The 54,993-nt window shown below is 46.7% G+C and carries 45 protein-coding genes (1 of these 45 only partly in view); 16 read left to right on the top strand and 29 right to left on the bottom strand.

The features are described from left to right. Positions 1-252 precede the first annotated feature (252 nt). Positions 253-1,470, top strand: a complete 1,218-nt coding sequence (locus GPK83_RS10965) for an argininosuccinate synthase (RefSeq protein WP_117470196.1) — start codon at positions 253-255, stop codon at positions 1,468-1,470. 284 nt (positions 1,471-1,754) lie between these two features. After that, positions 1,755-2,222, top strand: coding sequence for a hypothetical protein (locus GPK83_RS10960; RefSeq protein ID WP_015553774.1), 468 nt, complete (start codon positions 1,755-1,757; stop codon positions 2,220-2,222). 92 nt (positions 2,223-2,314) lie between these two features. On the opposite strand, the gene GPK83_RS10955 is transcribed toward GPK83_RS10960, so the two are convergent. Together GPK83_RS10955 and GPK83_RS10950 are read right to left on the bottom strand one after the other, a co-directional pair. After that, entirely contained in the window at positions 2,315-2,578 is a 264-nt protein-coding gene (locus GPK83_RS10955) for a hypothetical protein (protein WP_021905464.1), read from the bottom strand. A 98-nt stretch (positions 2,579-2,676) separates the two neighbouring features. Next, positions 2,677-3,987, bottom strand: a complete 1,311-nt coding sequence (locus GPK83_RS10950) for a Na+/H+ antiporter NhaC family protein (RefSeq protein ID WP_215704769.1) — start codon at positions 3,985-3,987, stop codon at positions 2,677-2,679. A gap of 459 nt (positions 3,988-4,446) precedes the next feature. Here GPK83_RS10950 and GPK83_RS10945 point away from each other — a divergent pair, with 459 nt between their 5' ends. Continuing rightward, positions 4,447-5,511 (top strand): LysR family transcriptional regulator, encoded by a 1,065-nt coding sequence (locus tag GPK83_RS10945; protein ID WP_215704768.1) that lies wholly within the window; start codon positions 4,447-4,449, stop codon positions 5,509-5,511. 97 nt (positions 5,512-5,608) lie between these two features. On the opposite strand, the gene GPK83_RS10940 is transcribed toward GPK83_RS10945, so the two are convergent. Beyond that, positions 5,609-6,526, bottom strand: coding sequence for an AEC family transporter (locus tag GPK83_RS10940; RefSeq protein ID WP_117513105.1), 918 nt, complete (start codon positions 6,524-6,526; stop codon positions 5,609-5,611). 374 nt (positions 6,527-6,900) lie between these two features. Here GPK83_RS10940 and GPK83_RS10935 point away from each other — a divergent pair, with 374 nt between their 5' ends. Further along, positions 6,901-7,899 (top strand): LysR family transcriptional regulator, encoded by a 999-nt coding sequence (locus tag GPK83_RS10935; RefSeq protein ID WP_215704767.1) that lies wholly within the window; start codon positions 6,901-6,903, stop codon positions 7,897-7,899. Positions 7,900-8,040: 141 nt separating this feature from the next. On the opposite strand, the gene GPK83_RS10930 is transcribed toward GPK83_RS10935, so the two are convergent. The 10 genes from GPK83_RS10930 to GPK83_RS10885 all read right to left on the bottom strand — a co-directional run bounded on the left by GPK83_RS10930 (position 8,041) and on the right by GPK83_RS10885 (position 19,189). After that, positions 8,041-8,253, bottom strand: a complete 213-nt coding sequence (locus GPK83_RS10930; RefSeq protein WP_117513109.1) for a hypothetical protein — start codon at positions 8,251-8,253, stop codon at positions 8,041-8,043. Positions 8,254-8,293: 40 nt separating this feature from the next. Further along, on the bottom strand, positions 8,294-9,514 hold the full coding sequence (locus GPK83_RS10925) for an MFS transporter (RefSeq protein ID WP_117513111.1): 1,221 nt from the start codon (positions 9,512-9,514) through the stop codon (positions 8,294-8,296). Between the two features lie 31 nt (positions 9,515-9,545). Then, on the bottom strand, positions 9,546-10,838 hold the full coding sequence (locus tag GPK83_RS10920) for an SLC13 family permease (RefSeq protein ID WP_215704766.1): 1,293 nt from the start codon (positions 10,836-10,838) through the stop codon (positions 9,546-9,548). A 93-nt stretch (positions 10,839-10,931) separates the two neighbouring features. After that, a complete protein-coding gene (locus GPK83_RS10915; RefSeq protein ID WP_215704765.1) occupies positions 10,932-12,311 on the bottom strand; it encodes an amidohydrolase in 1,380 nt (459 codons plus the stop codon). Positions 12,312-12,753: 442 nt separating this feature from the next. Then, positions 12,754-13,803, bottom strand: coding sequence for an electron transfer flavoprotein subunit alpha/FixB family protein (locus tag GPK83_RS10910; RefSeq protein ID WP_215704764.1), 1,050 nt, complete (start codon positions 13,801-13,803; stop codon positions 12,754-12,756). Positions 13,804-13,833: 30 nt separating this feature from the next. After that, on the bottom strand, positions 13,834-14,619 hold the full coding sequence (locus tag GPK83_RS10905; RefSeq protein WP_117470189.1) for an electron transfer flavoprotein subunit beta/FixA family protein: 786 nt from the start codon (positions 14,617-14,619) through the stop codon (positions 13,834-13,836). 191 nt (positions 14,620-14,810) lie between these two features. Beyond that, positions 14,811-15,962, bottom strand: coding sequence for an acyl-CoA dehydrogenase (locus tag GPK83_RS10900; protein ID WP_015553780.1), 1,152 nt, complete (start codon positions 15,960-15,962; stop codon positions 14,811-14,813). Positions 15,963-16,307: 345 nt separating this feature from the next. Then, on the bottom strand, positions 16,308-17,147 hold the full coding sequence (locus GPK83_RS10895) for a 3-hydroxyacyl-CoA dehydrogenase NAD-binding domain-containing protein (RefSeq protein WP_015553782.1): 840 nt from the start codon (positions 17,145-17,147) through the stop codon (positions 16,308-16,310). 39 nt (positions 17,148-17,186) lie between these two features. Continuing rightward, entirely contained in the window at positions 17,187-17,963 is a 777-nt protein-coding gene (locus GPK83_RS10890; RefSeq protein WP_015553783.1) for an enoyl-CoA hydratase-related protein, read from the bottom strand. 41 nt (positions 17,964-18,004) lie between these two features. Continuing rightward, positions 18,005-19,189, bottom strand: a complete 1,185-nt coding sequence (locus GPK83_RS10885) for an acetyl-CoA C-acetyltransferase (RefSeq protein ID WP_215704763.1) — start codon at positions 19,187-19,189, stop codon at positions 18,005-18,007. Between the two features lie 405 nt (positions 19,190-19,594). Here GPK83_RS10885 and GPK83_RS10880 point away from each other — a divergent pair, with 405 nt between their 5' ends. Further along, a complete protein-coding gene (locus tag GPK83_RS10880) occupies positions 19,595-20,938 on the top strand; it encodes a butyryl-CoA:acetate CoA-transferase (protein WP_215704762.1) in 1,344 nt (447 codons plus the stop codon). A 61-nt stretch (positions 20,939-20,999) separates the two neighbouring features. On the opposite strand, the gene GPK83_RS10875 is transcribed toward GPK83_RS10880, so the two are convergent. The 5 genes from GPK83_RS10875 to GPK83_RS10855 all read right to left on the bottom strand — a co-directional run bounded on the left by GPK83_RS10875 (position 21,000) and on the right by GPK83_RS10855 (position 28,725). Further along, on the bottom strand, positions 21,000-21,905 hold the full coding sequence (locus GPK83_RS10875; RefSeq protein WP_215704761.1) for a LysR family transcriptional regulator: 906 nt from the start codon (positions 21,903-21,905) through the stop codon (positions 21,000-21,002). Between the two features lie 580 nt (positions 21,906-22,485). Next, positions 22,486-23,859: an argininosuccinate lyase gene (gene argH, locus GPK83_RS10870; protein ID WP_215704760.1), complete on the bottom strand. Its 1,374-nt coding sequence runs from the start codon at positions 23,857-23,859 to the stop codon at positions 22,486-22,488. Positions 23,860-23,890: 31 nt separating this feature from the next. Next, positions 23,891-26,671 (bottom strand): YfhO family protein, encoded by a 2,781-nt coding sequence (locus tag GPK83_RS10865; RefSeq protein WP_252196322.1) that lies wholly within the window; start codon positions 26,669-26,671, stop codon positions 23,891-23,893. 57 nt (positions 26,672-26,728) lie between these two features. After that, positions 26,729-27,229 carry a GtrA family protein gene (locus GPK83_RS10860; protein ID WP_117513148.1) on the bottom strand — a complete coding sequence of 167 codons (501 nt, stop codon included), beginning with the start codon at positions 27,227-27,229 and terminating at the stop codon, positions 26,729-26,731. A gap of 215 nt (positions 27,230-27,444) precedes the next feature. After that, positions 27,445-28,725 (bottom strand): aminotransferase class I/II-fold pyridoxal phosphate-dependent enzyme, encoded by a 1,281-nt coding sequence (locus GPK83_RS10855; protein ID WP_117513122.1) that lies wholly within the window; start codon positions 28,723-28,725, stop codon positions 27,445-27,447. A gap of 251 nt (positions 28,726-28,976) precedes the next feature. Here GPK83_RS10855 and GPK83_RS10850 point away from each other — a divergent pair, with 251 nt between their 5' ends. The 6 genes from GPK83_RS10850 (at position 28,977) to GPK83_RS10825 (ending at position 36,786) form a co-directional block, all read left to right on the top strand. Continuing rightward, complete coding sequence (locus GPK83_RS10850) at positions 28,977-30,275, top strand: ATP-binding protein (protein ID WP_215704759.1); 1,299 nt, start codon at positions 28,977-28,979, stop codon at positions 30,273-30,275. Further along, the gene (locus tag GPK83_RS10845) at positions 30,272-31,114 is read left to right on the top strand and encodes a response regulator (protein WP_215704758.1); all 843 of its coding nucleotides are present in this window, start codon (positions 30,272-30,274) and stop codon (positions 31,112-31,114) included. The genes GPK83_RS10850 and GPK83_RS10845 overlap by 4 nt, the downstream gene beginning before the upstream one ends. Before the next feature lie 219 nt (positions 31,115-31,333). After that, a complete protein-coding gene (gene gltS / locus GPK83_RS10840; protein WP_015553794.1) occupies positions 31,334-32,524 on the top strand; it encodes a sodium/glutamate symporter in 1,191 nt (396 codons plus the stop codon). Between the two features lie 221 nt (positions 32,525-32,745). Further along, entirely contained in the window at positions 32,746-34,272 is a 1,527-nt protein-coding gene (locus GPK83_RS10835) for a BCCT family transporter (protein ID WP_215704757.1), read from the top strand. 237 nt (positions 34,273-34,509) lie between these two features. Further along, positions 34,510-35,919, top strand: coding sequence for a cell wall-binding protein (locus GPK83_RS10830; RefSeq protein ID WP_215704756.1), 1,410 nt, complete (start codon positions 34,510-34,512; stop codon positions 35,917-35,919). 249 nt (positions 35,920-36,168) lie between these two features. Then, on the top strand, positions 36,169-36,786 hold the full coding sequence (locus GPK83_RS10825; RefSeq protein WP_215704755.1) for a hypothetical protein: 618 nt from the start codon (positions 36,169-36,171) through the stop codon (positions 36,784-36,786). 221 nt (positions 36,787-37,007) lie between these two features. Here GPK83_RS10825 and prfB read toward each other — a convergent pair whose 3' ends face one another. The 3 genes from prfB to GPK83_RS10810 form a co-directional block, all read right to left on the bottom strand. After that, positions 37,008-38,147: a peptide chain release factor 2 gene (gene prfB, locus GPK83_RS10820; RefSeq protein ID WP_117513149.1), complete on the bottom strand. Its 1,140-nt coding sequence runs from the start codon at positions 38,145-38,147 to the stop codon at positions 37,008-37,010. Positions 38,148-38,295: 148 nt separating this feature from the next. After that, positions 38,296-40,872, bottom strand: coding sequence for a preprotein translocase subunit SecA (gene secA / locus GPK83_RS10815; protein ID WP_015553798.1), 2,577 nt, complete (start codon positions 40,870-40,872; stop codon positions 38,296-38,298). A 316-nt stretch (positions 40,873-41,188) separates the two neighbouring features. Beyond that, entirely contained in the window at positions 41,189-41,467 is a 279-nt protein-coding gene (locus GPK83_RS10810) for a hypothetical protein (RefSeq protein WP_117470173.1), read from the bottom strand. A gap of 348 nt (positions 41,468-41,815) precedes the next feature. Here GPK83_RS10810 and raiA point away from each other — a divergent pair, with 348 nt between their 5' ends. Then, the gene (gene raiA / locus GPK83_RS10805) at positions 41,816-42,343 is read left to right on the top strand and encodes a ribosome-associated translation inhibitor RaiA (protein ID WP_015553800.1); all 528 of its coding nucleotides are present in this window, start codon (positions 41,816-41,818) and stop codon (positions 42,341-42,343) included. Between the two features lie 173 nt (positions 42,344-42,516). Here the strand turns inward: raiA and sdaAA are convergent, their stop codons facing one another. From sdaAA to trxB, 7 genes are all read right to left on the bottom strand, one after another. Beyond that, positions 42,517-43,401 carry an L-serine ammonia-lyase, iron-sulfur-dependent, subunit alpha gene (gene sdaAA / locus GPK83_RS10800; RefSeq protein WP_117470172.1) on the bottom strand — a complete coding sequence of 295 codons (885 nt, stop codon included), beginning with the start codon at positions 43,399-43,401 and terminating at the stop codon, positions 42,517-42,519. Between the two features lie 14 nt (positions 43,402-43,415). Continuing rightward, positions 43,416-44,093 (bottom strand): L-serine ammonia-lyase, iron-sulfur-dependent subunit beta, encoded by a 678-nt coding sequence (gene sdaAB, locus GPK83_RS10795; RefSeq protein ID WP_015553802.1) that lies wholly within the window; start codon positions 44,091-44,093, stop codon positions 43,416-43,418. 374 nt (positions 44,094-44,467) lie between these two features. Next, positions 44,468-45,637 carry a tyrosine-type recombinase/integrase gene (locus GPK83_RS10790; RefSeq protein WP_215704754.1) on the bottom strand — a complete coding sequence of 390 codons (1,170 nt, stop codon included), beginning with the start codon at positions 45,635-45,637 and terminating at the stop codon, positions 44,468-44,470. A gap of 102 nt (positions 45,638-45,739) precedes the next feature. Beyond that, positions 45,740-46,105, bottom strand: a complete 366-nt coding sequence (locus GPK83_RS10785; protein WP_242990578.1) for a methionine--tRNA ligase subunit beta — start codon at positions 46,103-46,105, stop codon at positions 45,740-45,742. Positions 46,106-46,237: 132 nt separating this feature from the next. Further along, positions 46,238-47,722 (bottom strand): RNA-binding domain-containing protein, encoded by a 1,485-nt coding sequence (locus tag GPK83_RS10780; protein ID WP_215704753.1) that lies wholly within the window; start codon positions 47,720-47,722, stop codon positions 46,238-46,240. Between the two features lie 459 nt (positions 47,723-48,181). Next, a complete protein-coding gene (locus GPK83_RS10775) occupies positions 48,182-49,504 on the bottom strand; it encodes a C40 family peptidase (RefSeq protein WP_215704752.1) in 1,323 nt (440 codons plus the stop codon). A 69-nt stretch (positions 49,505-49,573) separates the two neighbouring features. After that, positions 49,574-50,554 carry a thioredoxin-disulfide reductase gene (gene trxB / locus GPK83_RS10770; protein WP_215704751.1) on the bottom strand — a complete coding sequence of 327 codons (981 nt, stop codon included), beginning with the start codon at positions 50,552-50,554 and terminating at the stop codon, positions 49,574-49,576. A gap of 436 nt (positions 50,555-50,990) precedes the next feature. Between trxB and GPK83_RS10765 the strand changes: the two genes are divergently transcribed. Together GPK83_RS10765 and GPK83_RS10760 are read left to right on the top strand one after the other, a co-directional pair. Next, the gene (locus GPK83_RS10765) at positions 50,991-51,314 is read left to right on the top strand and encodes a hypothetical protein (RefSeq protein WP_147324201.1); all 324 of its coding nucleotides are present in this window, start codon (positions 50,991-50,993) and stop codon (positions 51,312-51,314) included. 403 nt (positions 51,315-51,717) lie between these two features. Then, on the top strand, positions 51,718-52,449 hold the full coding sequence (locus GPK83_RS10760) for an SDR family oxidoreductase (RefSeq protein WP_215704792.1): 732 nt from the start codon (positions 51,718-51,720) through the stop codon (positions 52,447-52,449). Between the two features lie 23 nt (positions 52,450-52,472). Here GPK83_RS10760 and GPK83_RS10755 read toward each other — a convergent pair whose 3' ends face one another. Beyond that, positions 52,473-53,273, bottom strand: coding sequence for an IclR family transcriptional regulator (locus GPK83_RS10755; protein WP_215704750.1), 801 nt, complete (start codon positions 53,271-53,273; stop codon positions 52,473-52,475). Between the two features lie 173 nt (positions 53,274-53,446). Here GPK83_RS10755 and GPK83_RS10750 point away from each other — a divergent pair, with 173 nt between their 5' ends. Then, a complete protein-coding gene (locus GPK83_RS10750; RefSeq protein ID WP_215704749.1) occupies positions 53,447-54,688 on the top strand; it encodes an Nramp family divalent metal transporter in 1,242 nt (413 codons plus the stop codon). A 39-nt stretch (positions 54,689-54,727) separates the two neighbouring features. Beyond that, on the top strand, positions 54,728-54,993 hold the beginning of the coding sequence (gene glsA, locus GPK83_RS10745) for a glutaminase A (RefSeq protein ID WP_215704791.1). It continues 667 nt past the right edge of the window; 266 of the gene's 933 nt are visible here — the first part of the coding sequence; the start codon lies at positions 54,728-54,730; the stop codon falls past the right edge of the window.

Genomic DNA, 54,993 nt, shown 5'->3' with positions numbered 1-54,993 from the left:
CGCTGATGGGATTTTTGCCTTCCAGCCTATGTTTTCTTACGGTCAGCGCAGCAAGTGCGCAGACCTACTGAACAGTTACCCCGCCGGCACATATCTTTCTCCTCCCGCCTCTCCCAATTCATGCATTGTTTATGTATAATATGCACTTTATTTCATAAAAATGCATTTTACGCTTGACATTATGCATATTCGGATGTATATTTATGAAGCATAAAGAAAACAACGTCTGAAACAGATCGGAGGATAACAATTATGAAAGAGAAAGTTATTTTAGCATATTCCGGCGGACTCGACACAACCGTTCTGATTCCGTGGTTAAAAGAAAATTATGATTACGATGTAGTCTGCGTCTGCATCGACGTAGGACAGGGAAATGAGTTAGATGGTCTGGAAGAGAGAGCAAAATACTGCGGAGCTTCCAAATTATATATCGAGCATGTTGTCGATGAATTCTGCGACGAGTACATCGCTCCGTGCGTAAAAGCAAACGCTACCTACGAGAACAAGTATCTCCTCGGTACCGCAATGGCCCGCCCGCTGATCGCGAAGATTCTTGTTGATATCGCGAAGAAGGAAGGCGCTGTTGCCATCTGCCACGGTGCTACCGGTAAAGGAAACGATCAGGTTCGTTTCGAGCTTGGCATCAAGGCCCTTGCCCCGGATATGAAGATCATCGCTCCGTGGAGAACCTGGAATATCCAGTCCCGTGAGGAAGAATTAGAGTACTGCGCAAAACATAACATCGATCTTCCATTCAAGAAGAACGACAGCTACAGCCGTGACCGCAATATCTGGCACATCAGCCATGAAGGTCTTGAGCTGGAAGATCCGGCACAGGCTCCGAACTACGATCATATGCTCGTACTCGGCGTAACACCGGAGAAGGCACCGGATGAAGAGACTGAGATCTCCATCTCCTTCGAGAAAGGATTCCCGGTTGCATTAAATGGCGAGAAGATGAAATTCTCCAAGATCCTCACAAAATTAAATGAGCTCGGCGGAAAGAACGGAATCGGCATCACCGATATCGTTGAGAACCGTATGGTCGGCATGAAGTCCCGTGGTGTTTATGAAACTCCTGGCGGAACGATCCTTCTCGAAGCTCACAAGCAGTTAGAGGAACTGATCTTAGACAAAGAGACATTAAAATATAAGAAGAACATCGACAACGAGTACGCTGATGTCGTTTACTCCGCAAAGTGGTTCAGCCCGTTACGGGAGGCATTACAGGCATTCGTTGAGTCCACTCAGGAATATGTGACCGGTGAGTGCAAGATGAAGCTCTACAAGGGCAACATCATCAAGCAGGGCACAACTTCCCCATATTCCTTATACAACGAGAGCATCGCTTCCTTCACAACCGGTGATCTCTATGACCACCATGACGCTACCGGCTTCATCAATCTCTATGGACTCTCCACAAAGGTTCGCGCAATGAAGAAGGCAGAGGTCGAGAAGAACCAGAAATAATAACTCTCTTTCATAAAAAACTTAGGCTTGATCCCGGCAGGACATGTTCCCGCCGGGATCTTTTCTTCCGCTGTTCAGATTCTTTACATTTCTGTCATTTTTCTTTCATTCTCTTCACAAAACCTCTTATATCTGACCGTATTCCTTCATTTTTTTTTGACAATTTGGTCACACTTTTTTGATTTAATATGGATCATAAAGAAAGAGAGAGATCCTTTGAAGCACCTGGATCTTTCGTTTTTTCTCTTATAGTTTCGATATTAGAAAGGAAGACTTAAATTATTATGAAAAAGAAATTACTTCTTACCACTTGCATCGCAGGTATCATCGCACTGGCAACCGCATGCTCTTCCCAGAGCACAACTGCTGCAACGACCGCTGCTTCTACAACGGCTGAGACAACAGCGGCTGCTGTGAAGGAGAATACAACTGCTGCTGAAAAGGAGACAACTGCCGCTGAAAAAGCAGAAGGCAAGAAAGAGGCTGATTCCAAAGCTTCCGAAAACAGCAGTGAAAAAAGCGACGAATCAAAAGAGTCTACAATGACTGGTACCATCAGTGACATAAAAGATTTCATGTTCACGGTAAGTGCTGATGGAAAGGATTACGCGTTCACCTTCGAAGCCGATAAAAAACCGGAAGGTCTCTCCGAAGTCAAGGACGGCGATAAAGTTACTGTAACTTACACCGGAACGGTCAATGAAGTAGATGCTTTTGATGGAACCATTCTTTCCGTGACAAAGGCTAAATAATATACACACGTGTGTGAAATGCGGCACCGCCAGGTCCCAAAAAAGGACCGGCGGTGCCGCAGCTAAAAGGCTGAAGGTAGTCAGCAGTTAGACTATTGACACACAACGATCTGGATCTTATCAAGCAATCGCTTAAGATTCTCATTTTCTTTCTGAAGTCTGGTGCAGCGCTCCCGGTACAGGTCCCGCTGCCTTTCAATGATACGGAAGTTATCGCAGATCTCTTTCATATCCTCGCTCTCTTCCCACGGCAGGTCAGAAAATTCTTTCCCTGCCGCTGGTTTCAGATTCTGCAGTATCTCCCCTGAACATATTTTCTTATTTGCTTCATCTGTTAATTTTTCTGCTGTTTTCATAATCTATCTCCCCGGACGATCATCCACATTTTCTATCCTGTTTATTTCTGTTGTCCAGCCCTGCCCTTTTCATCCAAAACTGGAAAAGTTAAAATTTATCAAACAGCCTTTCTGGCTCTCACAATAAGATGCCAGATTGGAAGCAGATACAGGAACACCGCCGCCCCTATCGACACAAGCGGCGCCGACACAGACGCCAGCGGAACCGCACCCGCGATGGACCACGGAATGAGCGGAGCCGTAACGATTACCGAGTTTTCCATATCTATCGCAAATCTCTGCTGATCCGGCTCCAGATCCTTGCAGACCTGGTCCACCAGCATCGTTGCCAGTGTCTGGTTGCAGGCCACCATCCCCGCCACCATGGACGTCATAAGGATCGTACCAAAAACGGTGATTTTTCTGCTCAGCGATCCCATCTTCGATTTTAAACCATTTAAAAGTCCGGTTCCCTCAAAGATACCCGAATAGGAGGACGAAATCGTGATGATCAGTGCCACCCGCACCATGGACATGATTCCGCCGCCGTCGATCATGGAAGAGATTGATGGATCCGGAGATTGATAACCGTTGACCAGAATTCCAACGATCAGGAACAGGTCCGTGTGCTGCCAGAAAAGGCACACGCCGAGTGCCGTCATGATACTTGCCAGCATCGCCATCCGCACCTGTACCCGGAAAAGTGACAATACCATGATCACCACCGCCGGAAGAATTGGGATCAGTCCCAGATGGAATACGCCAGAAAAGCTCTCCGTCAGCGACAAATTTCCGGCTTCCGCCGCCGGAAATGCGATTCCGCAGACACCGTAAAAGGCACAGGTCAAAATTAGCGGCACGATGGCCGTCCTCACCATCAGACGGATATTGTCAAAAATATTTGTGTGGGTCAGCTCCGAGACCAGCAGCGCGCTGGTGGATACCGGCGAACACCGGTCCCCAAAGAACACGCCGGAGAGGATCGCGCCTCCCGTCAGGATCTCATTGCACCCCATCGCCTTCGCCATGGTCATGCAGATCACGCCCATGGTTGCCGCCGTTCCGAATGCTGTTCCTGTAAGGACGGACACCAGACAGTTTAAAAGGAATGCCATCAAAATCATTACCGACGGATTCATAAGCCCTGCACAGTAGGAGACGATCGCCGGGATCGTTCCCGCCGCCCGCCAGAGCGCCGTCAGCATCCCGATGAGTAAAAACGTAATTAAAATATTTTTCGCCGTCTTGATTCCCTTCCAGGACATCCCGAAAATATCTCTGACCGTATAACCACGGTTCAAAGTGTACGCGAAAAAGATCAGATATCCAAGTGCTAACGCTGCCAGGATCGGGATTCCCGCAAGGATGCACCCGATCAGCGTCACCGCGAACACGACCAAAACAGCCGTCTCACTGGTGTGTACCTTCATAATGTTTACCTCTTCCCTGTTTTCTTTCGTGAACCATTCCCTCAGCCAGCTGTTCCCTGTTCAGATATCCTGATCCACCTTTATGATTCTAGTATACGCCTGGATTTCCCGCTTGTCTAACTGTATTTTCCGATATATAATACAGCTAAAAAACTGTATATAAGTTACAGATTTCATTCTTTTACACGATTTTCCCAGTTCATTCTGGCTGTCCTGTATCTTTTATGGTCAGCACAGCTGATCCGAGACTCTGCACGACACTTACAAGTCAAGCGGATATTCGCAATCCGCTTCGCTACTTGCTCATAATCCAATAACTGCTCCGCAGTTTATCAGAAGGAGCTTGCACTCCTCCTGATACAAGCAAGTCCCCACCCACTGCTTATTGCTTTTCGCAATTGAAGCAGGGGACTTACTTGATTCGGTTATACTTTCTTTTTTATATTCAGGAGGTTTTATATGAACTTTCTTTCCATGGACTACTTTCTCATGACCGCCGAGAAGCGCAGCTTCACAAAAGCCGCCGATGCTCTCCATATCACCCAGCAGACCCTGAGCACCCACATCGCCAATCTGGAACAGGAGCTGGACTGCAAGCTCTTCGTCCGCCATGTTCCCCTGGAACTCACCTACGCCGGAGAGATCTTTTGCCAGTACGCCGCAGACTTCCAGAAAAAATACCGGGCAATGCAGCACGAATTTGCTGACCTGACTAAAAATGAGCAGGGCATCCTGCGGATCGGCATCTCCTTTACCCGCTGCCACGCGATCATGCCTGCGATCATCACGGAATACCAGCGCCGCTACCCGCATATGGAGATCCAGGTCATCGAAAATGCGAACACTGGACTACAAAAAGACCTGATGGAACATAAGATTGATCTCGCCATCGCGAAGTTCCCGGATTTTCTGCCAGGGATCACTCTGAGCGATTTCTATGAGGAGGAGGTCGTTCTTCTGCTTGCTGATTCTCTGTTTCATGAGGTCATTTCCGATGCTGCCCCAGCAGATGCCCTATTTTTACATCTTCCAAAGACTATCTGCTGCTCCGGCTCTGATTTCACTCATGACACCGCTGGCACTGTCTCCTTTTCTGTCCAGGATCTCCCTGCACTGACAGATTCACAGCCGGAACCGTTAATGTTAAGAAGCCCGGAAGACTTCTCGATCTTCGAACACTGCCCATTCCTTCTAAACTACGCCACAGACATCGCCGGTCAGCTCGGAAGACACTTCATCACCATGGGCAATTTCAAACCGATCGTAAAGACCCAGTCCGACAATATGGGAATGCTTCTGGAGCTCTGCGCCGCCGGAAAAGGCGCCTGCATCTCCCCGCTGAACCTTGCCATGAGCTCTCTCTCCCCTGAGCAGCGCCAAAAAATGCGGATCATCCATCTCGGACGATCCGCAAAATATAAGATCCGCTTCGGTTCTCTGGAACAGCCTTACCAGTGGAAGGCGATCCGGAACTTTATGGATGCCGCGAACGCTGCACTCACAAGAACCGGCACAACCCCCTAGCTTTACGTTCTCTATCGCATGCGGTGTGCCGTTTTTCAAATGAACAAAAATTTCTAGCGCTTCTCCTGGCTGAAAACAATCGACCTGCCGGGGCCTCTCACCCTGCCAGATAACACCAGACTGGCAGGGTCAGCATGGACATTAGCGTCGTCATAACCACGCATCTCGTTGCAAACAAGGCGTCACTGTCATATCTTGCCGCAAAAATCGCCGCCGTAGCTCCGGCAGGCATGCCGGTCATCAGAACGCTGATTCCCAGTGATGTGGCATCAAGTCCAAGTCCAAGTCCAACGACCAGTGCTGCTGCCGGGAGAATGATCAGACGGAATACAGAAAACATGGCTGTATCTTTATTAAAGATCGTTGTAATTTTTACATCCGCCAAAATCGTTCCCACGATCAGCATCGTGAGGGCGCTGTTACAATTCCCAAGATACTTCACTGTCGCCGTGATGACGGCTGGAAGCTTCACCTGAGTCACCATGCAGATCAAGCCCAGATAAATTGCGACCAGACATGGATGTGTCAGCACGTTCTTCGCGACTTTCTTCTTATCCACCTTCTCATCCGCCACAAAATAAGTTGTCCCCACCGACCACATGATGATCCGCATAGGGATCAGGAAAATTGAAGTATACAAAACTCCGATCTCATTATAGATCGCCTCTGCGATCGGATTTCCGAGAAATCCACTCATTGGAACGATCGTGCAGTACTGGAGGACTTTCCTTCTCCGCGGCACATACCGGTTAAAGATAAACTTATTTAAAGTCAGACAGACCGCCTGCATGATCACCGCCGCCAGTAAAAGCAGCGCACAGGACCGAAATATTTCCATGTTGAATTCAATCAGGCACGACTTAAAGATATTACATGGGATCACCACGTTGATGCATAAATCCGTCAGACATTTCTTTCCATTGGCATCGATGATCTCCTTTTTCTTTAAGATTGCTCCGACAATCATCAATGCAAACAAGGTTCCCTGAAGACTGAATAGATCGAGTAAATTCATAAACCTACCTCCCGCTGTCTCTTCTTAGATGTACATGATTTTCTGCAGTAACTATGTCGAAAGCTCCCTATCATCCATTCCTCATCGCTTTCTTTCATTTTATCATAGCACAGTCCTCATCCTTTGTATAACTGTTTTATCCAGTTTTAGATACAGTGATCTATCTGTAATATTTTCTCATAATCAGTCATAAAACCCACAGTTGTTTTTATCGTTCTAAAATGATAAAATAAAAGAGTATATGTCTGTAAATTGCATCAAAGAATACTAATTTTTTTTATGATGTTTTATCAACCGCACAAAAAAAAACTTGTATGTGTTTTTTCTACAACAAAAAACTTGTGCGACCCTCTTTTATGATTCGAGGTACCATTATGACAACGAACCAATTGATGTTTATGTATGCAGTCGAAGAGATGAGCTTTTCTAAAGCGGCACAGAAAGCATTTGTAACCCAACAATGTCTCAGTAACCATATCCACCGTCTTGAAGTTTCTTGTGGAGTAAAGCTTTTTGAACGCACTCCTCATCTTCAACTTACTGAAGCCGGAAAAACGCTCTACCAGTCCTTTATTCAAATCCGGGATATCGAAGAAGGAACCTTGCAAAAGCTAAAGACAGATACTTCCTCGATCCACGGCACAATACGCTTCGGAACCCACTTAAACCGGGCACGGATTTTTCTGATCGATCCGTTTCTGGAGTTTCATGAAAAATATCCGGATGTAGAACTCGACGTCTATTTTATTCACAGTGCCTACACAGAAAAAGTGCTGGATGAAGGAACCGCCGATGTAATTCTCGGCGCCAATTGCACAGCCCTTGCCAACACCCGTGCTGATCGGATCGGTGAGGAAGATATCGTCTTTCTCGCATCCCCAGATCTTTTAAAAGAGCGGATCCCCGACTGGGATGAATCCAGAAAGACGCTGACACGCAAAGAGCTTTCTATGATTCCCCTGACAGCAAGTTCCAATATCAGTATCATGGCACAAAACCTGCATCGAACCATGTTGAAAGCTGGATTCGAGTCCAAGTATATTTTTAAGATCGAGGATAACAATGCCCAGATGGCAATTTGTAAATCTGGAAAGGCAGCCATGTTCTGCCCGGAAAACCAGTTAATCAAAGCCGATCTCTCCTGTCATAGTGAAATATCCTCTTCCGCCAAGCTTCAGGTGTTAAAACTCGAAAATTACAGTGATTTCATGTCCATTGATCTCATCACCTCTGCCCAGCGTAATTTTCCCACCTATGTCACCGATTTTTGTTCCATGATCCGTACCTATTATCAGGATCAGATTCAAAAGGTACGTGCTGAGTATCTACCCTGGTCCAATAATCAATACTACTCTGAGATCACTCTGCACTGACAATCCAGTCTGTATGACATGCCACGGGCACCTTCTTCCTAGCGTATGACAGTAATAAAGGCTCTAAAATCAATAACAGGATGGAATTCTAAAAAATCCCACCCTGACTATTGATCTTAGAGCCTTTATTCTATCCGGAAATCACTTTTCTGCACGGCAGCTCATCTTCGATTTTTTCAAGATCTCCTGTCTTTTTTTCTCTTTTTCCAGCTTTTCCCGGTATTCGTTCTCTTCTCCCTGCTCTCTCGTGATGTAAAAGCCCTTTCTCAGCCATCCTTTTGCGAGACAGATAAAAAATGCTGCCAGCATCATGACGATCCATAATTTTTCACAAATCATTGTTAACATTTCCATAAGAACCTCCTTGCTGTTTCAGCATCATCTGTCATCTCACTTATTTTTTCGGCTTCAGCTTTCCTACAAACAGAAGACAAACGGTGGAAACGATCGATAAAACCATGCATAATCCCCAAGCGGCCATATAGTTTCCGCTCTTCTCATAGATTGCGGAAATAACCGGCGTGCTCACCGCACTGATCGCCAGTGTAACGGTGCTGAGTTTTGCATAGATCTCACTGTAGTTTTTAACTCCAAATACTCCAGAAACCATGGACGGAGCCGTAATGCTCTGGCATGTATTTCCGATTCCATAGAAGAACGCGATGAGCAAAAGCATCGGAACACTGGAATGAAGTACGGAGATCGTCATCAAGAGATAGGAACCGATGATTCCGATCGCCCCAAAGATCACTCCGCCCTTTAGTCCTTTCCGATCGAACAGGCGTCCCATGATCATCTTTGAAAAGATACATACGAAATTGTACAGTGAAATGACGGTTGCACCAAACTGTGCGTCATATCCGAGTGACTGTACATAAGAGGAAATATGGTACAGGGAACATCCGATAAAGGAAATACATCCCATTCCCACTGCGATCAATAAGAACCGTGGATCCTTAAACAGTGTGACAAAATCAGCCTTTTCTCCGGGGCCTTCCGGCTCCTCTGCTCGAATCTGTTCCTCATATCCATCCGGATAATCCCGGACAAAGATAAGAGCCAGTGGAGATACAAGAAGCATCGCCACAAATCCGTAACAGCGGTACGTCACTCTCCAGCCAAACATCTCGATGGCCGCTGTCAGCGGATTCGATAATAAAACTCCACCAAGACTGATTCCCACAAAGATGATACTTGTCGCAAAGGACCGGCTCTCTTTCGGGAACCAGCGCGCCGCCAGCGTTGCGAACGGCATCATCAGCGCAAACGGGTTAAACACTGTTCTCACAAGGATCACTGCATAATACGCATAAACAGATGTAACGTAGCTCTGTGCCACCATTGTGGCACCAGTTCCAAGTACCCCCATAAATAACAGCTTTTTCAAGCTTTTGTCGTTCATGAGCTTTCCTGCTATCGGAGTAACAACAAAGCTCACGATGGTGCTGTACGTAGACGCAAGGGTCAGCGTTGTTGTGCTGACCCCCAGATCTTTCGTAATCGGTAACAAGAAGATTGCCTGACTTCCGATCGTACCATAGTGAAGCACCAGCATACAGAGAACACCATATGCAACGATCACCCAGCCAAAATTTATCTTTTTATCACCCGTCATAAACAATTTTCTCCTTTATAAACCTCATTCTTTAGTATGGCGGGAAGAATAATCCGCACCATACGATGTTCGCAACTGAAATAACAAGCGCCGGAACAAGTCCCATTCTAAGGAGGTCTTTCTGCTTATATCCACCAACTGACATACAAAGCGGAATTGCAACTGTGGATAACGGTGTCAGGTAAGAGGTGAATGTAGCTTTCCATAACATATTGAAAAGTCCTGTCGGGTTCCATGCATATGTTGCGCATAAGAGCAGTACAACCGGCTGTAATGCGGAATACAGAGCCATGTTGGACATAAACTGTGTTACGATGAAGCCTGCGAACCAGAAAAGGATAATTACGAGCCACTTGGACAGATTTTCACCGAGGATCGCCTGAAGTCCCTGCGCAATAAAATCGCCTGCGCCGGATGCAACAAGTGCGTTACCAACTGCCAGAGAACCGATATAGAGGAAGATCGGCGGCATTGTTAAGGATTCCATCGCTTCCTTCTCAGAAAGAACACCTGTAAGGATCGTTAAAACAGCACCGATAAAGCAGATCATCCATGTCGGGATCGTTGCCGGAAGCTTATTGGAGAATAAGATTGCGATAACAACTGCAACGAAGATTCCATAACCACAGAACTCCTGGAACGGCGGTAATGGTTTCTGCTCTTTCATCTGTCTTAACTGAACTTCTGTATAGAGAGGACCGTAATCCGGTGCAACCTTCGGGCAATAGAACATCGCAAACAGTACCGAAAGAACAAGTGTCGGCATATATACAAGCATCGGATCAAACATTCCTTCTCTTGCTGTCACACCGTAGGTCTCCCACATGGTATTTGCTGTAATGTAGGAAGTAGCGCCGGAACCGATCGGAAGGGATGTTACGGTACAGATACAGATCAGTACGATGGAGAACATCGCCTTGGATGGACTCTGATTATTCTTACGGCAGAAATCCGAAACCAGTGGATAACAAATAGAGAAAATTAAGATCGCTGATGGTGCTACCTGAGCGATTGCAAGGGTAACCAGGCAGTACAGGATCATACCTTTCTGGAAACTTCCACCAGAAACCTTATAAGCAAGGTTCGTTACCCTATGGACCATCTGGGTACGGCTGAGTCCACCTGCTACAATAAACATGGATCCCATGATAATAACAGATGAATTTGAAAAGCAGCTTAACGCAGCTTTCGGCTCAAGACATCCTGTGATAACATAGATGCCCATCGCAGCCATTGACACCAACGGAAGAGGAAATTTGTTGGACATGTAGAGCGCCAGAGTTGCTACGAATACGACCAGACATATGATAGTTTGTGTAGGCATATAAAGTCCCCCTTTTCTCTTGCCGGAAGATGGATCCTTTTTGGACCATCTCCCGGTTCTAGTACAGTTACTTATCTTCCAGTTGCAAAAATCTTATTTTTTCATGGAAAGTGCTCTCGGAACGACTCCTTTAGGGATCGGGCATTCATACTTACTGCCCTTTAATCTTCTATTTAATTCTTCCTTGGCTTGTTCCAGTAATTCCGGTTTTTCAATCAGGTCCACTGCGACTCCGGCCATTGCCTCGCCAACCATCAGTGTTGCCTTGTGTGCCGGTGTACTCTTTCCAACAGCAACAGCCTGCCAGGAATGTGCTGCTGTACCAACCGGCCATGTCGGGGCACTAAGAGAAACCGTCGGTACAATCCAGCTTACGTCTCCGACATCGGAGGATGCCGGGAATACGATCTCAACTGGTTTGAAATCCGGAATCGTATCTGCGATCGGATGTCCTGGATTTCCATTCTTGTTTGTTGCTGAAATCTTGCTGTAAAATTCCACATCTTCTTTTGAAAATTCCGGAAGTTTCAGCAATTTCAAATTTTCAACTGCATCACGCCCTAAAACATGGTTCGGAACAGTGTTCGAAGTTGCTTTTACAAAATCAATCTCCAATTCCGTTCCTGTCATTAACGCTGCACCTCGCGCAATATCTTCCACTCTGGACCGCACATCCGCAACTGTTGCGTTATCTTCTGCTCTTAACAATACGAGCACCTCTGCTGTCGGCTGAACAACATTCGGAGAAAATCCACCTGTATCAGTTACTGCATAATGCATCCTGACAGAAGGAAGAACATGCTCTCTGAGGAACTGAATTCCCACATTAAACAATGTCACCGCATCCAACGCACTTCGTCCAAGATGTGGGGAAATTCCAGCATGAGAACTGATTCCTTTATAGCGGAAATAGATCTGACAGTTCGCAAGTGTACTTCCGGCGGAACTTCCATATGCATCTCCCGGATGCCATGCGATCGCAGCATCAAGATGATCAAAACATCTCTCCCTTGCCATGAATGTCTTTCCACCTCCGCCTTCTTCAGCCGGACATCCATAGAAAATAATGGTTCCTTCTTTTCCGTTCTCTTCCAGGTACTTCTTTAATCCGATTGCTGCTGCAAGACAGCCTGTTCCTAAAAGGTTATGGCCGCATCCGTGACCGTTTCCTCCAGGATGGACCGCAATCTTCTCGGTTGCTCCGGCTACCTGGCTGAGACCTGACAATGCATCAAATTCACCAAGGAATCCAATGACTGGTTTTCCGTGTCCAAATGTTCCTGTAAATGCAGTTGGAATATCTGCAACGTCTCTTTCAACCTGAAATCCCTGCTCTTCAAGAGCCTTACATATAATTTCCGAAGAAATTTTCTCCGAATAACAGGTCTCCGGATTGTCCCAGACAGAATCGCTTACTTTATTTAAAAACTCTTCCTGCCCGGCTATGTAATCGAACAGTTCCTGTTTCGTCATGTACCTTCCTCCTTTTTTCGTATATTTCGACCATCTCAAGTTAGTCTGTTACATTTGCACGTCTGCAACTGCTTGTTTAGCCACATCTTAGCATTACAATCATAATTTCTCAAACAATTATTTTCTTGTTTTTGTCGAATGCAATCGAATATTGAATTTATTTTCCAATTACATACAATATTTATCTTGTGATGGTTTTCCAATGCAAAAAGAACACCTGTAAAACAGACGCCGGCACTTTCTTCCGACTATATAGACGCAAAAATCCCCGCCCGGAAACCCGGACGGGGATCATCACCTGTTATAACACTACCGGCAAAATCACTCTGCCTACTTTAATATATTCATGTTTTTGGCGGGTGCTAAGGTCAAAACTCCTCCTGCAAGCAAGCTTGCATCGGACTTTAGACCTTTTCACCCTGGTATATACAATTCACGTAAATTATTTAGCTGCTGCAGCCTTTGCTTCTTTGATCTTCTCTGTCAGCATCGGAACGATCTTGTTTAAGTCGCCTACGATACCGTAGTCAGCTACATCGAAGATCGGAGCGGACTCATCTTTGTTGATCGCAATGATGATGTCAGACTCTTCCATACCAGCTACGTGCTGGATAGCACCGGAAATACCGATTGCGAAGTATACGTGCGGACGAACAGTCTTACCAGTCTGTCCTACCTGAAGATCTTTCGGCTTCCAGCCGGAATCTACAACTGCACGAGAGCAGCTTACTGTACCGCCAATAGCCTCAGCGAGGTCATCAAGCAGTTTGAAGTTCTCTGCGCTGCCAACTCCACGGCCACCGGAAACAAGGATCTTTGCATCCATGATATCAGCTACGTCGGATACTGCCTTAACGATCTCAAGAATCTCAACGTACTTGTTGTCCGGAGTGAAGCCCGGGTTGAATTCGATAATTTCAGCTTTTCTGCCAGCCTCACGGTCAAGCTTCTGCATAACGCCTGGACGTACTGTAGCCATCTGCGGACGGAATTCCGGGCAAGCGATTGTAGCGATCGTGTTGCCGCCGAATGCCGGACGGGTCATAAGGAGCTGATTATGTTTCTGCTCTTTACCCGGCATAGCTACGAGCGGGAAATCTCCGATATCGAGCTGTGTGCAGTCTGCTGTAAGACCTGTATGGATACGTGCGCAAACACGCGGGCCAAGGTCACGACCGATTGCTGTAGCACCGATTAAGAAGATGTCCGGCTTGAACTCGTTGATAACAGATGTGATCGCATGAGTATACGGCTCAGTTCTGTAATCCTTTAATTCCGGATCGTCAACAACGATAACTTTGTCTGCACCGTACTCACCGAGTTCGTCTGCAAGACCTTTTACGTTGGAACCAACTAAAACTGCTGTTACAGTTGTTCCTAAATCTTTTGCCAGGTCTTTACCTTTACCGATCAGCTCCAGAGCGATGCTGCTGATCTGATTGTCTACCTGCTGTGCAAAGACATATACACCCTTATATTCTGCTAAATTCATCACTTTTCACCACACTTTTCTTTTATTAAATTAAAGTACATGTTTCTCAGTAAGTTTCTCAACAATGTAATTTGCAGCTGCGGACGGATCAAGGTTTGTCTCCTTAACGCCTGCACCCTTTCTTACTTTGTCGGAAGCCTTAGCGATCTGAGTCGGGGATCCCTTAAGACCAAGGTTGGAATCAAGGACATCTTTCAGATCTTTTCTGCCCCAAACGGTGATCTCTTTCTTGTATGCATCGAAGATTCCGCCCGGAGTCATGTAACGCGGCTCATTTAACTCAGAAAGTGCTGTAATTAAGCACGGCATTTTAGCCTTTAACATCATGTATCTATCATCGAACTGACGCTTAACGATTACGGAATCGCCATCGATCTCGATACCCTCAGCATAGCTGATTACCGGAAGACCAAGATGCTCAGAAATCTGCGGTCCTACCTGAGCAGTATCACCATCGATAGCCTGACGGCCTGTGATGATGAGGTCATAGTCAAGGTTTCTTAAAGCACCAGCGATTGTCTGGGAAGTAGCCCATGTATCAGCACCGCCAAGAACACGGTCTGTAACAAGGATACCGTTGTCAGCGCCCATAGCCATAGCCTCACGAAGAACTTCCTCAGCCTTCGGAAGACCCATTGTAACTACTGTAACTTCTGCACCATACTGATCTTTCAAGCGAAGAGCTGCCTCCAGACCAGCTTTATCATCCGGGTTCATGATTGTGAGCATAGCTGCTCTGTCAAGTGTTCCATCCGGTTTGAACTTTACGCCGCCCTTAGTATCCGGCACCTGTTTTACACAAACAACGATTTTCACTGTATTTCACTCCTTATTTTCGTTTTTAGTTATGATTTTCCAGCTGTTAAATGTCTTGTAACTGCTCTGTAGGTCTGCGCACTTGCTGCGCTGACCGTAATAAAACCTAAGCAGGATGGCAAAAATCCCATCGGCAAAGCCGATCTGGAATGGATTTTTGCTCGTAACTGTGAAGGTACTGAACAGTTAAATTACTTTAACAGTGCGCCGGAGATAACCATTCTCTGAACTTCACTTGTTCCTTCGTAGATCTCGGTGATCTTAGCATCACGCATCATACGCTCTACGTCGTACTCTCTGATGTAACCATAACCACCATGGAGCTGAACAGCCTTTGTTGTTACTTCCATAGCAACCTCTGCTGCATACAGTTTAGCCATAGCTGCTTCTACAGAGTATGTCTTCTGAGTAGCCTTAGCCATTGCTGCACGGTAAACCATCATCTGAGCAGCTTTTACCTTTGTTGCCATATCAGCAAGCTGGAACTGTGTGTTCTGGAACTGACCGATTGTGCGGCCAAACTGCTTTCTCTCTTTTACGTAAGCGATTGTTCTGTCAAGAGCGCCCTCTGCAAGACCAAGAGCCTGAGCAGCGATACCGATACGTCCACCGTCAAGTGTATGCATAGCGATCTTGAAGCCCTCACCCTTCTTACCTAAAAGGTTGTCCTTCGGGATGCGGCAGTCTGTGAAAATAAGTTCATATGTTGCAGATCCGCGGATACCCATCTTCTTCTCTTTTGTACCAAAAGTGAAGCCCGGTGTTCCTTTCTCTACGATAAACGCGGAGATCTCTTTCTGCATTTTGCCACGTTTCTCAACTGTGCCTGTAACAGCGATAACGATGTATGTATCAGCATACTTACCGTTCGTGATAAAGCACTTGGAACCGTTTAATACCCACTCGTCGCCGTCTAAAACAGCTTTTGTCTGCTGACCCTGAGCGTCTGTACCAGCGCCCGGCTCAGTTAAACCGAATGCACCTAACTTCTCGCCCTTAGCAAGCGGAACAAGGAATTTCTGCTTCTGCTCTTCTGTACCGAATGTCTGGATCGGATCCATGCAAAGGGATGTATGTGCGGAAACGATAACGCCTGTAGTACCGCAAACTTTGGAAAGCTCCTCAACGCACATAGCGTAAGTAAGCGGATCACAGCCCTGTCCACCATACTCCTTCGGTACCGGAATACCAAGGAAACCGTTTTTAGCCATCTTCTCTACGGTTTCTACCGGGAATCTCTCTTCCTCGTCAACCTCCTGAGCAAGGGGTTTGACTTCCTTCTCGGCGAAATCATGGAACAGTGTTCTCGCCATCTCATGCTCTTTACCTAATGTAAAATCCATGTTTTTAGTTCCTCCTTGTGAATTGTATCATGTATAACATGGAGAAATGTGGATGCTTCATTTCTCCGATGTACCTATCCATTGGACAAACGGGGGACAGCCCGCATTTATCCGATCCCGCATTTTGCAGGTTCAAAACTCCCGGCATATAACCCAACATATGTGCCCGGAATTCTGATTGTGAAAAAAAACACAATCTTGGTTAAAAAATAAATTTAGCGTTTTCTTTACCTCATAAATCTGCTTTCGCTGATATTTAGTGGAAAAAGCAAACGCTATCGGGTTATCTGCCTGACGGGATCAGATCCCCGTCAGGCATTTCCCATACCGGTAACTATCTCCGGATTATTTCGTGTAATCGTAGAAGCCCTTGCCGGTCTTTCTTCCAAGAAGGCCGCCGCGAACCATCTTCTTAAGAAGCGGATGCGGACGATACTTCGGATCGCCTGTCTCTGTCTCAAGAACGTTCATGATTGCAAGAACAACATCAAGACCGATCAGATCACCGAGAGCTAACGGTCCCATCGGATGGTTAGCGCCAAGCTTCATGGCAGTATCGATACCCTCTACGGAAGCAACGCCATCAGCGTAAATGCCGACTGCTTCGTTGACCATCGGAATAAGAATTCTGTTTACAACGAAACCAGCAGCCTCTTCTACCTGTACCGGAGTCTTGCCGATCTCTTCAGAGATCTTCTTAACAGCTTCAACGTCTTCCGGCTTTGTGTTTAAGCCAGCGATAACCTCAACCAGCTTCATAACCGGTGCCGGGTTGAAGAAATGCATACCGATTACATGTCTCTCAACAGCGCTGCCGATCTCTGTAATGGAAAGAGAGGAAGTGTTTGTTGCAAAGATACAGCTCGGTTTACAGATCGCATCGAGCTCTTTAAATGTCTGCTTTTTGATCTCCATGTTCTCGATCGCAGCCTCTACAACGAGGTCACAGTCACCGCAGATATCTTTCACACCAGTTGTGATCTTGTTAAGGATCTTGTCAGCCTCTTCCTGAGTCATTTTGCCTTTTGCGATTCTCTTTTCGAATCCAGCGGCAATTTTCTTCTTTCCGTTCGCTGCAAATGTTTCATTGATGTCGCAGAGCATTACCTCATAGCCTTCAGTCTGTGCGAATGCCTGTGCAATACCGGAACCCATGGTTCCTGCGCCGATAATACCAACTTTCATGATTTTATCTCCTTATATATGCAACAATGTTATGTAATCTTATCGATTTTTGAAGCCGTCCACTTTTCTCTTCTCGAGGAACGCCTTCATTCCTTCCTTCTGATCCTCAGTCTCAAAGCACTCGGAGAAATATTTCTCTTCGATGGAGATTGCGTGATCAAGGTCGGAAAGGTAACCGTCTGTCAGGGACTCCTTGGAATTTCTGACAGCAATCGGTGCGTTGGAGGCGATCTTCTTTGCCAGCTTCATAACTGTCGGCATAAGCTCTTCCTTCGCACATACACCGTTTACAAGACCGATCCGGTATGCCTCGTCCGCTTTGATATTGACAGCAGCATATACCATTTCCTTTGCTTTTCCGGTTCCGATCAGTCTTGCGAGACGCTGGGTTCCGCCGAATCCCGGAGTGATGCCAAGACCAACCTCCGGCTGTCCGAACATAGCGTTTTCGGAGCAGTAACGGATATCGCAGCTCATTGCAAGCTCATTTCCACCGCCAAGCGCAAAACCGTTGACAGCAGCAATCGACGGGATCGGAAGTGTCTCCAGCTTACGGAAAACATCGTTTCCTGCTTTACTGAATTCACGTGCTTCCTGTACAGTCATTGTACTCATTGCAGCAATGTCCGCACCGGCAACAAAGGATTTCTCACCTGCGCCGGTCACAACCAGCACTCTTGTTGTACCAAGATCGATGCTGTCAAGAACAGCGTCAAGATCCTGGATAACCTCTGTATTTAAAGCATTTAATGCTTCCGGACGGTTGATGGTGATAACACCAATAAAACCGTCCTGCTCATATTTTACAAAACCCATATCGTCGTTCTCCTCAGATTTTGTCTATGTCCCAGATCAGATTAGTCTCTCTCTACGATTGTAGCACAGCCCATTCCGCCGCCGATGCAAAGAGTTGCAAGACCCTTCTTAGCATCTGCCTTCTCCATCTCATGAAGAAGTGTAACGAGAATACGGCATCCGGAAGCTCCTACCGGGTGTCCGAGAGCGATCGCGCCGCCGTTCGGGTTTAACTTGTTAAGGTCAAAGCCAAGCTCTTTACCTACTGCTACAGACTGTGCAGCGAATGCCTCGTTAGCCTCGATGATATCGAAGTCTTTGATCTCCATGCCTGTTCTCTTAAGAACTTTTCTTGTAGCTGCAACCGGTCCGATACCCATGATCTTCGGATCTACGCCGCCGAGAGCACCGGCAACCCATGTAGCCATCGGCTTAACACCGAGCTCTTTAGCTTTCTCTTCGCTCATAACAACAACTGCTGCTGCACCGTCGTTGATTCCTGAAGAATTACCAGCTGTAACTAAGCCGCCGTCTTTCTTGAATGCCGGTTTTAACTTACCGAGAGTCTCAACCGTTGTTCCGTGACGCGGGCCTTCATCTGTATCTACGATAACTATCTCTTTTTTCTTCTTGACTTCTACCGGAACGATCTCGTCCTTGAATGCGCCGGACTTCTGAGCTGCCTCTGCCTTCTGCTGGCTTACTGCAGCGAACTTGTCCAGTTCTTCTCTTGTAAGACCCCACTGATCGCAGATGTTCTCAGCTGTGATACCCATGTGGTAGTTGTTGAATGCATCCCAGAGAGCATCGTTAACCATTGTATCAACTAAGGTAGCATTGCCCATACGGTATCCGTAACGACCTTTCATCATAGCATACGGAGCCATGGACATGTTCTCCATGCCGCCTGCAACAACGATATCAGCGTCACCGGAAAGGATCATCTCAGCTGCCATGTTAACAGCCTCAAGACCGGAACCGCATACTACGTTGATCGTTACAGCCGGAACCTCGATCGGGAGACCAGCTTTTAATGTAGCCTGACGAGCTACGTTCTGTCCCTGGCCAGCCTGGATTACACAGCCCATGTAAACTTGATCAACAGCTTCCGGAGCTACACCTGCTCTCTTTAAAGCCTCTTTAATTACGATTGCGCCAAGTTCCGGAGCCGGAACTGTGCTTAATTCGCCACCCATTGTTCCGATTGCGGTACGGCATGCACCTGCCAGTACAATTTTCTTTGCCATTTTCTTTTCCTCCTCATTATACCGCTGCCATGCTCTACACCATATTTTTTCCACAAGCAAGGCAGTATATTATGTATAACTAATAATATCACCAAACCGTTTTTGTGTCAAATAATTATGACAAGCTTTTTATATATTTTTTCTAAACAAATTAGAAAGTTTCCTTATCCTTTCGTACAAAAGTTACTTTTTTGCTTTGATGCGGTGTTTTGGCGATTCGTCATGTTTGGCGAACATTTACGAAGCTTTTTCCCGGAATTATTGACCTTACACCCGGAAAATGTTAAAATAATCTCATAGTTTGTACGTGCGGCCTATGTTTCCTGTTTTCGTGTCAATGGAAACAAAAAACCCGCACAATATATTGCTACTATATTTTTATGGTTACAAAGAGAGGGTATTGAAATGGATTTCAAACAGATGTATCAGGAAAAGCTGGTTTCCGCAGAGAAGGCAGCTTCCGTAATCAAGTCCGGTGACTGGGTCGATTACGGCTGGACAACAGCGACACCGGTTGCTGTCGACAAAGCAATCGCAAAAAGACTTCCGGAATTAACAGACGTAAACTTCCGCGGCGGTATCTTAATGTGGGTGCCGGAGATCTTCAAGATCGAGAATCCGGCAGAACATATGACCTGGAACTCCTGGCATATGGGCGGTATCGAGAGAAAAGCAATCGCGCAGGGCTTCAGCTACTATGCTCCGATCCGTTACTCTGAGCTTCCGAGATATTACAGAGAATCCCAGAATAAGCCGGACGTAGCTGTATTTCAGGTTTCCCCGATGGACGAGCACGGTTTCTTCAACTTCGGACCGAACGCTTCCCATATGGCGGCTGTATGTGAGACTTCCAAGGTCGTTATCGTGGAAGTGAATGAGAATATGCCGGTATGCTTCGGCGGCACCGAAGAGGGTGTTCATATCTCCCACGTTGACATGATCGTTGAAGGTGACAACCCGGCGATCGCTGAAATGGGCGGCGGAGCTGCTGCAACAGATGTTGACCAGGCTGTCGCAAAGCTGATCCTTGAAGAGATCCCGGACGGCGCATGCTTACAGCTTGGTATCGGCGGAATGCCGAACGCAGTCGGTGCCCTGATCGCACAGTCCGACCTAAAAGACCTCGGGGTTCACACAGAGATGTACGTCGACGCTTTCGTTGATATCGCAAAGGCCGGGAAGATCACTGGCGCAAAAAAGAATATTGACAAAGGCCGTCAGGTATACGCTTTCGGCGCAGGTACAAAGAAATTATACGACTACTTAAATAAGAACCCGGAGTGCATGTCCGCACCGGTAAACTACACAAACGATGTCCGCACGATCGCTGCTCTTGACAACTTCATGTCCATCAACAACGCGGTTGACCTCGACCTCTTTGGCCAGGTAAACGCTGAGTCCGCAGGAATCAAGCACATCAGTGGAGCCGGCGGACAGCTTGACTTCGTTCTGGGAGCTTACCTTTCCAGAGGTGGAAAGAGCTTCATCTGCTGCTCTTCCACTTTCAAGAAGAAGGACGGTACCTTAGAGTCCAGAATCGTTCCGACACTGGCTCCAGGCTCCATCGTAACCGATACCCGTGCGAACATTCACTGGCTCGTTACCGAGTACGGTAAAGTAAACTTAAAAGGTCTCTCCACATGGCAGAAGACCGAAGCTATCATCTCCGTAGCTCACCCGCAGTTCCGCGACCAGCTGATCGCAGAGGCTGAGAAGATGCATATCTGGAGAGCAAGCAACAAACGCTGATCATAAATGAGAATGTAAAACAGGGGCTGTCAATGACAGCCCCTGTTGTTGTATAATATGATCATGCATTCAGGATCGGATCCATCAATGTGATCCCCTTTTCATTTGCAAGCTTCCGTCTGCATATTTCCAGAAGAGGCTTCTGATATGGCGACTTATCCTCCGTCCGGTACAGATAGTAGAGCGTTCTGCTTGGCGGCTCCACATCGAGTTCATGGATCGATACCGGCGTCGTCTTTAAGATGCTTTTTGCGACAGAGATCGGAAGAAACGCCCAGTTATCACCGTTCTGGGTGAAATACTGTAAAAATCCCATCTCATCCAGATAAACCTGTGGAACTGCCGCGCTGTTGAAATAATAGTTATGCCAGGTGTCAAAATTCTGATCCCACTGCGTCCGGATCTCCCGGCGCGGATCCAGCTCTGAGACTTTGATGTTGTGGGGAAGATTCAGATCTTTTCCCACTATCAGGCACAGTTTTTCCTTAAATAATACCTCCGTCTTTACCTGTGACGAATACATCGGATCCGTGATAAAGGCGATGTCTACCGTCTTGTTGTTTACATAGCTGTAAGCTTCACTCGAATGAAGTGTCGTCACATGGAGGCTGCATTCCGGCGTATTCCTTATAAATTCCTGAAACACCGTTGGCAGCATGAATGCAAGGAGGCTTCCGACACTGGCCACATAAAAACTCTTCTCATTGCTCAGCAACGCTTCCTCCTGAGTCTCATTCCAAAGTGCCTGCCAGCGGTGTGCAATTCCAACAAAGGCTCTCCCCTGTCTTGTCAGCTCCACATGACGGACTCCTTTATTCCGGATAAACAGGGAATAGCCCAGTTCTTCCTCCAGTGCGCGGATCCGGCGGCCGAGAGCCGGCTGTGTGATATATAATTTTTCTGCCGCCGCAGAAAAGCTTCCGCACTGGGCGATCTTCAAAAACGCTTCAATTTCAAGAAACGTCATGTTCTATTCTCCTTTCTGTGCCGCAACACCAACATGTTCGATATCTTTTTTGCGTGAGCATCTTCATTTCATGCTGTTTCGTTCCAAAATGTTAATATTTATATTTATTATATCAAAACAGGGACGCTTTTACAATTCTATCAAACCATCTTACGATTTTGGGCACAAACGGTATTTTGCGCCCTATATGCCTGGACGTTCCAAAATATTAAGTTTTATTAATATTTAATATTATAATTTGTCACTTTTTATTTACTCATAACCATTTTACTTTCCAGACAAACCATGCTATAATACACGAATGGAAGGAAGAGCCGCACCAACTCTTCCCGAAACTTTCTTCTCATTATATTATAACGCGATATTTTAAACGCACAGCCGCCTTGGAACGATATTTGGGGTATCGTCCTTGGCGGCTGTGTTCGTTATTCTGATTTGTTGACATTGTTCTCTTCTTGCCGGATGCTGCGCATCCGACAAGAAGCGTCGGGCGTCGCCCTTATAGAAAAAGGCTCTCAAACCACTGAGAAAATGTAAACATTTTTCAGTGGTCCGAAAGCCTTTTTCTGCAATGTCAACTTTAAGCGTTCAGTTCTTTCTTATAAACCTCAATGACTTTCTTCATCGCCTCCGCACCCGGAGCACCGATGGTCACACGTTTCTCCACGCATGTCTTCATGGAGATCGCATCGTAAATATCTTCCTCGAATACCGGACTGATGGACTTGAACTGTTCCAGAGTCAGATCATCTAATGCCTTGTTCTCGTTGATGCAGAGAAGTACCAGCTGTCCGATGATCCCGTGGGCATCACGGAACGGAACGCCGTGGTTTACAAGGTAGTCCGCAGCATCTGTGGCATTCGTAAAGCCGTTCTTTGCGCTGGCTTCCATCACATCTTTGCGGAATGTCATCGTGGATACCATTCCTGTGAAGAGTAAGAGGCAGCCCTTTACGGTGTCGATGGCATCGAAGGTCAGCTCTTTGTCTTCCTGAAGGTCCTTATCGTATGCCAGCGGAATTCCCTTCATGACGGTCAGCATGGACATCAGGGCACCATAGACACGGCCGGCCTTTCCGCGGATCAGCTCCGCGATATCCGGATTCTTTTTCTGCGGCATAATACTGCTTCCGGTGCTGTAAGAATCATCCATCTCAACAAAACGGTACTCGTTGCTGTTCCAGATGATGATCTCCTCGGAGAAACGGCTCAAATGCATGGCGATCGTGGAGAGTGCTGCCAGAAGCTCAATGAGATAATCCCGGTCGGATACGGAATCCATGCTGTTTAAGGTCGGTCCATCAAAGTCTAAAAGCTCTGCTGTGTACTCGCGGTCTAACGGGTACGTGGTTCCTGCAAGGGCACCGGATCCTAATGGGCAGTAATTCATGCGCTTTCTGATATCTGCAAGACGTCCCCTGTCACGGCGGAACATCTCGTAGTAAGCACCTACATGGTGAGCCAGAGTTACCGGCTGTGCTTTCTGAAGATGGGTAAATCCCGGCATGTAGGTGTGGAGATTGTCCTCCATGAGCTTTAAGAGAACTTCCAGAAGTCCCTTTAACAGGACATCTGTCTCATCGATCTCATCTCTTGTGTAGAGCTTCATATCGAGAGCGACCTGATCATTTCTGCTTCGCCCGGTGTGGAGTCTCTTTCCGGCATCTCCGATCCGTTCGATCAGGTTCGCCTCAACGAAGGAATGGATATCCTCGGATTCCGTTGTGATTTTTAAGGTTCCGTTGTCGATATCTTCACGAATACTCTTTAAGCCGGCAATGATCGTGTCACGGTCTTCCTCTGTGAGGATCCCCTGTTTCGCGAGCATCGTCACATGGGCGATACTGCCTGCGATATCCTGTCTGTAAAATTTCTGATCGAAGGAGATGGATTCATTAAAATTGTGTACTAACTGGTTCTCTTCCTTCGTAAATCTTCCGCCCCAAAGTTTCATGTCTGTTCCTCCGTTGTCTGTTTTATATGATTTATAGTTTTTGATTATCTCGATCGATATCCTGTGACTCTTCTCTTCGTTCTCCTAAATACTCATCGGAAAACTCTTGTTTCTCATCCTCTTCGATTTCATCCGGAATTGTTTCGTCAGGGTCATCTAAGGCGTCCTCGTCATCAATATCCGGAATTTCCTCAAACTCAGGATCGTCGTCCGAAGACTCTTCTTCAAGTTTTCTCTGCATTTTCCAAATTTTTCTTGCCTCTTCCCTGGCTTTCCGCCTCTCCATCTCTCTGCGCAAAAACCATAAAAAGATCAGGATCATGATCGATCCGCCTGTGATCAGGCCGCCAGTCTTTAATCCCTCCGGGAAATAAGAAAAATCGATCACATGGTCCCCTGCACCCACATCGATGGCAAGGAATGCGCCGAACGCTTTCCTCGTCTCCACCTTCTGCCCGTCTACCTTCACAGTCCAGCCCTTATCGAAGGGGATCGATGTGAAGATCGTTCCAGCCCGGTCAGCAGTTACAGTTCCGGAAAGTTTCGTGTCCTTCCAGCTCGTCAGATACATCGGCATTCGGTTCAGACGGTCATAAACCTGAATCATGGCATCCTCGGAGAACCGGTAGGCAATGGCATTCAGCTGCTCACCCGCCTCATCCGCCGTGAGCTTCACTTCATATCCCGGAGACAGGGTTCCGAGTTCCAGAAGATATCCGCGGTCTACATTGCCAAATGACTTTGAACCCGACGGCAGATCCGCTTTCACGTTCTTCACCTTCTTATTCAGAACGAACACATAGTATTCCCCGGTCATATCCGGTGTGAAGGTGAACGTATTTTTATTCACTGTTCCGCCTGTATCTACAAGAACTTCGTCTGCCCCTGTGACCAGACACAGATCATTCTGTACTTCCGCGGGATTATCCATCTCATACTGCCAGTTCTCCTCAATATCCGAAGGAAGAACAAAGCCCAGCGGCAGTGTATACAGGTTCTCATAGAGATATGTCCCGCCGCTCTCCCTCAAATACATCATAAGCTCCGTGTTGGACACTGCATCGGAATAGAGCGCATATTTTACGGAAAAGATGCTGTCCACAAGCGGTGTGCTTCCCGTGATGCTGTAGGCGTTCGTGGAGGACTCGCATCCAAGCTTCTTAAAGACCTTCGATAGATCCGCATTTGCCGTTGAGGAGAACAGGGATACCGACGGGAAGTTCATCCATGCGCCATCGTTTTTCGTCTTTCTCGTCTTTTTCTCCACCCGGTAGAAATCCGATGCCGGTTCCAGAGAATCCTTCAAGATCCGGACCTCTTCGTTATCCGCAGTGTAGGATTCACGGCTCGTGGTCGTGACACTCGTCACGGTTGTATTGATGGCTGCCTCCATGGAGACCAGCGCCAGTGCCAGAAATCCGGCCAAGGCCCGCCTTCCTCCTTTATAAAGGTAGATCAGTCCCGCGTAAGCCGCAAGGAAGATGATCGCCACATAGTAGACAATAAAGTGGAAATGTTCCTGTGTCACCAGCTTTTCTGCCAGAAGTACAAAGCAGATGCTTCCCCAGAACGCGATAGCAACATACTTTTTCGGTGTTTCATCCAGATGCGCATAAGCCCGGAAACAGATAAATAGCATCAGGAAGATATAGATGAAGGACTGTCGGCACGGAAGGCTGTTCGGATAGTGGAATCCATGCCAGATAAAATTCAGCACATTCATGGAAAAGCTTGCAAAAAAGAGCAGCAACAGTCCGCAGTACACAGCCTTTTCTTTCACAGAGATCTTCTTACATGCCAGATATAGCAAAAAGAAGAGAAATACCGCGACGCCGCAGTAAATATTCGGCCAGTGGTCCAGACCGATCTCCGTCTCCACATTTCCGATATGGCGGGCGATCATATCGAAGATCGGGAAATAGGAAGTCCACGCCTTTGGGAAATCAAAGTTGCCGGATGCCGTACTCTGGAGCGCACAGATCTCCGGCAGCAGAACTCCCGCCGCGAGTCCGCCGGAAAGCAGGGAGTAGATTCCAAACCTCGCACAGCTCTCCACGTATTTTCTTACCGGTCCCGGTTCTTCCAAAATAAGAAGTGCGATGAAATAAAGCACCAGAAACAGGCAGGTCATGATGGAAATATAGTAGTTGGACAAAATGGAAAGCCCAAGGGTCACGCAGTAGAGCATTCCCTTCTGTTCCCTCACAAGACGCTCCAGTCCGTAAACGATCAGCGGGAAGAGGAGAATGCAGTCCAGCCACATGATATTCCAGCTGTACGCCGCCATATATCCGGACAACGCATAAAAAATCCCGAAAAATCCGACACCCAGAATACAGTTTTTACTGTGCTGTTTTAAATACCAGGCAAAGCTGAGTCCCGAAAGTCCGATCTTTATGACGATCATGATTGTCATGAATTCGATGATCAATTTTTTCGGGCAGAGCAGGATCAGCCAGTTTAAAGGGCTTGCGAGATAATATGCGTAAAGAGCCGCAAAATTAACACCCATTCCCACATCCCAGCTGTATAGAAGGCTTCCACCGGTCCGCAGCTTATACTGGAACTCCGAGAAGAACGGGGCGTACTGATGATACATGTCCGTCCTAAGAAAGCACCTCTCGCCGAACGGGAAGATCCCTCTCTGGGCAAATATGCAGATCATAACGAGCACCGGGACAAAAAACGCGATCATAAGACCGTCTCTCGGCTTTAGCACCGGCACCGTTCGTCGTTTCTTCTTACACGTTTCCGGGATTCTTTCTGGTATTTCTTCCCGGACTGTGTCATCAATTTCTTTTATTTCTGTCATACCGTAAAACTCCTCCGTCTACGCAAAAGGTATTTCGCACTTCAAGATCTGATCCGGTCATTTCTTTTTGTCATTCGTAAAAATCAGGATCTTGCTGAACACATAATTCAGTACCACGACCACGACCGAGATCAGAAGCTTGCAGAGAAAGAACTCCATCTTCATGAGATCCACCATAACAAACAGGGCAGCGAGGTTAAACAGGAAGGTCGCTACCCGGCAGAGAACAAATGAAACAAATTCTCTCCATACCTTCCCCGGATTCAGCGTATGGCTCTCAAATACCCACCACTTATTCGTCACAAAAGCGAACAGCACCGCAGCCACCCACGCAATGGTCTGAGCAGGAACCGGATCCATCTTCCATATATAATATAGAAGATTTGAGATCACATAGTCGATCACTGTTGTCAGAACACCGAAGATCAGGTAAGCGATCCCCTCGCGGGCCAGACCGGACTTTTTCTTTGCTGTTCCTGTTCCATTCGCCGGTTCCTGTATCTCCTTGGATTCCCCATTCCCCTGGCTGCTTTTCAGTTTCTCAATTTTTTCTTTCATAAACATTTCCGTCCTTTTCCAGAAGCACGCTGTCAAAACGTTTTTCCGGTATTTTTTCAAGGATTCCCCTACCGTTTTCGATAGTCTTTTTCATTTTAGTATACCAACGCAAAAAAGTAAAGGACTGACAGCCGGTAATTCGGCTGTCAGTCCCTCTTTTTTACGATCATTTCAGTTTTTATTTCTCCGGCAGCCTGTCTGCCGTTTTTCCCGCCTTATTCAGCAAGGAGCTTGTCGATACTTACAAGTTTTACGCATACGCAGAAAATCTCAGCCGCAAGCTTTAAATCTTCCAGTGTCGGGAAGGACGGAGCAATACGGATATTGGAGTCATGCGGATCCTTGCCGTATGGGTAGGTTGCACCTGCGCCTGTCATGACAACACCGGCATCCTTACACTTGGCAACGATCGCCTTCGCGCATCCATCAAGAGAATCGAAAGAAACGAAATATCCTCCGTTCGGTTTTGTCCACTTACCAATCTCAAGTCCGCCAAGCTCTTTATTTAAGATCTCGTCAACCGCCTCGAATTTCGGGCAGAGGATCGCAGCATGTTTTGCCATCTGAGCCTTGATTCCATCAAGATTCTTGAAGAAGCGCACATGACGGAGCTGGTTGATCTTATCATGGCTGATAAACTGTACGTTCATCTGTTTCTTCATATCTTCGATATTCGCCTTGGATGTAGCGATCGCGGAGATAGCGGATCCCGGGAATGTGATCTTTGCTGTGGAACCGATCTTATATACCATATCCGGATTTCCGGCCTTCGCGCACTCAGAAAGGATATCAAGGATATGATCCGGATGATCCGGGTGTAAATGATGTACGCAGTAAGCGTTATCCCAGATAATTCTGAAGTCTTTTGCTGCCGGCTTTAAGTTTGCGAATCTCTTTACTGTTTCGTCGGAATAGGACTGTCCGGACGGGTTCGAATAAAGCGGAACGCACCAGATGCCTTTTACAGTCTCATCGTTATTTACATATTTTTCAACAAGATCCATATCCGGACCATCGGCTGTCATCGGAATATTGATCATCTCAATACCGAAGTACTGGGTGATCGCAAAGTGTCTGTCATATCCCGGAACCGGGCAGAGGAATTTTACTTTGTCGAGTTTGCACCACGGAGTACTTCCGCAAACACCATGTGTCCAGGCACGGCTTACCGTATCAAACATCAATGTCAGGCTGGCATTTCCGTACATAACGATATTTTCAGCCGGAGCATCCATCATAGCTCCCATCAGCTCTTTTGCTTCCTGAATACCGGTCAGGATTCCATAGTTTCTTACATCGCCGTCAGCGGAGATATAGTCGCTGGAGCTGTTTAAGACATCCATCATCGGAAGGGAAAGGTCGAGCTGCTCCTTACATGGCTTGCCCCGGGCCATATTCAGGCTTAAATTTTTTCCCTGATACTCTTTGTACACAGCCTCAAGCTGCTCCTTTAAAGATGCAAGTTCTTCCTTTGACATTTCGCGGTATGGTTTCATGTCAGTATCCTCCTCAATTTTTCGTTTTTTACAGCACCGAAAACCCCTTACGGTGTCTGTCCCCTATGACTATATTATAATCGAAGACTGAAAATCTTACAATACAAAAAATAAAGTTTCACCCTATTTTTCTCACAATTTTGGGCCTTCTCACAAAAATATCTTAACCCTCGCTCCGTTGACTTTTTTTTAACAATAACGTATCATTATATTATTGATTTTTATCGAACAGCCACAGAGGGGGATACCGAATGATAAATGAAAATAAGAGCATCAGGGATCTGAAACGCATGGTTCTGATCGGAGCGATCGTCGCCCTCGTATCCCAGCTCTACTGGAATCTTTTTGTATATAATTTCCGTATCTCCTCTTCCGTTATCGTGCTCCCGGTCCTCTTAATGACGCTGGGAAAAAATCTTTCCACGACGATGACCTGTTCGGTAACTGCAGTGATCGTTTTTCTGTTCCGACTGATTGCAGCGGTAAACGGCGGTGCTGATCTCATAACATCCGCGGAAAATTTATTTCCAAACGCGGTCTTCTATTTCTGCTACGGGATCATCTTTAACGCCATGATCCCCGGAAAACATACCGTGTCCTTCAGCCGGTTATTTCCGGCGGTCTTTTTTGCAGATTTTGGATCGAATCTGGTGGAACTCTGTATCTCAGAGAGCTCACTTCACACTATGACACCGGAAAAGGCCGGATACCTTCTCCTGATCGCCCTGTTCCGGACTTTCCTCACAAGCCTGATCTTAATGGCGGAAAGTCACTACCGGACTCTTTTAAAAAACGAAGAGCACGAGAACCGTTACCGCCGCCTGTTCTTAATGACTACAGGCTTAAAGAATGAGATCTACTTCATGCGGAAGAATTCCGAGGAGATCGAATCCGTCATGGCGAACGCCTATAAGCTCTACGAGAAGTTAAACGAGATGGACGTGCCGGATGATATGAAGCACATGTCACTCTCCATCGCGCGGGATGTCCACGAGATCAAGAAAGACTATATCCGGATCATTCAGGGAATTGAGGAGGAGATCTCCGAGGAGTACGATGAGAAGCGGATGAGCTTTCAGGATATCTTAAAGATCCTCGAAGACACCACCTACCATATGCTGGAGGCGAAAAATGTCCATATCCAGCTTGAGTTCCGATGCTCGGACAACTTTATGACCGAGGAGCATTACGAACTCATGGCCGTGTTGAAAAATCTTGTCAACAATGCCATTGAGGCCATCGAATCCGACCGGAAGATCGGCACGATCTGCATCGAAGAGCACCTTCGTGACGGGAACTACATCTTCTGTGTCACAGATGACGGACCCGGAATTTCCTCCCGCCATCTGCCGAATATTTTTAAAATGGGATATTCAACGAAATTTGACCATAAAACCGGAAATATCTTCCGCGGTGTCGGTCTTTATGGGGTAAAAATGACCGTGGAAGAACAGTTTAAGGGAAGCATCGAAGTGAGATCGGAGCAAGGCAGCGGAACTGCCTTTACTGTTATGATTCCGGCTGCGTCCCTTGTGGAGGAAGAATTATGAGGATCTATATCGTAGAAGACGACCTGTCCGTCATCAACATTTTAGAAGACATCATCGAGGCACAGGGACTCGGAGAAATCTGCGGCGACTGCGGCGGAGAGCCGGCAAACCTTGCCGACGTTCTGCGGTCAAAGCCTGATGTTGTCCTCGTCGACTTTTTCATGCCGGTAAAGGACGGCGTTGAATTTGTAAAAGAACTGCGTACCGTGAACACCACGATCAAATGTATTATGATCTCTCAGGTGTCCGCCAAAGAGCTGATCAGCAAGGCCTACAGCGCCGGGATCGACTTCTTTATCAGCAAGCCGATCAACCTGATCGAGGTCCGTTCCGTATTAAAAAATGTGGAACAGCAGATCACAAATGAACACACTCTGGCGAATATCCGCCGGATGTTCATGAACGAAATCGACAATATGCCAAAGGGAACGAAACCGGAATCAGATGATTACGGCAGAAAGTTAAAATACATCTTAAACCGCGTCGGCATGTCCGGAGAAAAAGGATGTCCGGATATCATAAAGATCTGCGAATATCTTCACGAGAATCATATTCCTGTATCCAACTTAAGCGTGTCACAGATGTGCGAGGCGGTCAGTGATTCCCCGAAAAATATGGAGCAGCGGATCCGCCGTACCATCGCAGCCGGAATGTCCAATATCGCCCATATGGGAATCGAGGATTTCATGAACGAGACCTACACCCTGTACTCCGGAACCCTGTTCTCCTTTGAGGATGTGAAGGCGGAGATGGACTATCTCAGAGGAAAGCGTTCCTCCGGAGGCAAGGTCAGCATCAAAAAGTTTATTGACGGGCTGATGCTGGAAGCGGAGCGCTAAAATATGTTAATTTCTATGCGCCGGAATATCGCTTTCTTCGGCGTATTTCTTTTCCGGTTCAGAACTTTTCACATGTTTTCAACTATTACATGTAGAAATCTTGTTAAGAATTTACAATTTTTTGTTAAGTAATTTTTGTAACTTTTTGTAACTTTATGATTTTTTTTGAAGGAACATTCTTATACTCTGACCATAAAAGGTATGGAGGTATAAAAAACTATGTTACAAATTGAACTTAACATGTATCAGGCAGTCGCAGTTGCTGCTCTCGTTCTGCTTCTTGGACGTTTCCTTGTAAGCAAGATCCCATTCTTAACAAAATACTGTATTCCTGAGCCGGTTGTCGGCGGCGTTGTTTACGCAGTTGTTCACCTGATTTTAAGATCCGCAGGAATCCTCGAAATCTCTTTCGACAACACTTTACAGTCCTTCTTCATGACTGTATTCTTCTGTAGCGTTGGTTACACCGCATGTTTCCGTCTCTTAAAGAAGGGCGGCGTTCAGGTACTCTTATTCCTGTTAGTTTCCATTATCATGGTTGCTCTTCAGAATGGCCTTGGCGCTGTACTTGCCGGTGCTTTCCATCTCGACCCGAGACTTGGTCTTGCGGTTGGTTCCATCCCGATGGTCGGCGGACATGGTACCGCAGGTGCATTCGGACCGGTTCTTGAGGAAGCTGGTGTTGCAGGCGCTAACGCGGTTGCGATCGCATCCGCAACCTTCGGTCTTGTTGCCGGCTGTATGATCGGCGGACCGCTCGCTTACCGTCGTATCCATTCCCTGAACTTAAAGTCCACAGAGACTGCTACCGGCAGTGATGAGGTTACAGTTGATAAGAACGAAGTTACCGGCGCGATCGATTCCAGAAGATTCCTGGACAGCGCATTATACCTTGCAATCGCAATCGGTGCCGGCACGATCGTTTCTTTATTCCTTAACAAGTTAATGACATTCCCGAGCTACATCGGAGCAATGGTTGTTGCTGCTATCATCCGTAACATTGTTGACGCAACCCACAAAGATATGCCGATGGAAGAGATCAGCACGATCGGAAGCTTCTCTCTTTCCTTATTCCTTGGTCTCGCAATGATGGGATTAAAGTTATGGCAGCTTGCAGAGCTTGCACTTCCGATGATCGTAATGCTTGCGGCACAGACAGTTCTCATGGCAATCTTCGCTTACTTCGTAGTATTCAACCTTCTCGGAAAGAACTACGACGCAGCCGTTATGACATCCGGCTTCTGTGGATTTGGTATGGGTGCTACACCGAACGCTATGGCAAACATGCAGGCGATCACCGCAAAGTATGGTCCGGCTCCGACCGCATACTTCGTAGTGCCGTTAGTAGGAAGTCTGTTCATTGATTTCTTCAATGCACTTATTATTACGACATTTATGAACTTCCTGTAAGATCCAATTTGGGATCATAGATTGTAACTCTTGAAAAAGGGCCCGCACCGGAATCCTGGGGTATGTTCCGGTGGCTGGGCCCTTTTTCATGGTGTCATGCCATAGAATGCAAAGCAGACAATTCCGTTTAAGATTCTCTTGCATTCTCCCTCCTACAGTGCTATAATGTTCAATATCTTGATAAATATTTAATTTTTGAACATCGTAGGAGGTTTCAAATTATGAGTTCCAAAAATTCCGAAACACCATTAAAAGACCGGATCGACTGGGTCACTGTGATCGTACCGTTTCTTGCGATCCTGGCGCTCTGTGTCTGCTTCATCCTGATGCCGGACGCGTCAAAGAGCGTTCTCGACACGATCCGTTTTATCCTTGGCGATACCTTCGGCCTGTTCTATCTCGCCGTCGGTCTCTTTGTCTTCCTGCTATCCCTGTATCTGGCATTTTCCAGATTCGGTACGATCCGCCTCGGGAAACCGGATGAAAAGCCAAAATATCCCCTCTTCGTCTGGGCGAGCATGATGTTCACCTCCGGACTCGCAGCCGATATCCTGTTTTACTCCTTCTGTGAATGGATCCTTTACGCGAACGATCCGCATATCGCAGAGCTCGGTTCCATGCAGACCTGGTCCAGCACCTACCCACTGTTCCACTGGGGTCCGATCCCGTGGGCATTCTATCTGGTACTCGCCGTCTCCTTCGGCTTTATGCTTCATGTGAGAGGCTGTCATAAGCAGAAATATTCAGAAGCCTGCCGCGCGCTGCTCGGAAACAAGGTAGATGGGATTTCCGGAAAGCTCATCGACCTTCTGGCGCTCTTTGCGCTCCTCGCAGGAACCACAACGACATTTGCACTGGCGACTCCGTTGATGTCCCAGGTACTGACGACCCTGTTCCACCTTCCATCCTCCAAATGGATAACGATCGCGATCTTAGGCGTCACCTGCGTCTTCTACACATATGCCCTGCTCCACGGCATGAAGGGGATCTCTCTGCTTGCAAAGTCCTGCATGTATCTGTTCTTTGCCCTGCTCGCATATGTGCTGTTCCTCGGCGGTGAGACACGGTATATTCTGGAGACAGGCTTTGCGGCTGTCGGAAATCTTGCTCAGAATTTCCTCGGCCTCGCAACCTTCACAGACCCGCAGCGGACCACTTCCTTTCCGCAGACATGGACGATCTTCTACTGGGCCTACTGGATGGTGTGGTGCGTGGCATCTCCGTTCTTTATCGGATCCATCTCCCGCGGAAGAACGGTGCGGCAGACGATCCTCGGCGGATATGCCTGCAGCGTCAGCGCTACATTCTTAAGCTTTATCATTTTAGGAAACTACAGTCTCGGACTTCAGGTAAGCGGAAAGTTAGATGTTATGGCGATCTATGCCGCCGGCAGCGATCTCTACACAACGATCATCGCCATCATCCAGACACTGCCGCTTGCACCGTTTGTCCTTGTGCTTTTAATCGTTGCCATGGTGGCCTTCTATGCTACCAGCTTTGACTCCATCGCCCTTGTAGCCTCCTCCTACACATACCGCCAGATCACCGGTGACGAGGAGCCGCACAATGCAGTAAAAGCCTTCTGGGCGATCCTGTTGATCCTGCTGCCCATGGCGCTTGTATTTTCCGACAGCTCCATGGCAAACCTACAGAGTGTCTCCATCATTGCAGCGTTTCCGGTAGCGTTCGTGATCCTGCTGATCATCGCCAGCTTCTTAAAGGACGCGTCGGATTACCTGAAATCATAAAATAGGAGCTACGAAACGTACGGATCGATCACTTTCATCATAAAGTTTGATCCGTACGTTTTTCTTAAACAATTTGTAATTCCCCTGCCACACATTTACCACAAGTTGAAGGGAAAATACCATTGTCATAAATCGGAATTCTGGTATAATAGAATATGTAAACAATTTGAGAATTTTCAGCAGCCGTGAAAACAACGATCTGGCTGCTGTTACAATTTCTATGAGGAGGAAAATTAAATGAGAAAGAAAAATTTCTGCCTGGCAGTACTTTCCGCATCCGCAGTTCTCGCTCTGGGTGCTTCATTCAGTTCTTTTGCTGCCTGGAAGTCTGTAAACAGCGAATGGGTCTATACTGACAATAACGGCAACAACGTGACAAGCGCATGGAGATCTGACAACGGCGAGTCCTACTATCTCGGCTCTGACGGATATATGGTCCGCAACACACTTCTTGAGGACAACGGAAACTACTACTACTTAAGAAACGGCGGCCAGATGTTAAAGAACGGCTGGCGCTTCCTTGAAAACCCGAGCTGGCAGGGCGACAATAAAGTTGGCGACGCAAGCTGGTACTACTTCGACAACAATGGACGCGCACTCCGCACGACCGGAGACAGCGTGAAGATCGCTGATATCGGCGGAAAGAAATATGCGTTTGATATGTATGGAAGAATGCTCACAGGCTGGATCACAGCCGCAGGTGAAAATATCTCCGATGATTCCGACTGGGCATCTGCTACATACTACGGTGACTCGGAAGGCGACGGAAGTCTCGTTACAAACGCCTGGGTATACATCAGCGTTAAGGACGATGACAACGAGGATGATAACGAGCCGACTTACCACTTCTACTTTGGTTCCAACGGTAAGAAGACTGTCAGCACAGAGAAGACCATCGGCAATGTAAAATACACCTTCGATGAGAGAGGTGTTGCTCAGGATTCCTGGGTACACAACAGCGACAAGGGTACTTGGAAATATTACGGTGATGAAGAGGAACCGAAGCTTCATACCGGCTGGTTCGAGACTGTTCCACCTAAGGATCTCAACAGCGATGACCACGAGAGCGGTACGACTCATTGGTATTATGCAAACTCCAAGGGTGAGATCACAATGAATGAGTTTAAATCTATTGATGGTAAATCTTATGCATTCAACGATAAAGGTGAGATGGTGACTGGTTTAAGAATCTTTACCTTTGAAGACTCTTCTTTAAAGAAAATCAGAGGCTACAGTGATGAGATTGATTCTGCTGATAAACTTGACAATGAACTTGGCGATGATCAGAGAGTCTTCTATCTTACAAGTACTGGCGCAAAAACAGGCACTGTCTCTGTGACTCTTGACGGCATAACCTATAACTTCAACTTTAAATCCAATGGTTCTCCGAAGGGTGCTGGCTCTAACGGCTCAGTTGATGGATACCTGTATAGAAATGGTATGCGTTTGAGAGCAGATGATGATACAAAATACCAGATTAGGGAATATGGTGGCATCAAATATCTCTTAAACGAAAACGGTACTATTCAGAAAAACAAAAAAGACATAAAAGATTCCGATGGCTATTACTATTGTACAAAGAGTACAGGTGAAGTAACCTATGGACCAAGCGAGACCTCTTATAAGGATTCCCAAAAGAACAAGTAAGTAATAAAACCTGATGATATGTTACCTATTTAAACATATCATCAGGTTTCTTTTTGCCTATTTTCTATTTACGCTAAAAATAACTTGCATTCACAAATCTTTTTACCTTTCCTCTTCTCCTTGACACACCTCCGCCACAGATTCCTCAAGGTTTCACCACAAAGTATTCACAGCTTAATCACATTTCACTGATATACTTATTTTATCAAAAGGAAAACATAACCAACCAAAAATTCAGGAGGTTTCACTATGAAAAAGAAGATTATGACTCTCGCGCTTACCGCAGCAATGGCTGCTTCTATGGGAATGACTGCGTTCGCAGGACAATGGGTACAGAACACCACAGGCTGGTGGTGGCAGGAAGACAACGGCTCCTACCCGGTATCCCAGTGGAAATGGCTGGATGGAAATAATGATGGCATCTACGAATGCTACGCATTTGATTCAAATGGATATATGTACGCAGATACAACAACCCCGGACGGCTATACAGTAAACAAAGAAGGCGCCTGGACCATCGGCAATTCCGTACAGTTAAAATTTGCGAAAGATATGCAGAATGAATCCGGTTCCAACGACAATACCGCTGCTGATAACAGCACATCTGACAATACTGTTTATACAAACGAGGATATGGTCGGAACCTTCCGGATCAACGATGAGAACAGAGAAGATTACTTTGAGTTTATGCTCGGTGCCGGCGATTCTATTGCGGCATTCTACTATGATACCGATGGAGATACCCATATATACAGCTTCTCTAAAGTCAGCAATACAAAATACCGCGATTCCTCCAATTCACGTAATCTGACGATCGTAGATTATGATACGATCATTGTAAACGACAGAACCTATATCAGGGACTAATCGCTAATAGTTGACCATTCCATTCCTTGAAGACATGAAGTTTTCTTCCTGTCGACTATAATTTCTATACCCGCTTCCAGCCCTCGGCATGAAATACTCCTGCCGGGGGCATCTATGATACAGAAGCATATAGAAAAAGCGTATCAACCGATGTTTTATCACATCTTTTGATACGCTTTTCTCGTGATAACAGTTTCGCCTCATGGCATTCCCGTCTCTTACTATTCTACATCCTGTCCGCCCTTCACCTGCGGTCGTCCGAGGCTTTCCCATTTTAAGAAGGCACTGATGAATCCGTCAAGTCCGCCGTCAAGCACAGCGTTTACGTTTCCGCTCTCGAAGCCGGTGCGGTGGTCTTTTACCATCGTGTACGGCTGAAGCACATAGGATCGGATCTGGCTGCCCCATCCGATATCTTTCACATCGCCGCGGATGTCGGAGAGCTTCTCCGCGTTTGCCTGCTGCTTTAACATATACAGTTTCGCTTTTAGCATCTGCATTGCCTTGTCCTTGTTCTGGAACTGGGAACGCTCATTCTGACACTGCACAACAACGCCAGTCGGGATATGGGTGATACGGACCGCGGAGGATGTCTTGTTGATGTGCTGTCCACCGGCACCGCTGGAACGGTAGGTATCAATCCTTAAATCATCCGGATTGATCTCGATATCAAGGTCTTCCTCAATATCCGGCATTACATCGCAGGATACGAAGGATGTCTGTCTCTTTCCGTTGGCGTTGAACGGAGAGATCCTTACAAGGCGGTGTACACCTCTCTCGGACTTTAAGTAACCGAACGCATTCTCTCCGTTGATCTGGATCGTAACCGACTTGATTCCGGCTTCCTCGCCGTCCAGGAAGTCGAGTACCTCCACCTGGTACCCTTTTCTCTCTGCCCAGCGGCAGTACATACGGTATAACATGCTGCACCAGTCACAGGACTCTGTTCCGCCCGCTCCGGCATTCAGTCTTAAGATCGCGTTGTTGTTATCGTACTCCCCTGTGAGAAGTGTGCGGAGACGGAGTGCGTCGAGCTCAGATGTGAACTCGTCGAGCATCTCCTGGATCTCCGGAACGATCTCCGGATCATTTTCCTCGTACCCCATCTCGATCATCAGACCGATCTCTTCGTACTGATTCTGGAGCTTGTTGTACTCTGCGACCGTATCTTTCAGGTTTTTCGCTTCCTTCACGAGTCTCGTGGATTTCTCCGCATCCTCCCAGAAGCTCGGCTCCTCCATGGTCTTGTCCAACTCGTCGATCCTTCTGATCTTCGCTTCCAGATTCAGGGAGTCCCTGACCTCCTTCAGTGGAGTTTCATATGTGGATAATGTATATTTAAACTGGTCTAACTCAACCATAGAATCTGTCCTTTCTAATAACATTTCACCAAGGCCGCCTGTTCCCTGTGCGGACCATACGGAATGTTACCTTTCTTATAATGATTTAACAAGGTCAGCGCAGAGGTTCCGCGCTGACCATCATTTCATAAAACAATTGGTATTGATCCTATGCTAACGGTTTTCTTCCGCAGCACTGTTTATATTTCTTGCCGGATCCGCACGGACACGGATCATTCGGGTAGATTTTCTGTGTCTGACGTCTCTGCGGAGCTCTCGCCGCGGAATCGTCACGGTTTGTACCTGTAACCTTGGCAGCCGGCTCTCTCTCCACCTTCTCCTCTACACGGATATGGCAGAGAATACGGATCGTATCTTCACGGATCGCCGCAGTCATATCATCGAACATCTCGTAAGCGTTCATCTTGTACTCTACGAGCGGATCACGGTTGCCGTAAGCCTGTAAACCGATACCTTCGCGGAGCTGATCCATATCGTCGATATGGGACATCCACTTATTGTCGATCACCTTTAAGAGTACGACACGCTCGATCTCACGAACCTGCTCTGCATCCGGGAATTCTGCCTCCTTCGATTCGTAGAACTTCGTTGCCAGTTCTTTTAACATGTGCTTGAATTCGTCCTTGCTCATCTTGCTGATCTCGTCAGTCAGCTCGATCGGCTTTAACGGGATGATCGGAAGAAGAAGATCATTTAATTCCTTGAAGCCCCAGTTCTCCGGAGTCTGCTCGTCACTGACGGACATATCCACAGCGCCCTCAACGATATCGTTGAGCATCTTCATGATCAGCTCACGCATGTTCTCACCGTCGAGTACCTGACGGCGCTCAGCATATACGACCTCACGCTGCTCGTTGTTGACCTCATCGTACTTTAAGAGGTTCTCACGGATACCATAGTTGTTCGTCTCGATCTTCTGCTGTGCTTTTTCGATCGCGGAAGATAACATCTTGTGCTCGATCTGCTCGTTCTCCGGAACGCCGAGGGCATTGAACATGCTCATTAACTTGTCGGAACCGAAGAGGCGCATCAGATCGTCCTCAAGGGAGATATAGAAGCGGGACTCACCCGGATCGCCCTGACGTCCTGCACGTCCGCGGAGCTGATTATCGATACGTCTGGACTCATGACGCTCTGTACCAATGATCTTTAAGCCGCCGAGAGCCTTTGACTCGTCGTCAAGCTTGATATCGGTACCACGGCCTGCCATGTTCGTCGCGATAGTCACCGCGCCGTGAATACCGGCCTGAGCTACGATCTCAGCCTCCAGCTCATGGTACTTTGCGTTTAAGACTTTATGCGGAACCCCGCGCTTCTTTAACATCTGGCTTAACATCTCAGATGTCTCGATGGTGATCGTACCGACGAGGACCGGCTGTCCTTTCTCGTGGGCCTTTACGATCTCCTCAACAACTGCATGGAATTTCTCTTTCTTTGTCTTATATACCGCGTCATTTAAGTCTTTACGGATAACCGGACGGTTTGTCGGGATCACGATAACGTCCATACCGTAGATATTGCGGAACTCTTTCTCCTCCGTCTGGGCTGTACCGGTCATACCGCCTTTTTTCGCATACTTATTAAAGAAGTTCTGGAATGTGATCGTCGCGAGGGTTCTGGACTCTCTCTTAACGTTTACATGCTCCTTCGCCTCAATGGCCTGATGGAGACCATCGGAGTAACGGCGGCCCGGCATGATACGTCCTGTGAACTCATCAACGATCAGGACCTCGTCGTCCTTGACCACATAGTCCTTATCGCGGAACATGAGGTTGTGGGCGCGGAGTGCAAGGATAATGTTGTGCTGGATCTCCAGGTTCTCCGCATCCGCGAGGTTGTCGATATGGAAGAATGCCTCGACCTTCTTAACACCCTGTTCTGTCAGGTTTACGACTTTCTCTTTCTCATTTACGATGAAATCACCGGTCTCGGTGATCTCCTCGCCCATGATGGCGTTGAGCTTGTTAAACTCGCCGGATTCCTCACCGCGGACTAACTGCTTTGCGAGAACATCACAAACCTCATAGAGCTTTGTGGATTTTCCACTCTGTCCGGAAATGATAAGCGGGGTTCTCGCCTCATCGATCAATACGGAGTCCACCTCATCGATGATACAGTAGTCGAGATCACGGAGTACCATCTGCTCTTTGTAGATCGCCATATTGTCACGAAGGTAATCGAAACCGAGCTCGTTGTTTGTCACATAAGTGATGTCACACTGGTAAGCGGCTTTTCTCTCCTCGGAGGTCATGGAGTTTAATACCACACCGACCTTTAAGCCGAGAAACTCATGAACCTGTCCCATCCACTCGGCATCACGTTTTGCCAGATAGTCGTTGACTGTTACGATCTGAACGCCTTTTCCGGCGAGGGCATTTAAGTATGCCGGACAGGTAGAAACAAGAGTTTTACCTTCACCTGTCTTCATCTCAGCGATACGTCCCTGGTGAAGGACGATACCACCGATGAGCTGTACCGGATAGTGCTCCATCTTTAAAACTCTCTTGGCTGCCTCCCTGACGGTTGCGAATGCCTCCGGCAGAAGATCATCCAGAGTCTCCCCCTGTGCGAGGCGCTCTTTGAATTTTCTTGTCTGATCCTTTAATTCTTCATCAGACATCGCCTGCATGGTCGGACGCATTTTTTCGATCTTATCGACGATCGGGTAAATATACTTTAATTCCCGGTCACTGTGCGTACCAAATACTTTTTCAACAAAATTCATTCTGCTTGTTCTCCTACATAAATAAATATACACATGCAGCGATACCCTTTTATCCATCTCGCGGGAGTTATCCACGGATACACGGTCTTTCAAACGCCGGAGCCGGATTTTATCCACATGACGCATGGTTCATCTCACATCAGGCCACTGCATACAAGTTTCTATATCTGAATCGTTTTTGATGTCCGCTGCTCCGTCCTGCGGGATTTTACCGCATAACCGCATACGTCTGCATCGTACAATCCTTAATATTTTAACACCTTCCGGGTTTTTATTCAATGACTTCATGTAATTTTAACATTTCGTACATAAATCCTTATCTCTGCCTGCGCAATTCCCGATAAAACTCCCTGCTACATCTTCTCGCAGCCGCATCGTCCATCTGCGCCGCATCCCTGCTGTTTTTTCTAAAACCGTTTTGACAATTTTTCGACAATTCAATTTTTTCCTCTTCGACATCTCCCTGACTCCTTCCCCCGGCTTCTCCCTCACTTCTGTCTATTTTTCTCTCTTCCTGCCGCTTTTCCCCTTTAAATGTACAACTTGCACAAACCATACATTCGATTGTCTGGTTATCCACTTTATCCACACTCATCCACCGAAATTATGTGGAAAGTTGTCCACCTCGAGAAATGCCGATTTCACGCCATTTCGCAGTTATACACCAAGTTATCCACATTATCCACAAGTTTTTTCCTCCCCATCGGTGGATTTTACGGTTCCTTAATATTTGTTTTATTTTTGTGAACATCTTATAAAATTTACATTTCCGACAACTTTTTTGCCCAATCCCATTGACAAACCGGGAAGGCTTCATATAGTTTTTGAGCTTTTATACACCTTTTTTTACCTTTTTAAATTTTCTCATTTTTTATGTATTTTGGTTGTCTTTTACAGAATTTTGTGCTATACTTAAGTCATCCCAAACAAAGGAGTTGATTTTATGCGTTACACGATCAGCGGAAAAAATATCAACATTACACCAGGCTTAAAAGATGCCGTGGAAAGTAAATTAGGAAAACTGGAGCGCTATTTTTCTCCTGATACTGAAGTACAGGTTACATTGAGCGTAGAGAAAGGACGTCAGAAAATAGAGGTTACGATTCCTGTTAAAGGCAGCATTATCCGAGCTGAGCAGGATTCCAGCGATATGTATGTATCTGTTGATCTCGTTGAAGAAATTATCGAGCGTCAGATCAAGAAATATAAGACAAAGATCGTTGACAAAAAGCAGAACGCCTTAGCATTTAACGAAGCCTTCCTTCAGGAAGAATCCGAGCCGGAGGAGACCGTTAATATCGTAAAGACAAAACGTTTCGCAATGAAACCGATGGATGCCGAGGAGGCTTGCGTACAGATGGAACTCTTAGGACACAACTTCTTTATGTTCCTCAACGCTGATACAAACGAAGTCAATGTAGTTTATAAGAGAAAAGGGAACTCTTACGGACTCATTGAACCGGAGTTCTAAAGAATCCTGAAACTTAATAAGAATGAATAGCCGGGCGGCAGCGTTGATGTGGGAAACCGCACAGTGACTGAAATGCCAGGCAGCAAAAATACAGGCGGTACTTGATTTTAGATTAAGTACCGCCTGTTTATTATGTTTAGATGCCCTTTATCAGTTGCCAACTATTCTTTTCTTCATTTTTGAGTTTCCTTTGCACATGCCGCGCAAGCCTCACATGCGCTCTTCGCGACCGCCATACCGCCCATGGAAGTCTCCCTGAGTTCTGACGGAATCGACCGTCCCACCGCATACATGACACCGATGGTCTCGTCAATCGGGGTGATGCTCTTGATTCCCGCCATAGAAAGTTCCGCGGAGATCAGGGCATTTGACGCCCCCATGGCATTCCGGTTCTGACATGGATTTTCCACAAGTCCGCCGATGGGATCACAAACAAGTCCCAGAATATTCACGATCGCGAAGGATGCCGCGTCGAGACACTGCGCCGGTGTTCCGCCGAAAAGCTCCACAGCCGCTGACGCTGCCATGGCACTGGCCGCTCCCACCTCCGCCTGACATCCGCCCTCTGCTCCGGCTGTCGTGGCATTTCTCGTAATGAGGTATCCCACTGCCGCCGCGTTAAATAACGCCTGGCAGATCTCCTCATCCGTAAATCCGTAGTTTTCCTGCAGGGAACAGCAGACTCCCGGAATTACACCAGAAGAGCCAGCCGTCGGTGCCGCAACGATGAGTCCCATGGACGCGTTGACCTCGAGAACGCCCACCGCATAGGCGATCGCCTTTGAAACCACATCCCCACAGAGATTCTTCTTATTTTCCCTCAGCGTGTGGAGCTTTCTGCTCTCCCCGCCGATCATGCCGCCCATGCTGACGATATTTTCCTTTAACGGCTTCTTCGCCGACGCCTGCATGATGGACCATGCTTTCTTCATTTTCGCCCTTGTCTTCTCCGGATCCTGCTCCAGAAACGTGGTTTCCCGCTCGAACATGGCCTCAGAGATCTTTTTATTTTCCTTTTCGCAGTACTCTAAAAGTTCTGCACCATTTATAAAATTCATCGTTTCTCCCCCCATCAGTCCAGATTGATCGCCGGAACCAAAAGAACGTTTTTCACAGCCTCAAACCCCCGCAGCGCGTTAATCACCTGGCTGGAGACCATAGTATCCACCTCGATGATCGCGTAGGCCATCTTGCCCTTGCTCTCGCGGTAAAGGCGCAGGGAACCGATATTTAAGTCGTAAGCGCTCAAAACGGCCGTCACGAACGCCAGCGTACCCTTTTTGTCGATGTGCTGGACAACGATGGTGCTGTAATTTCCGGTAAGATCAACATCGACGCCGTTTAACCGCGTGATGACCGCATTTCCGCCGCCAATGGACTTTCCGCGCAGGGACATCTCATTTCCATTTTCGTCCTTTACATAGATGTCCACCGTATTCGGATAGATCTCCTTATCTGTGAAGTTTTCCTCGAAGGTAAAGTCAAGTCCTGCCTCTTTCGCGTGCTCAAAGGAATCGCGGATCCTTTCATCATCCGGGTGATATCCAAGGATTCCGCCGACTAATGCACGGTCTGTTCCGTGTCCATGGTAGGTACGGGCGAAGGATCCGTAGAGCACAAAGCGCACCGCCGCCGGCTTCTCCACCATTTTTCCGGCAATAAAAGCGATCCTCAGTGCCCCAGCCGTGTGGGAGCTTGATGGTCCGATCATGTTCGGCCCCAGAATGTCGAACGTTCCGATCTCATTCATACGTGTTTCCTCACTTTTACATATTGTATTTTGTTGTTCCGCAGGTCTGCGCACCTGCCGCGCTGACCATAAAAACATAAGCTGAATGGCAAAAATTCCTATCTAAAATAAATTTTTACATACCACTTTAAAGGCTCTGAGAAGTTATATCTTCTGCCTTCATATTTTGGATTTGTATCCGGCATTTTCCCGGAACCCGCATAAATGCTTGCGAAGCGCGTATTTAAGCCATTTTTCGCATATGCAGTAACTTCTCATATCGTGGCATAAAGTGGCATATTTTGAAAAATTTTGTCGTAAATCTGTCGTAAAAAATCCATCATTTCTGACTATGAAAGTCTCAGTTTTCCTTCCAGATTTGCAAAAGAATTTTTCTATGCCGTTGCTTCCGCATAGATATTCATCGTGGTCGAGATATCCGAATGCCCCATGATTTCCTGAATGACTTTCAGATTGGTTTCATTTTCGCAGAAGCGGGTACAGAACGTGTGCCTCAGATTGTGAACTGAAAAATCCCGAATCCGCAGTGGCTCCCGTTTTTCCTTTTCAGCCAGTTTCACTTCATCCCGATTGTGATCTCTTATAATCCGTTTAATTGCACGATTTATAGTCATCGGGTTATGAAGATTCTGCTCCCTGTTCAGAAAAACAAAATTGGAATATCCATCTATCGTCGGAGATTTCAGCTTGAACCGTTTCTGATTCTCACGTTCCTGAAGCAACGCTTCCCTCACCTCTGACAGCATCGGAACTACACGATTGCCAGCGTTCGTTTTGGGCGTTGTAAGACGGAACCGCCAACCATCGTAGTCACGGAAACGGTAAATAACATTATGGTTGATGAAAATCTCATTATTCTCAAAATCACAATCATTCCATCGAAGACCAATCGTTTCACCAATCCTACATCCCGTTCCAAGCAGAAATGTAAACAGTGGCATCCAGTGGCTATAAATCGGCGAGGTTGAAACAAACTGAACAAATGCTGCCTGTTCTGCCTCTGTCAGTGCATGCCTTTGTGGCTTCTCCCAACAATGGCTTTTCTTGATATCACCCTTAAGCCCGTCTGATGGATTACAGCGAATATAACCATCTCTCACCGCCAGTGTAAATGTCGGATGCAGCAATGAATGGATAATCTCCAGGCTGTTCGGTTTAAAACTCAGGTCATTGATCAAGTAATTATAAAATTCCCGAATATCAGAATACTTAATCAAGCTGATTTTCCGCATTCCAAATTTCATACGTACGAACTTATCGTACATATACTTATAATTCGATCTGGTGGATTCTTTCAGTTCCGTCTTGCCACTGAAATAGATATCAAAAACATCATTTAAAAGGATGTTCTGATTTACAAAAAGGATTCCATCCTCCACGTTTTTCTCGGCCTGTTTCCGCTTCTCCCGAAGTTCCTTTAACGTTCCAGCATACACACTATGCCTGCGGCCATCTGCACCTTTATATTCGTAGCTGCCATCTTTTCTCTGGCTCTCACTGTCTTTTAAAACGCGTCCCTTTGAATCTTTTCTTGAATCTTTCATAAGTTCTCCTTCCATTTCCATGGAAAGAGCTTTGCTTAAGATATATTTTTGTTTAGCAGAGTTTGGATCCAACCAGAATCTTATCATCCAGCATTAACAGGTTCACAATCTCATCTTCCCCTTCTTGCATTCAGCAGAAAGAAACATGCCATGGGATACAATTCCCATCATAGCTCTCGGCGGGATGTTGACAATCGCAACTAAGGTCTTGCCAACCAGTTCCTCCGGTTCGTAATATGAATGCATTCCGGAAAGAATGGTACGATCTGTTCCACTACCATCATCTAATGTAAACTGCAGCAGCTTTTTGGATTTTTTCACTGCAACACAGTCTTTTACTTTTACCACTCTCATATCTGATTTGCAGAATGTATCAAAATCGATATCTGCTGCATCATAAGGCTCTACTACAACCTTTTCTGCATCTTCTGTGGAAGTCTCAGCGGTTACTTCCTCTTTCTCTGCCATTTTATCCATTTCCGTTGGCTTTGTCTCCTTTTCTCGTCTTCTCAAACAATATTTTACACTAAGGCGGTATGATCGTAAACAAGTTCGATTGATCCTGTGAATTTTGAATTTTTCGTTACAACAATAAACATACTATGATTCATCGTGTAGCAACCATGTACCCTTTTTGGAAGGACCTACATGTTCCACCAAACCATCTTTCTTCATTTTATTGATATGATACCTGACTCCGGCCACTGATAATCGCATCTGATCTGCGATTTTCTTCACAGTAATCGTTGGCTGTTCTCGCATGATTTCCAGAATCCTGGTTGCGGTTTCCGCATTAGCTTTTTGTTTTTTAATGTTAGTATTGGTTTTTGTGTTAGTGTTAGTGACTTTTTCTGTGTCAGTTTTTATGTTAGTGTTAGTGACTTTTTTTGTGTTAGTCTTTATGTCCGTATCTCTTTTCCGATACATGTTTACCCTAAAATCCCCATCAAAATCAATCAGTTCTGGTTCAGGCAAACCATATTCCGCACAGGCCTCAAACAATCTCGGTATTCCGGTTCCCCATTTCTCAATAATTTTCATATAGGCAAAGGCTCTTGCAATTGCAGGATTTCTCGGTTTTGAATACCCCACCATCATTTTAGAAATGGTGACATTATTTAGGAGCATCCCAGGCGAAGTTACTTCCAGTCTATCATCAAACAATGCCACCTGAATACTCCCCTGTTCGAGATAGCTACGATGTGCTACAGCATTTGCAATAATCTCGCGAATGCTGTCTGTTGGCAATTCATACACATCCTGTCTGTACATACCCTTTATCGTCATTCCCATATTGATTTTTTCAAGGACATACCGATATGCAGCTTCCATCTGTTCCTGAATGGGACCCTCAAATTCTCTCCTGTCAACAAAATACGCACGGTTTGTTCCTTTAAACACACCACACTGGATAGTAGGCTGCTGTGGCATTCTTCCAGTTAAAAGAGCATATGCATTTGTGGGATATATACCACCTTCAGACTCCTTCAGTACACCCCAGGAAATCAATGTGTTCTTGGTTACCTCTTTTATCTTCGCCTTCTCACTATCCTGCCATGTGTTGGCAAGAGCAGTTTCTTTCATACTTTTGCAAAGTTCATTGATGTCACTATCTGAAACCGTCATGTTCTGGCATATTTCACTATCAAAGTGGCGATTCTGCCCTTCTAAAATCAGTTCCTTTAGCATATACCCTTCCACATGTCTGGTTGTGCCAGATACTCTTACATAAGTACCATCAATCATCCCCTGTGATTTTATATAATATGGACGCTGTGCACCTGGTAAAATTTCTACAACAATCACCGTTTTATCTTTAACTGTCTGTAAAGCCACATCCGGTCTGATGGCTGGTTCACACGCATCAGAAATTGCGTTGGTAATGGCATCCATGGTTTTATAAATATTTTCCGTATTCATTCCCACAATTTCTAATGTCTTATCGTCTACTCCGAAAACAATCTTGCCACCTTTACCATTGGCAAAAGCCACCACTGTTTTCATATATTTTTCGCTCTTATCAGGTACCGTCACCTTATACTCGATATTCTTTGATTCGCCAGAAAACAGCATGTTTTCTTTCATAGCAATTACCTCTTAGAGTTCTATGTTTACAATGCTTCTCATCAATTCTATCCTTAATCAGTTTATTTATTCTTTATCATCTTTTCTGCATCTTCTCTTCTAATACAATAATATATATAATATACAGGGGGTGGTAATCATACCTTAACCAAGCGCTTCCCAGGTTTTTCAATATCCTTTTTTATACTTTTGTCGTAAATCTGTCGTAAATGACCAATTTTTCATCATCGAAACACCCTGCAAAGTCTTATTTTAAGCTATTCTAACTTATCAACAGACTTCATTGTCGGGATTTTTACACACTGCACTATTTCTTATTATACACAATAAGGAGCTGTTTTTCCACAGCTCCTTATTTTTTCTTTATGATCTTTTCTTTTATCTTTTGCCCAGTTATCCTGAAGATCAATGGACATCTGCTGCTGGAACAGATTGCTGCATAATAAATTCCTGCAGCTCTTAATCTAAGAAGGTAACCGCTTTCGCCGGAGTACGGTAGTACGCCGTAGAAATAATAATGCCGGTCTTTGATGTGCTGGCGTGGATGATCTTTCCGTCGCCGATGTAGAGGGCAACGTGGTTGATCGTCTTTCCGCTTGCGTAGAATAACAGGTCGCCCGGCTGGATCTGGTCGAGGGAGATTTCCTTGCCGTTTGCCGCCTGGTCTCTTGAGGTACGTCCGGTCGTCACACCGAAATGCTCAAAGATACGCATCGTAAATCCGGAGCAGTCAGCTCCGTTCGTTAAGCTTGTCCCACCGTATACATACGGATTGCCAAGGAACTGTTTCGCATATGCAACGATCGCGGTGCGGACTGCGGAATTGTAGACTGCGCTTCCCGGACCGTTCTGGGTACTCTGATATGAGCCGGAGGTTCCTGTGCTGCTGCCGGTGGAAGTTCCGCTTCCGCCGGGGCCTGCGGTACTGCCGGTATCCTGATTTCCGGTATTCTGGCTTGTGCCGGTCTGGGTGCTCTGGCTGCCCTGACTATTCTGTTCTTTCGTCGTTCCGTTATCCGCGTTCGGATTCTGGGCAATCATTCCGATCGTGGAGGACGGGGTGTCCTTATTGGCGGACGCAGTCTCCTGTCCTGCTTCTTTCTTTAACGCTTCGACCTTCGCGATAGCGTCCTCCGCCTCTTTCCTGATCCTTGCGTCCTCTTCCGCTTTCTGGCGCTCTTCCTCGACGCTCACGGCCTGCTTGAACTCCACGCGCTGGGTGACATAATCTTTATGTACATATCCGCTCAGGGATTCATCGACCTGGATCTCGATGAAGTCTCCCTCTTCCTTCACTTCCAGGTATTCAGCGTCCTTGGAAAGTGTGGTGAGTACCGCACTGTCGGTGCTCGGCTGTTCGCGGAGTCTTAAGCTGTCAGCGCTTACCGTCACATAAACCGTACCTATATCTTTCGCGATCCTCTCCGCATCAGCGCCGGTAATAAAGTATGCGGATTTTATGTAACCGGTCACGTTACCGGACTTGATCTGATACCAGGTTCCGCCTTCTCCGTCCACTGTAGCTAAGATCGTTGCTGCGCAGTTGTTGTAGATCTTGCCGACGATACTGCTGGAGGTATTCGCCTCGGAACGGATATTTACATAGTTGCTGACGCGGGAGATTGCCACGTTGTCATAAGCCGACTGTTTATTTCCGACGGTGGTAAGTCCCGTTCTCTCACTCACCTGCACCGAAAGGGTTTCCGCCGCATAAGCGATCTGCGGCATCATGAGCGCCACGCTCAGACCGCAGACCGCGATAATTCTTCCTGCTCTGTTCATAGATCGTTTTTTCTCCTGTCTATCTGCTGCCGCTGCCGTATCATACGGAATTTTCAGTTCAGAAAATTCCTACTCTATACCATACAGGTACTGTTCTACAGACGCAACGCAATTTGCCCCGTCTGCCACTGCCGTAACGACCTGGCGGAGCGCCTTTGTACGGACGTCTCCTGCCGCGAAGATTCCCGGAACATTCGTCTTTCCGTCCTCCCCGGCCTCAATATATCCTGCCGGATCCATATCTACGGATCCCTTAAATTCTTCACTGTTCGGGGTGATTCCCACCGCGACGAACACACCGTCCACAGCCAGGTCACTCTTTTCCCCGGTCTTTTTATTGAATAGCTTCAGTGTCTCCACCTTCTCCGCTCCGCAGATCTCCTCCGGCACCGTGTCCCAGAGAATTTCCACGTTTGGAAGCTCCATAAGCCGCTTCTGCAGACTTTTTGCACCACGGAATTCGTCTCTCCTGTGGATCACATAGACCCTCTCGCAGAGTCTTGCGAGAAAGATCGCATCCTCAAGAGCAACATCCCCGCCTCCGACCACCGCCGTTATCTTTTTCCGGAAGAACGCGCCGTCGCAGGTCGCACAGTAGGAAACGCCTTTTCCCGTAAGCTCTGCCTCCCCCGGGATGCCAAGCTTTCTGTGGTGGGCACCGGAAGCGATAATGACCGCTTTCGCGAGTCTCGTCTCCTTTTTTCCCACTACCTGACGGATCACAGGCGGGTGTCCCGCTCCCGCTTCTGCCGCCTCTAAGACTTCGTTCTCATCCGCAAGGTCCGCGGTCTCAATTTTTAAGACCGTATCCTTCGCAAACTCCACGCCCAGCTTATCGGCATGCTCCCGGAATTTCATTCCCAGATCGAAGCCGCCGATCCCCGGAAGTCCCGCATAGTTGTCTACCTCATATGTTGTAAGCACCTGTCCGCCGCTCATCATCTCTCTTTCAATCACGAGGGTCTTTAACTCCGCACGTTTTGCGTAGATCGCAGCCCCGAGTCCCGCCGGACCGGAACCGATAATGATCAAGTCATAGATCTGTTCCATGATGCCTCCAATCTCAGTATTTACACCTGTTTCCTATCGTCTTCTGTCCGCACCACGCGGTCAGTCAGCACACAATGCGGCTTCTATAGTATAGCACCATACATATCTATTATACAATCAATTTTCCCGGAATTTAAGTGGCATTCCTGTGGCAAAATTTACCATTAATATGATGTGAGAAAACGCAGACATGCAAGTGAGTATGACCGCATTTTTCTTAAGGGCGTTACCGATAAATTTCAGGAATTGACCTTCATAATATTTTGGCATAGTGAATTGTCCTGAATTTATAAAACTATTGATGTCTTTCTGTTATAATTAAGATACTGTCAGCAAATCAAATGATAGCTGCATGGGAAGAGCCCCATTCGTTTCCTGCAATTTTTTTGAAAAGAGAATCGCAGCTGCACATATATATCAGGCTGCGGTACACATTATGATTTTCAACAAAGAAGAAAGAACCTACTGGATCGAAAGCTACAAGAACTTCCCAACCTCAAACATCTCCGACGCAATGGATAACCTCGGTCTCCGCTCCGGAGTCGTCCTTGGACTCCACCCGTTAGATGTTTACCAGCCGCGTACCGCAGGCTTCGCGAAGACACTCCGCCAGATGCGCAGAAAAACCGCTTTCGACGGGAAATCTCTGACAAAACAGGCTTCCATTATCGACAGCCAGGCGGAGTACGGTGACCTTCTCGTCATTGAGGCCAATATCCGCGGCGGAATGAGCTTAAATGAGGCAAGACTGCAGAAATAACCATATCGAAGCCGAAAGCCATGACTGCATTGATCCTGATGCGATCATGGCTCTCTTATTTACGCGAACAACGAGCCAAAGTCCATGCGCTGCCCGGACTGCAGTGGATTTTTCCGGAATCCTATTGTAATTCCGGTGTTATTCCCTTAAAATATGCATATCTGCCGTTTTCATCAATCCTCGGAATTCTTATAGTCCGATCATTTCCGGCAGCTGTGATCTCATCAAAAAGCAACGTAACTATTCAGTACCTTCATAGTTACGTGCAAAAATCCATTCCAGATCAGCTTCGCTGATGGGATTTTTGCCTTCCAGCCTATGTTTTCTTACGGTCAGCGCAGCAAGTGCGCAGACCTACTGAACAGTTACAAAGCAACAAAGTTTTATACGCAAATAGGAGTTCATTATGAAAAAAACAGTTCTCGTCACCGGCTCCTCCCGCGGGATCGGGCGGGCCGTGGCTTTAAAATTTGCTTCCTGCGGATACCATGTCGTGATCAACTGTGCCCGAAGCACAGAACGGATGGAAGAAGTAAAAAAAGAAGTGGAGGTCTTGGGTGCGGAGTGTCTTGCGGTACAGGCGGACGTCGGAGATCCAGATGACTGTAAACGTCTATTTAAAGAGATCGAATCCCGCTTCGGTCATGTGGATGTCCTCGTAAACAACGCCGGGATCTCCATCATCGGCCTCTTACAGGACTTAAGCTGTGAGGACTGGAACCGGATCGTCTCCGCGAATCTCTCCTCCGTCTTCCACTGCGCCAAACTTGCGATCCCCGGGATGATCCACAACCATAGCGGAAAGATCATCAATATCTCCTCCGTCTGGGGCGTCTGCGGTGCCTCCTGCGAAGCGGCCTACTCTGCCACAAAAGGCGGCGTCAACGGTCTCACCATGGCCCTCGCCAAGGAACTCGCCCCCTCCGGCATTCAGGTGAACGCTATCGCCTGCGGGGCCATTGATACGGAGATGAACGGATTTTTATCTGATGAGGAGCATGAGATGCTCTTAGACGAGATTCCCGCCGGCCGCATGGGAAAGCCGGAGGAAGTCGCAGACCTCGTCATGAAACTCGTAGAAGCACCGGATTACCTGACCGGTCAGATCATAAAAATGGATGGTGGCTGGATCTGATCCAGCCACCATCCATTTCTGCTTTAAAAACGCAGACAATCCTGCAGATAACGCGCATGCGCCTGAAGCGCAGCAATAATCTCCTGTCTTCTCTTCTTTATCATCGGACTCATTCCCGTCAGGCTCACACTTCCAAACAATTCATTATGATATCGGTTAAAGATCGGCACTGACAGCGCTGATACTCCGGTAAAAAGAGCGTCGTATTCTTCAGAATACCCATTTTTACGGATCCGGTATAACTCCACGTCAAAATTCTTCTGCTTATCCTCGAAAGACTTCTGGAACGGTGTCATCGGCATTCTTTCCAGATATTCCGCTCTTTCTTTTTCCGATAAATATGCCAACAGAATCTTTCCGCTTGCAGAATCATACAGAGATATCTGTGGTGACACACGCTGGACAATAAAAGGACAGTTTGTCGGTTCAGTTGTGTCAATCACTCTCAATTGCTTTTCGTCCATTGCAAACATGGTTCCGTTTAACTGGAACTGATTACTTAACGCCAGCAGTCTGTCATGACCCCGGTCAATGCACATGCTCTGGCGCGTCCCGGCAGCAAGACAGGCTTTGTTAAACAGCGCCGCCCCCAGCATGTACTGCCCATTTCCATTCTGGCTGATATATCCATTCTGGTAAAGCGTACTCAGAATTCCATGGACTGTGCCTTTGTTCAAATTGAGCTGATTGCTGATCTGTCCCAGCGTCAGGGCAGAATTTGTCATCGTAAAGCAGTTCAGTATGTTGATCGCACGCTGAACCGATTGGATCTGACGTTCCGTAGCCTTTGTATTCTTTTCCGTAACATTTTTCGATTCATCCAATGGCAAAATACCTCCTCCTGTCAAATAGAGTTTGATATTATCAAAAGCAAGTTGACAATTATTGTCATTTTATCATTCCTATGCTATATTGTCAACACAGTTACAAAAGTTCAATTATTTCGGCCGAATAACTAGAACATTCATATCGATCAACTAAAAAAGGAGAAAAAAGCATGGTGAATTCCAATAATGTCACTCGCAAATTTACTATGAAAGAAAAACTTGCTTCCCTTGGACCCGGCTTCGTGATCGTGGGATCATTCATCGGTCCCGGAACCGTAACAAGCTGTACACTGGCAGGTGCAACTTACGGTTTCACACTTTTCTGGTGTGTTGTCTTTTCCGTTATCGCAGTTATCGTCATGCAAGGTATGGCGGCAAGGATCGGTATCATCACGCAGGAAGGTCTCGCAGAAAACATGAAACATGACTTTGCTGACCGTCCGCTTCTTCGAAACATTTTATGTGGTCTTGTCATCATCGCGATCACCATCGGCGGACTCGCATATATGGGCGGCGACCTTACCGGAACGGCAATGGGAGCCAGCGCACTGACCGGTGTTCCGACAAGAATCATGGCTCCGATCTTAGGAGTTATCGTTCTGATCGTTCTCCTCTTTGTCGGTGATGCCGTTAAATATCTGGAAAAGCTTTTAAGTGTATGTGTCACCTTAATGGCAATCGTCTTTCTTATGACAATGCTCATTGTTCGTCCCGATTTCGGCGAACTGCTCCGCGGATGCATCCCAACAGTCCCGAAGGGCGGACTGATGACATGTCTTTCCCTCATTGGAACGACCGTTGTTCCATACAACATGTTCCTGCATGCTGCAAGCGCCCAGAGAACATGGCATACAAAGGAAGAACTTCCGCTCTGTATGTTTGGCACAACCGTACCGATGATCATCGGCGGTGTTATCACAGGTTCCATTATGATCACATCCGCAGTGGTTATGCGCGGCATGAGCGTTAACAACGCAATGGATATGGCTGTACAGCTTGAAGGTACACTCGGACGTTTCGCTCAGCCTTTCATGGCATTAGGACTTCTCTCCGCAGGTATTTCCAGTGCTCTCTGCTCTCCGATCAGTGTCTCTTACGTATTAGCCGGACTTTTTGACTGGAAGACAGACGGCTCCGATAAACGTTTCTTAGGAACAAGCGCAATCATTCTGATCGTCGGAATTATTATTTCCGCAATTGGTACCAACCCGTTAGCACTTATCATGACTGCTCAGGCTGTAAACGGAATCGCACTTCCGGTCGTTGTAGGTGTTACTCTTTACCTTGCAAGCCGTCAGAGAATTATGGGTGAATATAAGAACTCCATGCTCCAGAACATTATTGGCCTGATGATCTTTGCAATCTCACTGGTCCTTGGTATTTCAAGTTTTATCGGTGTTTTTGCCGGTTAAAGCATTAACACATACATGCACATGAGAAGAGGTGAATATATGCTGGAGGAAGTTGCGAAAGATGCCTGGGAGTATGGGCGAAAATTCCTGCTGCAGGGAAAAGTCGCAGATTATATCCCTGAGCTTGGGAAAGCAAATCCAGTACATTTTGGACTATGTATTAAAACAGAAGATGGCCGTCATATCGAATTTGGCGATTCCGAACACCGTTTTACTATACAGAGTATCTGTAAAATCGTTTCCCTCGCAGCAGCACTGCAATATATCGGTGAAGAAAAGGTCTTTAGGAATGTGATGATGGAACC

It is taken from the genome of Clostridium sp. MCC328 (assembly GCF_018785465.1).
GTDB lineage: Bacteria > Bacillota > Clostridia > Lachnospirales > Lachnospiraceae > Pilosibacter > Pilosibacter fragilis.
The sequence above is the reverse complement of the archived record's forward strand: the minus strand, read 5'-3'. Positions and strand labels throughout refer to the sequence as shown.

Excerpts from the sequence above, each read along its gene's own strand:
- GPK83_RS10845 (WP_215704758.1), top strand. The coding sequence starts at position 30,272 with ATGAGGATCTATATCGTAGAAGACGACCTGTCCGTCATCAACATTTTA.
- prfB (WP_117513149.1), bottom strand. The coding sequence starts at position 38,147 with ATGGTTGAGTTAGACCAGTTTAAATATACATTATCCACATATGAAACT.
- GPK83_RS10775 (WP_215704752.1), bottom strand. The coding sequence starts at position 49,504 with ATGAACAGAGCAGGAAGAATTATCGCGGTCTGCGGTCTGAGCGTGGCG.
- GPK83_RS10935 (WP_215704767.1), top strand. The coding sequence starts at position 6,901 with ATGACAACGAACCAATTGATGTTTATGTATGCAGTCGAAGAGATGAGC.
- GPK83_RS10890 (WP_015553783.1), bottom strand. The coding sequence starts at position 17,963 with ATGGGTTTTGTAAAATATGAGCAGGACGGTTTTATTGGTGTTATCACC.
- GPK83_RS10965 (WP_117470196.1), top strand. The coding sequence starts at position 253 with ATGAAAGAGAAAGTTATTTTAGCATATTCCGGCGGACTCGACACAACC.
- GPK83_RS10750 (WP_215704749.1), top strand. The coding sequence starts at position 53,447 with ATGGTGAATTCCAATAATGTCACTCGCAAATTTACTATGAAAGAAAAA.
- GPK83_RS10915 (WP_215704765.1), bottom strand. The coding sequence starts at position 12,311 with ATGACGAAACAGGAACTGTTCGATTACATAGCCGGGCAGGAAGAGTTT.
- GPK83_RS10810 (WP_117470173.1), bottom strand. The coding sequence starts at position 41,467 with ATGAGTGTGGATAAAGTGGATAACCAGACAATCGAATGTATGGTTTGT.
- GPK83_RS10895 (WP_015553782.1), bottom strand. The coding sequence starts at position 17,147 with ATGAAAGTTGGTATTATCGGCGCAGGAACCATGGGTTCCGGTATTGCA.
- GPK83_RS10920 (WP_215704766.1), bottom strand. The coding sequence starts at position 10,838 with ATGCCTACACAAACTATCATATGTCTGGTCGTATTCGTAGCAACTCTG.
- GPK83_RS10790 (WP_215704754.1), bottom strand. The coding sequence starts at position 45,637 with ATGAAAGATTCAAGAAAAGATTCAAAGGGACGCGTTTTAAAAGACAGT.
- gltS (WP_015553794.1), top strand. The coding sequence starts at position 31,334 with ATGTTACAAATTGAACTTAACATGTATCAGGCAGTCGCAGTTGCTGCT.
- GPK83_RS10910 (WP_215704764.1), bottom strand. The coding sequence starts at position 13,803 with ATGAATTTAGCAGAATATAAGGGTGTATATGTCTTTGCACAGCAGGTA.
- GPK83_RS10830 (WP_215704756.1), top strand. The coding sequence starts at position 34,510 with ATGAGAAAGAAAAATTTCTGCCTGGCAGTACTTTCCGCATCCGCAGTT.
- GPK83_RS10945 (WP_215704768.1), top strand. The coding sequence starts at position 4,447 with ATGAACTTTCTTTCCATGGACTACTTTCTCATGACCGCCGAGAAGCGC.
- GPK83_RS10955 (WP_021905464.1), bottom strand. The coding sequence starts at position 2,578 with ATGAAAACAGCAGAAAAATTAACAGATGAAGCAAATAAGAAAATATGT.
- GPK83_RS10825 (WP_215704755.1), top strand. The coding sequence starts at position 36,169 with ATGAAAAAGAAGATTATGACTCTCGCGCTTACCGCAGCAATGGCTGCT.
- GPK83_RS10785 (WP_242990578.1), bottom strand. The coding sequence starts at position 46,105 with ATGGCAGAGAAAGAGGAAGTAACCGCTGAGACTTCCACAGAAGATGCA.
- GPK83_RS10860 (WP_117513148.1), bottom strand. The coding sequence starts at position 27,229 with ATGAAAGAAAAAATTGAGAAACTGAAAAGCAGCCAGGGGAATGGGGAA.
- argH (WP_215704760.1), bottom strand. The coding sequence starts at position 23,859 with ATGAAACTTTGGGGCGGAAGATTTACGAAGGAAGAGAACCAGTTAGTA.
- GPK83_RS10930 (WP_117513109.1), bottom strand. The coding sequence starts at position 8,253 with ATGGAAATGTTAACAATGATTTGTGAAAAATTATGGATCGTCATGATG.
- GPK83_RS10925 (WP_117513111.1), bottom strand. The coding sequence starts at position 9,514 with ATGACGGGTGATAAAAAGATAAATTTTGGCTGGGTGATCGTTGCATAT.
- trxB (WP_215704751.1), bottom strand. The coding sequence starts at position 50,554 with ATGGAACAGATCTATGACTTGATCATTATCGGTTCCGGTCCGGCGGGA.
- GPK83_RS10765 (WP_147324201.1), top strand. The coding sequence starts at position 50,991 with ATGATTTTCAACAAAGAAGAAAGAACCTACTGGATCGAAAGCTACAAG.
- sdaAB (WP_015553802.1), bottom strand. The coding sequence starts at position 44,093 with ATGAATGAGATCGGAACGTTCGACATTCTGGGGCCGAACATGATCGGA.
- GPK83_RS10940 (WP_117513105.1), bottom strand. The coding sequence starts at position 6,526 with ATGAATTTACTCGATCTATTCAGTCTTCAGGGAACCTTGTTTGCATTG.
- GPK83_RS10865 (WP_252196322.1), bottom strand. The coding sequence starts at position 26,671 with ATGACAGAAATAAAAGAAATTGATGACACAGTCCGGGAAGAAATACCA.
- sdaAA (WP_117470172.1), bottom strand. The coding sequence starts at position 43,401 with ATGAATTTTATAAATGGTGCAGAACTTTTAGAGTACTGCGAAAAGGAA.
- GPK83_RS10780 (WP_215704753.1), bottom strand. The coding sequence starts at position 47,722 with ATGAAAGAAAACATGCTGTTTTCTGGCGAATCAAAGAATATCGAGTAT.
- raiA (WP_015553800.1), top strand. The coding sequence starts at position 41,816 with ATGCGTTACACGATCAGCGGAAAAAATATCAACATTACACCAGGCTTA.
- GPK83_RS10885 (WP_215704763.1), bottom strand. The coding sequence starts at position 19,189 with ATGGCAAAGAAAATTGTACTGGCAGGTGCATGCCGTACCGCAATCGGA.
- GPK83_RS10960 (WP_015553774.1), top strand. The coding sequence starts at position 1,755 with ATGAAAAAGAAATTACTTCTTACCACTTGCATCGCAGGTATCATCGCA.
- GPK83_RS10850 (WP_215704759.1), top strand. The coding sequence starts at position 28,977 with ATGATAAATGAAAATAAGAGCATCAGGGATCTGAAACGCATGGTTCTG.
- GPK83_RS10880 (WP_215704762.1), top strand. The coding sequence starts at position 19,595 with ATGGATTTCAAACAGATGTATCAGGAAAAGCTGGTTTCCGCAGAGAAG.
- GPK83_RS10950 (WP_215704769.1), bottom strand. The coding sequence starts at position 3,987 with ATGAAGGTACACACCAGTGAGACGGCTGTTTTGGTCGTGTTCGCGGTG.
- GPK83_RS10835 (WP_215704757.1), top strand. The coding sequence starts at position 32,746 with ATGAGTTCCAAAAATTCCGAAACACCATTAAAAGACCGGATCGACTGG.
- secA (WP_015553798.1), bottom strand. The coding sequence starts at position 40,872 with ATGAATTTTGTTGAAAAAGTATTTGGTACGCACAGTGACCGGGAATTA.
- GPK83_RS10875 (WP_215704761.1), bottom strand. The coding sequence starts at position 21,905 with ATGACGTTTCTTGAAATTGAAGCGTTTTTGAAGATCGCCCAGTGCGGA.
- GPK83_RS10900 (WP_015553780.1), bottom strand. The coding sequence starts at position 15,962 with ATGGATTTTACATTAGGTAAAGAGCATGAGATGGCGAGAACACTGTTC.
- GPK83_RS10855 (WP_117513122.1), bottom strand. The coding sequence starts at position 28,725 with ATGAAACCATACCGCGAAATGTCAAAGGAAGAACTTGCATCTTTAAAG.